The sequence below is a fragment of the Pseudomonas parakoreensis genome, assembly GCF_021602155.1.
Lineage (GTDB): Bacteria > Pseudomonadota > Gammaproteobacteria > Pseudomonadales > Pseudomonadaceae > Aquipseudomonas > Aquipseudomonas parakoreensis.
On the sequence record NZ_BQHY01000006.1, the window covers coordinates 287,012 to 342,717 of the forward strand.

At 60.8% G+C, this 55,706-nt stretch carries 58 protein-coding genes (2 of these 58 running past the window's edge); 24 read left to right on the top strand and 34 right to left on the bottom strand.

Annotated features, from left to right (window positions below; genetic code table 11):
- Positions 1–1,341 carry the 3' portion of a 1-deoxy-D-xylulose-5-phosphate synthase gene (gene dxs, locus L6D63_RS11690; RefSeq protein ID WP_131671528.1) on the top strand. 558 nt of this gene lie to the left of the window's left edge, so 1,341 of the gene's 1,899 nt are visible here — the last part of the coding sequence; the start codon falls outside the window, past its left edge; it ends in the stop codon at positions 1,339–1,341.
- Positions 1,342–1,495: 154 nt separating this feature from the next.
- Positions 1,496–3,382, top strand: a complete 1,887-nt coding sequence (locus L6D63_RS11695) for a TonB-dependent receptor domain-containing protein (protein ID WP_131671527.1) — start codon at positions 1,496–1,498, stop codon at positions 3,380–3,382.
- Positions 3,383–3,495: 113 nt separating this feature from the next.
- Here the strand turns inward: L6D63_RS11695 and L6D63_RS11700 are convergent, their stop codons facing one another.
- The 12 genes from L6D63_RS11700 to nrdR all read right to left on the bottom strand — a co-directional run bounded on the left by L6D63_RS11700 (position 3,496) and on the right by nrdR (position 12,443).
- Positions 3,496–4,296 (bottom strand): cobalamin-binding protein, encoded by an 801-nt coding sequence (locus tag L6D63_RS11700; protein WP_131671526.1) that lies wholly within the window; start codon positions 4,294–4,296, stop codon positions 3,496–3,498.
- Positions 4,296–4,715, bottom strand: a complete 420-nt coding sequence (locus tag L6D63_RS11705; protein WP_047296863.1) for a hypothetical protein — start codon at positions 4,713–4,715, stop codon at positions 4,296–4,298. The genes L6D63_RS11700 and L6D63_RS11705 overlap by 1 nt, the downstream gene beginning before the upstream one ends.
- A complete protein-coding gene (gene ribA, locus L6D63_RS11710) occupies positions 4,712–5,329 on the bottom strand; it encodes a GTP cyclohydrolase II (protein WP_027612931.1) in 618 nt (205 codons plus the stop codon). Before ribA ends, L6D63_RS11705 begins: the two co-directional genes overlap by 4 nt.
- Before the next feature lie 237 nt (positions 5,330–5,566).
- Positions 5,567–6,304, bottom strand: coding sequence for a substrate-binding periplasmic protein (locus L6D63_RS11715; RefSeq protein ID WP_131671525.1), 738 nt, complete (start codon positions 6,302–6,304; stop codon positions 5,567–5,569).
- A gap of 34 nt (positions 6,305–6,338) precedes the next feature.
- The gene (locus L6D63_RS11720) at positions 6,339–6,842 is read right to left on the bottom strand and encodes a phosphatidylglycerophosphatase A family protein (RefSeq protein ID WP_003228639.1); all 504 of its coding nucleotides are present in this window, start codon (positions 6,840–6,842) and stop codon (positions 6,339–6,341) included.
- On the bottom strand, positions 6,839–7,804 hold the full coding sequence (gene thiL / locus L6D63_RS11725) for a thiamine-phosphate kinase (protein ID WP_095668201.1): 966 nt from the start codon (positions 7,802–7,804) through the stop codon (positions 6,839–6,841). Before thiL ends, L6D63_RS11720 begins: the two co-directional genes overlap by 4 nt.
- Positions 7,805–7,821: 17 nt before the next feature.
- Positions 7,822–8,322: a transcription antitermination factor NusB gene (gene nusB, locus L6D63_RS11730; protein WP_047296866.1), complete on the bottom strand. Its 501-nt coding sequence runs from the start codon at positions 8,320–8,322 to the stop codon at positions 7,822–7,824.
- Positions 8,319–8,795: a 6,7-dimethyl-8-ribityllumazine synthase gene (ribH, locus tag L6D63_RS11735; protein WP_003228649.1), complete on the bottom strand. Its 477-nt coding sequence runs from the start codon at positions 8,793–8,795 to the stop codon at positions 8,319–8,321. The genes nusB and ribH overlap by 4 nt, the downstream gene beginning before the upstream one ends.
- A gap of 235 nt (positions 8,796–9,030) precedes the next feature.
- Positions 9,031–10,122 (bottom strand): bifunctional 3,4-dihydroxy-2-butanone-4-phosphate synthase/GTP cyclohydrolase II, encoded by a 1,092-nt coding sequence (gene ribBA / locus L6D63_RS11740; protein WP_007966103.1) that lies wholly within the window; start codon positions 10,120–10,122, stop codon positions 9,031–9,033.
- Positions 10,123–10,138: 16 nt separating this feature from the next.
- Complete coding sequence (locus L6D63_RS11745; RefSeq protein WP_007955571.1) at positions 10,139–10,801, bottom strand: riboflavin synthase; 663 nt, start codon at positions 10,799–10,801, stop codon at positions 10,139–10,141.
- Between the two features lie 47 nt (positions 10,802–10,848).
- On the bottom strand, positions 10,849–11,982 hold the full coding sequence (gene ribD / locus L6D63_RS11750) for a bifunctional diaminohydroxyphosphoribosylaminopyrimidine deaminase/5-amino-6-(5-phosphoribosylamino)uracil reductase RibD (RefSeq protein ID WP_131671524.1): 1,134 nt from the start codon (positions 11,980–11,982) through the stop codon (positions 10,849–10,851).
- Positions 11,979–12,443 (bottom strand): transcriptional regulator NrdR, encoded by a 465-nt coding sequence (gene nrdR, locus L6D63_RS11755; RefSeq protein ID WP_003228656.1) that lies wholly within the window; start codon positions 12,441–12,443, stop codon positions 11,979–11,981. The genes ribD and nrdR overlap by 4 nt, the downstream gene beginning before the upstream one ends.
- Positions 12,444–12,570: 127 nt before the next feature.
- Here nrdR and L6D63_RS11760 point away from each other — a divergent pair, with 127 nt between their 5' ends.
- The 3 genes from L6D63_RS11760 (at position 12,571) to trxA (ending at position 14,756) form a co-directional block, all read left to right on the top strand.
- Positions 12,571–13,035: a YbaY family lipoprotein gene (locus tag L6D63_RS11760; protein WP_108183938.1), complete on the top strand. Its 465-nt coding sequence runs from the start codon at positions 12,571–12,573 to the stop codon at positions 13,033–13,035.
- A complete protein-coding gene (locus tag L6D63_RS11765) occupies positions 13,032–13,685 on the top strand; it encodes a class I SAM-dependent methyltransferase (protein WP_047296870.1) in 654 nt (217 codons plus the stop codon). The genes L6D63_RS11760 and L6D63_RS11765 overlap by 4 nt, the downstream gene beginning before the upstream one ends.
- A gap of 198 nt (positions 13,686–13,883) precedes the next feature.
- Positions 13,884–14,756, top strand: a complete 873-nt coding sequence (trxA, locus tag L6D63_RS11770; RefSeq protein WP_041074494.1) for a thioredoxin — start codon at positions 13,884–13,886, stop codon at positions 14,754–14,756.
- A gap of 96 nt (positions 14,757–14,852) precedes the next feature.
- On the opposite strand, the gene L6D63_RS11775 is transcribed toward trxA, so the two are convergent.
- A complete protein-coding gene (locus L6D63_RS11775) occupies positions 14,853–15,212 on the bottom strand; it encodes a hypothetical protein (protein ID WP_131671523.1) in 360 nt (119 codons plus the stop codon).
- A 135-nt stretch (positions 15,213–15,347) separates the two neighbouring features.
- On the opposite strand from L6D63_RS11775, the gene L6D63_RS11780 reads away from it, so the two are divergent.
- From L6D63_RS11780 to L6D63_RS11800, 5 genes are all read left to right on the top strand, one after another.
- Positions 15,348–15,950: a DUF2796 domain-containing protein gene (locus tag L6D63_RS11780; RefSeq protein ID WP_131671522.1), complete on the top strand. Its 603-nt coding sequence runs from the start codon at positions 15,348–15,350 to the stop codon at positions 15,948–15,950.
- A 133-nt stretch (positions 15,951–16,083) separates the two neighbouring features.
- A complete protein-coding gene (locus L6D63_RS11785; protein ID WP_131671521.1) occupies positions 16,084–16,794 on the top strand; it encodes an ABC transporter ATP-binding protein in 711 nt (236 codons plus the stop codon).
- A 1-nt stretch (position 16,795) separates the two neighbouring features.
- Complete coding sequence (locus L6D63_RS11790; protein WP_108183943.1) at positions 16,796–18,061, top strand: ABC transporter permease; 1,266 nt, start codon at positions 16,796–16,798, stop codon at positions 18,059–18,061.
- An 11-nt stretch (positions 18,062–18,072) separates the two neighbouring features.
- Entirely contained in the window at positions 18,073–18,591 is a 519-nt protein-coding gene (locus L6D63_RS11795) for a DUF3299 domain-containing protein (RefSeq protein WP_047296927.1), read from the top strand.
- Positions 18,592–18,839: 248 nt separating this feature from the next.
- Complete coding sequence (locus L6D63_RS11800; RefSeq protein WP_041074487.1) at positions 18,840–19,538, top strand: OmpW/AlkL family protein; 699 nt, start codon at positions 18,840–18,842, stop codon at positions 19,536–19,538.
- A 183-nt stretch (positions 19,539–19,721) separates the two neighbouring features.
- Here L6D63_RS11800 and L6D63_RS11805 read toward each other — a convergent pair whose 3' ends face one another.
- On the bottom strand, positions 19,722–20,651 hold the full coding sequence (locus L6D63_RS11805; RefSeq protein WP_131671520.1) for an NAD-dependent epimerase/dehydratase family protein: 930 nt from the start codon (positions 20,649–20,651) through the stop codon (positions 19,722–19,724).
- On the bottom strand, positions 20,644–21,528 hold the full coding sequence (locus tag L6D63_RS11810) for a sugar nucleotide-binding protein (protein WP_041074483.1): 885 nt from the start codon (positions 21,526–21,528) through the stop codon (positions 20,644–20,646). The genes L6D63_RS11805 and L6D63_RS11810 overlap by 8 nt, the downstream gene beginning before the upstream one ends.
- Positions 21,529–21,852: 324 nt before the next feature.
- Here L6D63_RS11810 and L6D63_RS11815 point away from each other — a divergent pair, with 324 nt between their 5' ends.
- The gene (locus tag L6D63_RS11815) at positions 21,853–26,154 is read left to right on the top strand and encodes a DEAD/DEAH box helicase (RefSeq protein ID WP_131671519.1); all 4,302 of its coding nucleotides are present in this window, start codon (positions 21,853–21,855) and stop codon (positions 26,152–26,154) included.
- Positions 26,155–26,296: 142 nt separating this feature from the next.
- Here L6D63_RS11815 and L6D63_RS11820 read toward each other — a convergent pair whose 3' ends face one another.
- Positions 26,297–28,390, bottom strand: coding sequence for a mechanosensitive ion channel family protein (locus L6D63_RS11820; RefSeq protein WP_131671518.1), 2,094 nt, complete (start codon positions 28,388–28,390; stop codon positions 26,297–26,299).
- Positions 28,391–28,621: 231 nt separating this feature from the next.
- Between L6D63_RS11820 and L6D63_RS11825 the strand changes: the two genes are divergently transcribed.
- The 5 genes from L6D63_RS11825 to L6D63_RS11845 all read left to right on the top strand — a co-directional run bounded on the left by L6D63_RS11825 (position 28,622) and on the right by L6D63_RS11845 (position 33,987).
- Complete coding sequence (locus L6D63_RS11825; RefSeq protein WP_131671517.1) at positions 28,622–29,824, top strand: MFS transporter; 1,203 nt, start codon at positions 28,622–28,624, stop codon at positions 29,822–29,824.
- Positions 29,825–30,024: 200 nt separating this feature from the next.
- Positions 30,025–30,951: a DUF72 domain-containing protein gene (locus tag L6D63_RS11830; RefSeq protein ID WP_131671516.1), complete on the top strand. Its 927-nt coding sequence runs from the start codon at positions 30,025–30,027 to the stop codon at positions 30,949–30,951.
- Positions 30,948–31,745, top strand: coding sequence for an endonuclease/exonuclease/phosphatase family protein (locus L6D63_RS11835; RefSeq protein ID WP_131671515.1), 798 nt, complete (start codon positions 30,948–30,950; stop codon positions 31,743–31,745). Before L6D63_RS11830 ends, L6D63_RS11835 begins: the two co-directional genes overlap by 4 nt.
- On the top strand, positions 31,742–33,016 hold the full coding sequence (gene clsB / locus L6D63_RS11840; RefSeq protein ID WP_131671514.1) for a cardiolipin synthase ClsB: 1,275 nt from the start codon (positions 31,742–31,744) through the stop codon (positions 33,014–33,016). Before L6D63_RS11835 ends, clsB begins: the two co-directional genes overlap by 4 nt.
- Positions 33,013–33,987, top strand: coding sequence for a lysylphosphatidylglycerol synthase domain-containing protein (locus L6D63_RS11845; protein WP_131671513.1), 975 nt, complete (start codon positions 33,013–33,015; stop codon positions 33,985–33,987). Before clsB ends, L6D63_RS11845 begins: the two co-directional genes overlap by 4 nt.
- Positions 33,988–34,036: 49 nt before the next feature.
- On the opposite strand, the gene L6D63_RS11850 is transcribed toward L6D63_RS11845, so the two are convergent.
- The 3 genes from L6D63_RS11850 to L6D63_RS11860 all read right to left on the bottom strand — a co-directional run bounded on the left by L6D63_RS11850 (position 34,037) and on the right by L6D63_RS11860 (position 37,107).
- Positions 34,037–34,795, bottom strand: a complete 759-nt coding sequence (locus tag L6D63_RS11850; RefSeq protein WP_047296890.1) for an alpha/beta hydrolase family protein — start codon at positions 34,793–34,795, stop codon at positions 34,037–34,039.
- On the bottom strand, positions 34,785–35,894 hold the full coding sequence (locus L6D63_RS11855) for a DUF3182 family protein (protein WP_047296891.1): 1,110 nt from the start codon (positions 35,892–35,894) through the stop codon (positions 34,785–34,787). Before L6D63_RS11855 ends, L6D63_RS11850 begins: the two co-directional genes overlap by 11 nt.
- Before the next feature lie 232 nt (positions 35,895–36,126).
- The gene (locus tag L6D63_RS11860) at positions 36,127–37,107 is read right to left on the bottom strand and encodes a GlxA family transcriptional regulator (protein ID WP_047296929.1); all 981 of its coding nucleotides are present in this window, start codon (positions 37,105–37,107) and stop codon (positions 36,127–36,129) included.
- Positions 37,108–37,206: 99 nt separating this feature from the next.
- Here L6D63_RS11860 and L6D63_RS11865 point away from each other — a divergent pair, with 99 nt between their 5' ends.
- The 7 genes from L6D63_RS11865 (at position 37,207) to L6D63_RS11895 (ending at position 42,447) form a co-directional block, all read left to right on the top strand.
- A complete protein-coding gene (locus L6D63_RS11865; protein ID WP_047296893.1) occupies positions 37,207–37,755 on the top strand; it encodes a cysteine hydrolase family protein in 549 nt (182 codons plus the stop codon).
- 152 nt (positions 37,756–37,907) lie between these two features.
- Entirely contained in the window at positions 37,908–38,576 is a 669-nt protein-coding gene (locus L6D63_RS11870) for a YjfI family protein (RefSeq protein WP_047296896.1), read from the top strand.
- A gap of 17 nt (positions 38,577–38,593) precedes the next feature.
- Positions 38,594–39,292: a PspA/IM30 family protein gene (locus L6D63_RS11875; RefSeq protein WP_041074459.1), complete on the top strand. Its 699-nt coding sequence runs from the start codon at positions 38,594–38,596 to the stop codon at positions 39,290–39,292.
- Positions 39,293–39,495: 203 nt separating this feature from the next.
- Positions 39,496–40,143 (top strand): DUF2491 family protein, encoded by a 648-nt coding sequence (locus L6D63_RS11880; RefSeq protein ID WP_131671512.1) that lies wholly within the window; start codon positions 39,496–39,498, stop codon positions 40,141–40,143.
- Positions 40,144–40,157: 14 nt separating this feature from the next.
- A complete protein-coding gene (locus L6D63_RS11885) occupies positions 40,158–40,583 on the top strand; it encodes a DUF350 domain-containing protein (protein ID WP_131671511.1) in 426 nt (141 codons plus the stop codon).
- A gap of 17 nt (positions 40,584–40,600) precedes the next feature.
- Positions 40,601–41,287: a DUF1190 domain-containing protein gene (locus tag L6D63_RS11890; RefSeq protein WP_131671510.1), complete on the top strand. Its 687-nt coding sequence runs from the start codon at positions 40,601–40,603 to the stop codon at positions 41,285–41,287.
- A 2-nt stretch (positions 41,288–41,289) separates the two neighbouring features.
- Positions 41,290–42,447, top strand: coding sequence for a glutathionylspermidine synthase family protein (locus L6D63_RS11895; protein ID WP_131671509.1), 1,158 nt, complete (start codon positions 41,290–41,292; stop codon positions 42,445–42,447).
- A gap of 80 nt (positions 42,448–42,527) precedes the next feature.
- Here L6D63_RS11895 and L6D63_RS11900 read toward each other — a convergent pair whose 3' ends face one another.
- Positions 42,528–43,046: a single-stranded DNA-binding protein gene (locus L6D63_RS11900; RefSeq protein WP_007966163.1), complete on the bottom strand. Its 519-nt coding sequence runs from the start codon at positions 43,044–43,046 to the stop codon at positions 42,528–42,530.
- Positions 43,047–43,055: 9 nt separating this feature from the next.
- Positions 43,056–44,453 (bottom strand): MFS transporter, encoded by a 1,398-nt coding sequence (locus L6D63_RS11905; RefSeq protein ID WP_095668189.1) that lies wholly within the window; start codon positions 44,451–44,453, stop codon positions 43,056–43,058.
- 191 nt (positions 44,454–44,644) lie between these two features.
- On the opposite strand from L6D63_RS11905, the gene uvrA reads away from it, so the two are divergent.
- Positions 44,645–47,479 (top strand): excinuclease ABC subunit UvrA, encoded by a 2,835-nt coding sequence (gene uvrA, locus L6D63_RS11910; protein WP_047296905.1) that lies wholly within the window; start codon positions 44,645–44,647, stop codon positions 47,477–47,479.
- 63 nt (positions 47,480–47,542) lie between these two features.
- Here uvrA and bfr read toward each other — a convergent pair whose 3' ends face one another.
- The 13 genes from bfr to rplR form a co-directional block, all read right to left on the bottom strand.
- Complete coding sequence (gene bfr, locus L6D63_RS11915; RefSeq protein WP_003228714.1) at positions 47,543–48,007, bottom strand: bacterioferritin; 465 nt, start codon at positions 48,005–48,007, stop codon at positions 47,543–47,545.
- A gap of 150 nt (positions 48,008–48,157) precedes the next feature.
- The gene (locus L6D63_RS11920; protein ID WP_095668188.1) at positions 48,158–49,612 is read right to left on the bottom strand and encodes a catalase; all 1,455 of its coding nucleotides are present in this window, start codon (positions 49,610–49,612) and stop codon (positions 48,158–48,160) included.
- Between the two features lie 240 nt (positions 49,613–49,852).
- Positions 49,853–50,239: a 50S ribosomal protein L17 gene (rplQ, locus tag L6D63_RS11925; RefSeq protein WP_003176402.1), complete on the bottom strand. Its 387-nt coding sequence runs from the start codon at positions 50,237–50,239 to the stop codon at positions 49,853–49,855.
- Positions 50,240–50,281: 42 nt separating this feature from the next.
- Positions 50,282–51,283, bottom strand: coding sequence for a DNA-directed RNA polymerase subunit alpha (locus L6D63_RS11930; protein WP_003186012.1), 1,002 nt, complete (start codon positions 51,281–51,283; stop codon positions 50,282–50,284).
- A gap of 22 nt (positions 51,284–51,305) precedes the next feature.
- Positions 51,306–51,926, bottom strand: coding sequence for a 30S ribosomal protein S4 (rpsD, locus tag L6D63_RS11935; RefSeq protein ID WP_003176404.1), 621 nt, complete (start codon positions 51,924–51,926; stop codon positions 51,306–51,308).
- A gap of 18 nt (positions 51,927–51,944) precedes the next feature.
- Entirely contained in the window at positions 51,945–52,334 is a 390-nt protein-coding gene (gene rpsK / locus L6D63_RS11940) for a 30S ribosomal protein S11 (protein WP_002555466.1), read from the bottom strand.
- A 30-nt stretch (positions 52,335–52,364) separates the two neighbouring features.
- Positions 52,365–52,721, bottom strand: coding sequence for a 30S ribosomal protein S13 (gene rpsM / locus L6D63_RS11945; RefSeq protein WP_008374135.1), 357 nt, complete (start codon positions 52,719–52,721; stop codon positions 52,365–52,367).
- Between the two features lie 130 nt (positions 52,722–52,851).
- On the bottom strand, positions 52,852–52,968 hold the full coding sequence (rpmJ, locus tag L6D63_RS11950) for a 50S ribosomal protein L36 (RefSeq protein WP_002555468.1): 117 nt from the start codon (positions 52,966–52,968) through the stop codon (positions 52,852–52,854).
- 27 nt (positions 52,969–52,995) lie between these two features.
- On the bottom strand, positions 52,996–54,324 hold the full coding sequence (secY, locus tag L6D63_RS11955) for a preprotein translocase subunit SecY (protein ID WP_003228718.1): 1,329 nt from the start codon (positions 54,322–54,324) through the stop codon (positions 52,996–52,998).
- On the bottom strand, positions 54,325–54,762 hold the full coding sequence (gene rplO / locus L6D63_RS11960; RefSeq protein WP_003228720.1) for a 50S ribosomal protein L15: 438 nt from the start codon (positions 54,760–54,762) through the stop codon (positions 54,325–54,327).
- 3 nt (positions 54,763–54,765) lie between these two features.
- Positions 54,766–54,942 carry a 50S ribosomal protein L30 gene (gene rpmD / locus L6D63_RS11965; protein ID WP_003176408.1) on the bottom strand — a complete coding sequence of 59 codons (177 nt, stop codon included), beginning with the start codon at positions 54,940–54,942 and terminating at the stop codon, positions 54,766–54,768.
- 2 nt (positions 54,943–54,944) lie between these two features.
- The gene (gene rpsE / locus L6D63_RS11970; RefSeq protein ID WP_003176409.1) at positions 54,945–55,445 is read right to left on the bottom strand and encodes a 30S ribosomal protein S5; all 501 of its coding nucleotides are present in this window, start codon (positions 55,443–55,445) and stop codon (positions 54,945–54,947) included.
- Between the two features lie 3 nt (positions 55,446–55,448).
- On the bottom strand, positions 55,449–55,706 hold the 3' portion of the coding sequence (gene rplR, locus L6D63_RS11975; RefSeq protein ID WP_003186037.1) for a 50S ribosomal protein L18. Its footprint extends 93 nt past the window's final position; the window shows 258 of its 351 coding nt (coding positions 94–351); its start codon lies beyond the right edge, outside the window; it ends in the stop codon at positions 55,449–55,451.

A 55,706-nucleotide genomic window follows, 5' to 3' on the forward strand; every position in this document is an offset into this window, starting at 1 on the left:
GACAACGACATGTCGATCTCGCGCAACGTCGGTGGCCTGTCGAATTATCTGGCGAAGATCCTTTCGAGCCGCACCTACGCAAGCATGCGTGAGGGCAGCAAGAAAGTCCTGTCGCGCCTGCCCGGCGCCTGGGAAATCGCCCGTCGCACCGAAGAATACGCCAAAGGCATGCTGGTTCCCGGCACCCTGTTCGAAGAGCTGGGCTGGAACTACATCGGCCCGATCGACGGCCACGACCTGCCGACCCTGATCGCCACCCTGCGCAACATGCGCGATCTGAAAGGCCCGCAGTTCCTGCATATCGTCACCAAGAAAGGCAAAGGCTTCGCTCCGGCGGAAGTCGACCCGATCGGTTACCACGCGATCACCAAGCTCGAACCGGTCGACGCTCCGGCCGCCGCGCCGAAGAAGGCCAGCGGGCCGAAGTATTCGGCGGTGTTCGGCGAGTGGCTGTGCGACATGGCCGCGGCTGACCCGCGTCTGGTCGGGATCACCCCGGCGATGAAGGAAGGCTCGGACCTGGTGGCGTTCAGCGAACGTTTCCCGCTGCGCTATTTCGACGTGGCAATTGCCGAACAGCACGCCGTGACGTTCGCCGCCGGCATGGCCTGCGAAGGTGCCAAACCGGTGGTGGCGATCTACTCGACATTCCTGCAACGCGGCTACGACCAGTTGGTGCACGACGTCGCGGTGCAGAACCTCGACGTGCTGTTCGCCATCGACCGCGCCGGCCTGGTGGGCGAAGACGGCCCGACCCACGCCGGCAGCTTCGACCTGTCGTACCTGCGCTGCATCCCGGGCATGGTCATCATGACCCCGAGCGATGAAAACGAACTGCGCAAGATGCTCACCACCGGCCACCTGTACAACGGCCCGGCGGCGGTGCGTTACCCACGCGGCACCGGCCCGAATGCGACCATCGACAAAGACCTCGAGCCGATCGAGATCGGCAAGGGCATTGTTCGTCGTCAGGGCAGCAAAGTCGCTCTGCTGGTGTTCGGCGTGCAACTGACCGAAGCGCTGAAAGTCGCCGAGAAGCTGGATGCGACCGTGGTCGACATGCGCTTCGTCAAGCCGCTGGATGAAGCGTTGGTGCGCGAGATCGCCGGCAGCCACGAACTGCTGGTGACCATTGAAGAGAACGCGATCATGGGCGGCGCCGGTGGTGCGATCAGCGAATTCCTGGCGCGAGAGAACATCCTCAGGTCGATGCTGCACCTGGGCTTGCCGGACATTTACGTCGAGCACGCCAAACCGGCGCAAATGCTGGCCGAGTGCGGGCTGGATGAAGTGGGCATCGAAGCCTCGATTCGCGAGCGCCTGACTCTGCTCAACAAGTAATCACCATCCCTGTGGGAGCGGGCTTGCCCGCGATGAGGTCGGCACAGTCAACATTGATGTTGGATGTACCGACGCCATCGCGGGCAAGCCCGCTCCCACAGTGTTTTGTGTCGCTAGAAATTTTGTGCAAACCAGAAACACCAACGGAACACCGATGAAACTCGCGCGCCTCGCCCTGCCCCTTTTCCTGCTTCCCACCGCCAATACCCTCGCCGACACCTTCGAGCGCGATCAGGCCCTGAAACTGCCGGACACGCTGATCAGTGCCAACCGCCAGGTCGAAGCGCGCAACGACAGCAGCGCCGCCAACACGGTGTTCACCCGCGAAGACATCGACCGCCTGCAACCGGGCAGCGTCACCGACTTGCTGCAACGGGTGCCGGGCGTGCAAGTGGCGCAGGCAGGCGGGCGCGGCAGCCTGCCGGGGATCTACATTCGTGGCACCCAGTCGGCGCAGAGTCTGGTGCTGGTCGACGGTCAGCGCATCGGCAGTTCGACCTCCGGCGACAGCAACCTGCAGCACCTGAACATCGATCAGATCGAACGTGTGGAAGTGCTGCGCGGTTCGCGTTCGGTGATTTACGGCAGCGATGCGATTGGCGGGGTGATTCAGATCTTCACCCGGCGTGGCAACGAGCAAGGCCTGCAACCACGTCTGCACGTCGGCTTCGGCAGTAACCAGACTTGGGAACGCAGCCTCGGCCTGTCCGGTGGCGACGAGAAGACCCGCTTCAACCTTGGCGCCAGCCTCGATGACACCGCCGGTATAGACCGTACCCACGAGTCGTACCCAAGCGACAGCGATCATGATGCCTATCGCAATAAATCCGTCAGCCTGAGCCTCAGCCATGCGCTGGCCGATGACATTGAAGTCGGCGCCAACCTGCTGGATAACCGTGGCAAGAGCGAGTTTGACAACCCGTTCGGCCGCTTTGACACGAGCACCTTCGAGTCAGTGCAGCAACAGCCTTACAGCGACTTCAACGTCAGCAGTGTCAGCAGCTACGTCGATGCGCGGGTCAACGAAACCTGGAAAACCCGCGTCGAATTCGGTCACAGCGAGAACCGCGAGAAAACCTTCGACAAGCTCAGCGACGAGCGCACGGTGTTCAATACCTATCGCGACTCGGTGAACTGGCAGAACGACCTGACTCTGGATGCGCGCAACAGCCTGATCCTCGGCGGCGACTGGTACGAGGACCGGGTCAACAGCAGCACCGCATTCAACGAAGACAGCCGCTGGAATCGCGCCGCGTTCATTCAGCATCGCTATCAGGCCGACAGCTTCTCCACAGAACTGGGTCTGCGTCACGACGATAATCAGCAATTTGGCACCCAGAACACATGGAGCGGCACCTTTACCCTGCCGCTGAACCCGGACAACGACCTGCTGCTGAGCTACAGCGAAGGCTTCCGCGCGCCGACCTTCAACGACCTGTACTACCCGGACTTCAGCAACCCGGATCTGAAACCGGAAACCTCGAAAAGCTACGAACTGCAATGGCGCAGTCAGTTGGGCGATAGCAGTCGGCTGGAAGCGTCGATCTACCGCACGGATCTGCAAGACGCGATCATCTTCGGCAGCAACTCGCGCCCGGAGAACGTGGCCTCGGCGCGGATCAATGGTTTCGAAGCCGCGCTGAAACAGGAACTGTTCGGCTGGCAGAGCAATCTCGGTGTGGCGATTATCGACCCGCGCGATCGTGATACCGGGCACACTCTGGCGCGTCGTGCGCGGCGCACATTGAGCTGGGATTTGGATCGCCAGTTTGACCAGATCGGCGTCGGTGCGAGCTGGCAGGCTGTCAGCAACAGTTATGACGACCTGAAAAATGAAAACCCGCTGGGTGGCTACGCCTTGTTCGGCTTGCGCAGCAGTTGGGCGCTGAACCGCGAGATCACGCTGGATCTGAAGGTCGATAACGTTTTCGACAAAGGCTACAGCCGGGCGAATTACAGCTATGACGGCAGCCAGTATGGCTATCGCGAGGAGGGTCGAGTCTGGATGTTTGGGGTCACCTGGACTCCAGGACTTAACTGAACTCCCTGTAGGAGCTGCCGAAGGCTGCGATCTTTTGATCTTGATCCTCAGCGACTCCAAGTCAGCCACAAGCAAGATCAAAAGATCGCAGCCTTCGGCAGCTCCTACAGAGGTCAGCGGCGGGGCTGGATGAGTTGGCAGAGTCTGGCGGTCGCTTCGATCATCTGGCCGCTTGGGCGCTCCAGGCCTTTATCCGTGACCAATAGCAATTGTCCTCTCCTCACCGCCGCCACTTGCGGCCAGGCTTTCCACGCGTCCAGCTGCGCCTGATCACCGGCCAGAATCACCTGCGGATCGCGCTGTAACACTGCCTCGATACTCACCTGCGGCGCGGGCACACTCAGGTCGGCAAACACATTGCGTGCGCCACACACCTCAAGCGCATCGCTGATGATCTGCCCGCCACCGACGGTGTACAGCGGTTTGTCCCAGACTTGATAAAACACGTTCAGCGGCGTGTCGCGACGATAGCGCTGGCGCAGGTCATCGACTTTCTTGCGCAGGTCTGCCGCCAGTTTCGTCCCACGCTCAGGTCGCCCGAGTTGCGCGGCAATCGTCTCGATCTGCGCTGACAACTGTTGGAGATTGTGCGGTTCGGCGACGTAGGTCGGGATGTTCAGGCGTTTGAGCTGGTCGCGCTGCGCCGCGCCGACACTGCCGGGCCACAACAGCAGCACATCAGGCTTGAGGCTGAGCAGGCGCTCCATGTCGAGTTGCCCATAGCGCCCCACCGAGGGAACACCGGCAATGGCGGCAGGACGCTCGCCAGCATCGAGTACGCCCACCAGCAGATCAGCCGAATCCAGCTCAACGACGATTTCCGACAGCGAAGGCGCGAGGCTGACCACCCGCAGACTCGCCAGCACCGGGCCCGCGCAGGCCAGCAGCAGAACCGCCAGCCACAGACGGCGCATCAGCCGAGTTGACGCGGGATACGGTAGAGGTAGAACAGCACGGCCGTGGACAGCGCCAGCAACATCAGCGGTACGGCTTCAAGACCGACGAACACCGCCAGCGCACCGATCCATGCCGGCAACGATGCCGCGAGCAATGCAATACGGCGCTGGGTGGCCAAAGCAATCCAGGCCGCCGGTTCATCAGGGGTGTCGAGGGCTTTCTGCGTGGTGATCAGCGCGTGTTTGTAGCGCCCGAAGAACTTCAGGCTGACAAACATCGACGCAACGCCGGCGATGAACAATGGCATGGTCAGCACCGGCACAATGCCCTCGCCCTGACCGAACAGCAGGTTCAGGACAAACAGCGGCAGCAGCGCCAACGCCAGATACTTCCACCAGTCGACCGCCAGGCGGCGTCGCACTTGACCGCGGGTCACGCGCGGTCTACCTCGCCCTGATGCTCGTTGCCCATCATGTGGTCGAGCTTGCTGGCCTTGGTTGCCAGGTACAGTTTGTTGTGCGGGTTGTGCCCGGTGTGCAGCGGCACACGCTCGGCAACGACGATGCCCATGTCGGTCAGGGCTTTGACCTTGCGCGGGTTGTTGGTCATCAGACGCAGCGACTTCACGCCCAGATGCTCGAGCATCGGCAGGCACATGGCGTAGTCACGCTGATCGGCGGCAAACCCCAGACGCTCGTTGGCTTCAACGGTGTCGGCGCCGCCGTCTTGCAACTCGTAGGCGCGGATCTTGTTCAGCAGACCGATGCCGCGACCTTCCTGACGCAGGTACAGCAGCACGCCACGGCCTTCACGGGCGATGGCCTTGAGTGCCGCTTCGAGTTGCGAGCCGCAGTCGCAGCGCTGGCTGAACAGCGCGTCACCGGTCAGGCACTCGGAGTGCAACCGGCCGAGCACCGGGGCACCGTCGGCGAAATCACCCAGGCTCAGCACAACGTGCTCGCGGCCGGTGGCCTCATCGAGAAAACCGTGCATGGTGAATTGTGCAAAAGGCGTTGGCAGCTTGGAAGCGGCGACAAAAACGACAGGCACCGGTGTGCTCCTGATCTAAAAGTCTGAAGATTCGCAGGCCGGCATTGTAACAGCAGGTTCCTGCAGACGCTTAGGCTGAATTATCGGGCATAACGATCAAAATGTTTGATGACTCCTCGGACAACCGGGATCCCTGCAGGAGCTGTCGAGTGAAACGAGGCTGCGATCTTTTTGACGGGTTGTATTGGTTCAAGATCAAAAGATCGCAGCGTGCCGCAGCTCCTACAGGGGTTCGCATCAGGGCGTCTCAAACGGATACGGCTGCTTCCACTGCTCGAAAACCGGCTTCAGCTCCCCGCTCTTGACCAGTTGCTCCATGCGCCTGTCGAACAGCGCCAACAGTGTGCGCGCTTGCGGCGTGTCGGCGAAGCACAGGTAGAGCGGCAATTCGGCGATATGCGTCTTGCGAAACTGCGTCGGATCCTTGGCCCGGCCGATCACATAATCGATTTCGGTCAAGGCATCGATGTAATAGTCAGCGCGGTTGTGGGTGAGCATCGACAGGATCCCGGTACGCCGCACGACCTCATTGTAGTTGCGCACATTGGGCAAATAATCCTGATAGTCGTAACCACGTACCCACGCCAGGCGATAGTTGCCGAGGGTCTCCGGGGTCGGTGACGGATTGCTCGCCAGGCCCAGGGCGTAGATGTGATCGGTGTCGAAGTTCCAGCGCGGGTATAGCAGGTCGCTGGCCTCGTTTTTATACGAACCGACGCAGGCATCGACTTCACCGCGCTCGGCCAGACCTACGGAGCGCGTATAGGGTTCAGTGCGGATGTCGAGCTTCACCCCGGCCGGTTCGAACACCTTGCGCAGCACGTCCCAGCCCAGGCCGTGGCCGTCGGCGGCGGTGTAGTCTTCCCAGTCTTCGCTGGCCAGATGGATGACCGCGGGCGTCGGCGCAGCTTCCTGCGCACTGGCAACAGTGCCCAGCAAGGTCAAAAACACAAGCGCCAGCCAGCGTCGAGCCATCCCTCGTTTCCTCACTTAACCCTGACGATACGGATCAGGCGAAAATCCACACCAGTCCCTGCATCGCCAGCCAGGCGAACACGCCGGCCAGCACGTCGTCGAGCATGATGCCGACGCCGCCGTGGACATGCCGGTCGATCCAGCGGATCGGCCATGGCTTGAGAATGTCGAAGAAGCGGAACATCAGGAATCCCGCAAGCAACCAGTACCAGCCTTCCGGCACCAGCCACAGGGTGATCCACATCCCGACCATTTCATCCCAGACGATGCCTTCGTGGTCGTGCACCCGCAGATCGTCGGCCACCTTGCCGCACAGCCAGAAGCCGAACAGCATGGTGATCCCGAGCATCAGCCAGTAACCCCAGTCGGGCAGCATCTGCCACAACGGGATAAAGGGTAGCGCAACTAACGAACCCCACGTGCCCGGTGCTTTCGGCAAGGTGCCGGAGCCAAAGCCGAACGCGAGGAAATGCCAGGGATTGCGCCAGACCGACGGCGGAACGAATTCGGCCGGAACCTGTTTCGGGTGATCTGTCACGGTGTCTCCTGAAAATGTTGATAACCGCGGATTTGCGGGGTGATATCGTGGCCTTCGCGATCCAGCAGCACCACACCCTGGCCCTGCGCCACACGCCCGATCACATGGATCGGCCAACCATCGGCCAGCAGCGCCGGCAACTCGACGGACGGTAGCGTGAAGGCCAGCACATAGTCATCGCCGCCGCTCAACGCTGCCCGTTCGGCACCACGCTGACCGAGAAACGCCACTAAAGCATCGGACAACGGTACGCGCTCGCGTTCAACTTCGAGTCGAACCCCCGAAGCCAGAGCGATATGCCCGCAGTCGGCGAGCAGGCCGTCAGAGATATCGAGAGCCGATGTGGCCTTGCCACGCAAGGCCTGACCGAGCGCCAGTTGCGGTTGCGGCGACCAGTAATGATCGAGCAACGGCTGGGCGATATCTGCTTCGGCCTCGCGCTGGCCAAGCACCAGCGGCAACGCCCCGGCGGCATTGCCCAGCTCACCGCCAACACAGAGCAGATCGCCCGGTTGTGCGCCGCTGCGGGTCAAGGCCTGCCCGACCGGAACGCGACCGAATACGGTCACCGTCAGGCTCAACGGCCCGCGCGTGGTGTCACCGCCGACCAGCGCGATGCCGCAGCTCTGCGCCATGCGGTTCAAACCGCGGGCGTAGGCTTGCAGCCAATCGGCGGTCACCGTCGGCACAGTCAGGGCAAGGGTAAAGGCAACGGGCGTGGCGCCCATGGCGGCCAGGTCGCTGACCGCGACGGCCAGCGAGCGCTGACCGAGCAGAAACGGATCGCAGGGATCGGCGAAATGCACGCCGGCCACCAGCGTATCGGTGGAAATCGCCAGCTGTTCCCCGGGGGGAACGGCGAGCAAGGCGCAGTCATCGCCGATCCCCAGAGCAACGCCCTCGCCGCCCTGCGCACAAGGCGCGGCGGCGAAGAAATTGCGGATCAGCTCAAACTCGCCCATGAGGTCTCAAGCGCGTATCAGCGCTTGAATGCCTTCACTTCAGCTTCACGCAGGCGCGGAGCCAGCTTGTCGAGTACGCCGTTGACGAACTTGTGGCCGTCGGTCGAACCGAAGACTTTCGCCAACTCGATACCTTCGTTGATCACCACGCGGTACGGCACATCGACACGCTTGAGCAGTTCCCAAGTGGACAGGCGCAGAACCGCCAGCTCAACCGGGTCCAGCTCTTCGATTTCGATGTCCAGGCACGGCTTGAGGGCGGTGTCGATTTCAGTCTTGAACTGCGGAACCCCGTGCAGGATCTCGCGGAAGTAGGCGCCATCGACATCGGTGAAATCGTTATCAACGCGAAACTGCGCTTCGATCTCGTTCAGCGATTGCCGGGCCATGTGCCACTGATACAGGGCCTGAGTCGCGAGCTGACGGGCTTCGCGGCGCTTGGCGCTCTTCGATGGCTTGCCGGCATCCGCAGGTTTCGGATCGCGCGGGTTGAAACGATCGCTATCGTCGCTAATCACTTGGCCTCCAACTGCGCCAGCAGGCTGACCATTTCCAGAGCGGACAGGGCAGCTTCAGCACCTTTGTTGCCGGCCTTGGTACCGGAACGTTCGATGGCTTGCTCGATGGAATCAACGGTCAGGACGCCGAACGCGACCGGTACGCCGAATTCCATGGACACCTGGGCCAGACCCTTGGTGCACTCGCCTGCCACGTATTCGAAGTGCGGAGTGCCGCCACGAATGACCGCGCCGAGGGCGATGATGGCTGCGAACTCGCCTTTCTGGGCGACTTTCTGCGCAACCAGCGGGATTTCGAAGGCGCCAGGTGCGCGGATGATAGTGATGTCGCTTTCGCTCACGCCGTGGCGAACCAGGGCATCAACTGCACCGCTGACCAGGCTTTCAACCACGAAGCTGTTGAAACGGCCCACTACCAGAGCGTAGCGGCCTTTAGGGGCGATGAAGGTACCTTCGATGGTCTTCAGGGTCATTCGTCAGATCTCTTAAAGAGCCGGGACGCGTCTCGTACGCATCCCTCAGTGATATTAGCCACAAATTCATGACCGGAAACATCGCATTGCTGTTCGACTACACCCTGTGGCGAGGGGATTCATCCCCGATGGACTGCGCAGCAGTCCCAACCAAATAGGGCCGCTACGCAGCCCGTCGGGGATGAATCCCCTCACCACAAGGAACTACATCAACAATGCCGAATTCACCGGGTCATTATTCGGAGGGCACGTATTCTACAACTTCCAGATCGAAACCGGATATCGCATTAAATTTCATTGGCGCCGACATCAGGCGCATTTTGCGCACACCGAGGTCACGCAGGATCTGCGAACCGGCACCGACGATGCTGTAGGTGGTCGGTTTTTTCACCGCCGCCTGATCAGCAGTTTCGCGGATGTGCGCCAGCAACACGTCGCCATCAAGCGGGTGCCCGAGCAACAGCACCACACCGCTGCCGGCCTCGGCCACCGCAGCCATCGCGGCACGCAGGCTCCAGCGGCCAGGTTGCTTGACCATCAGCAGGTCGCGCAGCGGGTCCATGTTGTGCACGCGAACCAGGGTCGGTTCCTCGGCGCAAACGGTGCCCAGCGTGAGCGCCATGTGCACGTCGCCTTCCACCGAATCACGATAGGTCACCAGGTTGAATTGGCCCAGTTCGCTGTCCAGCGGCTGCTCGGCAATCCGCTGAACGGTACGTTCGTGGATCATCCGGTAATGAATCAGGTCGGCGATGGTGCCGATCTTGATGTTGTGTTCGGCGGCAAAAGCTTCCAGTTCGGCGCGACGGGACATGGTGCCGTCGTCGTTCATCACTTCGCAGATCACGCCGCTCGGCTCGAAACCGGCCATGCGCGCCAGGTCGCAGGCGGCTTCGGTGTGACCGGCACGGGCCAGCGTACCGCCAGCCTGGGCCATCAGCGGGAAGATGTGGCCCGGGCTGACGATGTCTTCAGCCTTGGCATCTTTGGCCGCCGCCGCTTGCACGGTGCGCGCACGGTCGGCGGCGGAGATACCGGTGGTGACGCCTTCGGCGGCTTCGATCGACACGGTGAACTTGGTGCCGAAACCGGAACCGTTGCGCGGTGCCATCAGCGGCAGCTTCAACAGCTCGCAGCGCTCGCGGCTCATCGGCATGCAGATCAGGCCACGGGCGTGCTTGGCCATGAAGTTGATGTGCTCGGCCTTGCAGCATTCGGCGGCCATGATCAGGTCGCCTTCGTTCTCGCGGTCTTCGTCATCCATGAGGATGACCATCTTGCCTTGGCGGATGTCTTCAACCAGTTCTTCGATGCTATTGAGCGCCACAAGGCACCCCCTTCAGTCAGGATTTGAGGTAGCCGTTGGCGGCCAGAAAGCTTTCAGTGATACCACCGGACGTCGGCTCTGCAGCCTTGTCGCCCAACAGCAAACGCTCCAGATAACGCGCCAGCAAATCGACTTCCAGGTTCACCCGGCGGCCTGGCTTGTAGGAGGCCATGATGGTTTCGCTCAGGGTGTGCGGAATGATCGTCAGCAGGAATTCGGCGCCATCCACCGCGTTCACGGTCAGGCTGGTGCCGTCGACGGTGATCGAGCCTTTATGGGCGATGTACTTGGCCAGCTCTTTCGGCGCGCGGATGCGAAATTCCACGGCGCGGGCATTGTCGCTGCGCGACACCACTTCGCCGACACCGTCGACGTGACCGCTGACCAGATGCCCGCCGAGACGGGTGGTCGGGGTCAGGGCTTTTTCCAGATTGACCGGGCTGCCGCTTTTCAGGTCATTCATCGCGGTGCAATCGAGGGTTTCGCGGCTGACGTCAGCAGCAAAACCGTTGCCCGGCAATTCAACCGCGGTCAGGCACACGCCGTTGACGGCGATGCTGTCGCCGAGTTTGACGTCGCTCAGGTCGAGCTTGCCGGTTTCGACATGCACCCGCACATCACCGCCCTTGGGGGTCAGTGCACGGATACTGCCGATGGATTCGATGATGCCGGTAAACATGGGGTTCTCCTTGAGAACGAAGCCAGCGCTAAGGCGATGGCCGGGAATTATACGCTCGCCGAAACGACTGGCGTCGCAGTGACTCGCCAGTCATCGCCAACCGCGCGGATTTCAGTGATTTTCAGCTCCGGAGCGTCCTTCATATAGGCCAGCGGCCAGTCCAGCAGCGGCCGCGCCGTGGAACCGAGAAACTTGCCGGCGATGAAGATCACGAACTCGTCGACCAGACCACGCTGCGCGAACGCGCCGGCCAGACGCGGGCCGGCCTCGACCAGCACTTCGTTGACGCCACGGTTGGCCAGTTCGATGAGCAGTTGATGCAGATCGACCTGACCGTCATCACCCGGCACAATCAGGCATTCCGGGCCATTGGCGTATTGCTCTTCGACCGCCATGCAGGTGGCGACCAGCGCCGGGCCGGCCTTGAAGAATGGCGCATCCAGCGGCACCCGCAGACGCCCATCGATCAGCACCCGCAGCGGCGGACGGCTCATGGCCTGTGCCGTTTGTTCCGCATCCAGACCCAGTTCGTCGGCGCGCACGGTCAGGCGCGCACCGTCGGCCAGCACGGTGTCGGCCCCGGTCAGCACCACAGCAGCCTGCGCGCGCAGACGCTGCACGGCGGAACGCGCAGCCGGGCCGGTGATCCATTGGCTTTCGCCACTGTCCATCGCCGTACGACCGTCGAGACTCATGGCCAGCTTGACCCGCACGAACGGCAAGCCGTGTTCCATGCGCTTCAGAAAACCTTGATTGAGTTGACGTGCTTCGGCTTCCAGCACGCCGCTTTCGGTGGCGATGCCGGCATCGGCCAGGCGCTGCAAGCCACGTCCGGCGACCTGCGGATTCGGATCGCGCATCGCGGCGACCACCCGGGCAACTCCGGCATTTACCAGCGCATCGGCGCACGGCGGCGTGCGGCCATGGTGGCTGCACGGTTCGAGGGTCACGTAAGCCGTGGCGCCCCGGGCCAGCTCACCGGCTGCGCGCAAGGCGTGGACTTCAGCGTGGGGTTCACCGGCACGCTCGTGAAAGCCTTCGCCGACAATCTGCCTGTCCTTGACGATCACGCAGCCAACCCGGGGATTGGGATGGGTGGTGTAGTGGCCCTTGCGCGCCAGTTCCAGCGCGCGGGCCATGAAACGGGCGTCAAGGATCGCCTGCTCGGCGGCGCTGGTCATTCTTTCACCGGTTCGCGGGCAAGGCGGTCGATCTCTTCGCGGAATTCGTTGAGGTCCTGAAAGCGTCGGTATACCGAAGCGAAACGGATATAGGCGACTTCATCAAGCTTTTGCAGCTCGGCCATCACCAGTTCGCCGACCACGAGGGATTTGACCTCGCGCTCGCCGGTGGCGCGCAGCTTGTGCTTGATGTGGACCAGGGAGGATTCGAGACGCTCGACGCTCACCGGACGTTTCTCCAGCGCGCGTTGCATGCCGGCGCGGAGTTTTTCTTCGTCGAACGGTTGGCGGCTGCCATCGGTTTTGATCAGGCGCGGCAACACCAGTTCGGCCGTCTCGAATGTCGTGAAACGTTCGCCGCAGGCCAGGCATTCACGCCGGCGGCGCACCTGTTCGCCCTCGGCGACCAGACGCGAGTCGATGACCTTGGTGTCGTTGGCACCGCAGAAGGGACAGTGCATGGTGGCTGGCAACAAAAAAAGGGAGGGCCATGGTAGCGCATCCCGGTGGCAAGACAAGCCATAGGGTTTGCGGTATACAGACTGCCATGATCGTTTGATCCACGGATTTCATTTTCTGGAGCTGCCAATGTCGCTACGACCGCTCGTTTTGCTCAGTCTTTTCGCCCTGCTGGTGGCCTGCGGTAGCGATAAACCCAAACCGCAACCGCCAACACCAGGCCCGGCGCCGCAACAGGCGCAGAAAAAAGCCAAAGAAGCCGCCGACCTGGGTCCGCTGCCTGCCTATCAACGGGAACTGAGCGGTACCCTGCAAGGCGTGCCGGCCGGAGCCGAAGTCGAACTGGCGCTGCTGGTGATCGATGAAAAATCGCGTCCGCAACAATTGCTCGCCAGTTCCAGCCTGATTGGCAACAACCAGATCCTGCCGTTCCGCCTGCGCTTCAATCCGGAGTCATTTCCGGCCGGCGCACGGGTTGAGCTGCGCGGTCGTGCCACGCAGTCCGGCCAGTTGATCCTGCACCTGCCGTCGCAAACCATCACCCAGCCGACCACTCAGGCGCTGGGCCAGCTGCAATTTGTCAAAGCACCATGATCGTACCGCTCGAGCTGCAACAGGCGCTGGGTGAATTGCTCGGTGATGCGCGGCTCAAGGCCTGCGGATTGCCGGGCACCGATTTGCAGTTGTGGCTGATCGACGGCGACAACATGGATCGTGAATTCAGCCCGGATGAAACCCGGCGCATCCTCCACGAACCGCCCTACTGGAGTTTCTGCTGGGCCAGCGGCCTGGCGGTGGCGCGTTATCTGGCGGAGTTTCCCGAGTGGGTGCGTGGCAAGCGGGTGCTGGATTTCGGCGCCGGCTCCGGGATCGCCGCGATTGCGGCGGTCAAGGCCGGGGCGTTGGAAGTGGTGGCCTGTGATCTGGATCCGCTGGCGATTGCTGCGTGTCGGGCCAACGCTGAACTCAATGATGTGCAGATGAGTTATTCGACGGACTTCTTTGCCGAGGCTGATCGCTTTGATCTGATTCTGGTGGCGGACGTGCTCTACGACCGCGAGAACCTGCCGCTACTCGATGCATTTCTCAGCCGTGGCCGTGAGGCGCTGGTGGCGGATTCGCGGGTTCGGGACTTTCGTCATCCGCTGTATGAGCGGATCGAAATGCTTGAGGCGATGACCTTGCCGGATCTGGCGGAGCCGGAAGAGTTCAGACATGTCAGTCTTTACCATGCGCGGCGCTAACCAAAAGCATCGCGGGCAAGCCCGCTCCCACAGTGACCGAGTCGAACCAACATTTCTTCTACGACACAGAATCCTGTGGGAGCTGGCTTGCCAGCGATGGCGTCCTGCCTAGCGGTACACCTCTCAAATCTGCCCCGCTTCCGGCCACACCCCGCCAAGCCGTATAGTTGCCCCATCCACGCTTTTACGAGATCCCCCATGAGTCAGCAAACGCCGTACATCTTCGACGCCACGACTGCCGATTTCGACCAGTCGGTGATCGAAGCTTCCTTCAACAAACCGGTGCTGGTGGATTTCTGGGCCGAATGGTGTGCGCCGTGCAAGGCGTTGATGCCGATGCTGCAAGGTATTGCCGAGAGCTATCAGGGCGAACTGCTGCTGGCCAAGGTCAACTGTGACATCGAACAGGACATCGTCGCCCGCTTCGGCATTCGCAGCCTGCCGACCGTGGTGCTGTTCAAGGACGGCCAACCGGTCGACGGTTTTGCCGGTGCGCAGCCGGAGTCGGCCGTGCGTGCCCTGCTCGAACCGCATGTGCAGATGCCGCCGCCGGCCGCCGCCGATCCGTTCGAACAGGCTCAGGCACTGTTCGATGAAGGTCGTTACGCGGAAGCAGAAGCCGCACTGGTGGTGATGCTCACCGAAGACAACAGCAACGCCAAAGCGCTGATCCTCTACGCCCGCTGCCTGACCGAACGCGGCGAACTGGGTGAGGCGCAAACCGTGCTCGACGCAGTCAAGAGCGATGAGCACAAGGCTGCACTGGCCGGCGCCAAAGCGCAGATCAAATTCCTTGGCCTGGCCCGCGACCTGCCGGATGCCGCCGACCTCAAGGCGCGCCTTGCACAGAACCCGCAGGACGACGAAGCGGTGTATCAACTGGCGATCCAGCAACTGGCGCGTCAGCAATACGAAGCGGCGCTGGAGGCCTTGCTCAAGCTGTTCATCCGTAACCGCAGCTACGGTGAGGGTCTGCCGCACAAGACCTTGCTGCAGGTGTTCGAACTGTTGGGCAATGATCATCCGCTGGTGACTGCATACCGCCGTAAGGTGTTTGCTGCGCTTTATTAACATCAAAAGATCGCAGCCTGCGGCAGCTCCTACAGGTTCATCCGCAAAACATGGATGAAACTGTAGGAGCTGCCGCAGGCTGCGATCTTTTTCGTTTCACTCGATCCAACTGTAAAGCGGTGTATCGCCGCCGCTCGCCACTTTCACCTGTGAACTGTGGCGCAAGCGCACCAGCAGGCGCTTGCCCGCCGAGGCGCTGCCGGTCAGCCCCTCAAGTTGCTCCAGCAGATCCGGCCCGCTGAGCTGCCCGGCCTTGCGCAACAGATCCTGCGCAACCTGCCACAACGCATCGTCCTGGTTGAGCGGTTTCGCTACCGGCGCGCTCAATGCCGCTTCAGGCTGATCACCCTGCGGCTGCGCGCCAAGGGCTGCGCCGAGCTTCGCCCAATCACTGTCATCCAGCTCCACCGTCAAATCCACCGGCGTCGCGCCAACGGTTCCGCGTATCCGCAACATCTGCTTCGCTCCTGCACATTTCTGACCTGCATGCTCCCACGGGACTTGTGCAACGCCAAGCGCACGGGCAAACTCTGCGCACTTTCGTTATAAGATTACATAACAAACTCTTCACTTTACTTCCCGGAGACCGCCATGCGTCGTCTGCTCCTCGCTTTGCCGTTTGCCCTGTTGCCGCTGGCCATCGCCCATGCCGCCGATGAGCACGATCACGACCACGAGCACGGCAGCCTCGGTGCCCACGAACATGGCGTCGGCCGCCTGAACGCCGCACTCGACGGCCAGACTCTGGAGCTGGAACTGGAAAGCCCGGCGATGAACCTGGTGGGTTTCGAACATGCCGCCACCAGCGACGCCGACAAGGCCAAGGTCGCCGCCGCCCGCGCCAAACTGGAAAACCCGCTGGCGCTGTTCAGCCTGCCGGCCGCCGCCGGTTGCAAAGTCACCAGCCAGGAACTGGAAAGTCCGCTGTTCGGCGACAAGCCGGCTGCCGACGAGCATGACGATGATGACCACGACGAAGATGCCAAGGGTGGTGAAGCGCATCACCACGATCACAGCGAAATCCACGCCCACTATCAATTCAGCTGCGCGGCCCCGGGTGCTCTGAAGACCCTGGATCTGGCGAACCTCTTCAATACCTTCCCGGCGACCCAGAAAATTCAGGTACAACTGATCGGCCCGAGCGGCCAGCAAGGCACCGAAGTGACCGCCAAGGCTGCCGCCCTGAAATTCTGATTGCCTGAAATATCCCCTGTAGGAGCTGCCGAAGGCTGCGATCTTTTGATCTTGCCTTTTAAAAACAGGATCAAAAGATCGCAGCCTTCGGCAGCTCCTACACGGGCCCGTGATCAAACATGAAACTGGTGCCATGACCCAAGCACTCATCGAACTGTCCGACCTGGGCTTCAACTGGCCCGGCCACCCGCCGCTGCTGGACATCCCGACGTTTCGCCTGGAGCCCGGCGAAACCCTGTTCCTCAAAGGCCCCAGCGGCAGTGGCAAGACCACCCTGCTCGGCCTGCTCGGTGGCGTGCAGAAGCCCGGGCGCGGCAGCATTCGCCTGCTCGGCCAGGAACTGACCGAACTCGGTGCCGGCGCCCGCGACCGCTTTCGTGTCGATCACACCGGCTACATCTTCCAGCAATTCAACCTGCTGCCGTTTCTTTCGGTGCGCGAGAACGTCGAGTTGCCCTGCCACTTCTCCAGGCTGCGTGCCGAGCGGGCGAAACAGCGTCACGGCAGCGTCGACCAGGCTGCCGCCACCCTGCTCGCCCACCTGGGTCTGAAGGATGAAAGCATCCTCGGCCGTCGCGCCGATTCGCTGTCGATCGGTCAGCAGCAACGGGTCGCCGCCGCTCGTGCGTTGATCGGCCAGCCGGAACTGGTGATCGCCGACGAACCGACCTCGGCGCTGGATTACGACGCCCGGGAAAACTTCATTCGTCTGTTGTTCGCCGAATGCCGCGAGGCCGGCTCCAGCCTGTTGTTCGTCAGCCACGACCAGAGCCTGGCGCCGCTGTTCGACCGTCACCTGTCCCTGGCCGAGCTCAATCGCGCCGCCACGTCTGCCGAGGTCTGAGATGTATCTGTTTCGTCTGGCCATGGCCAGCCTGGCCAACCGCCGCTTCACCGCCCTGCTCACCGCGTTCGCCATTGCCCTGTCAGTGTGCCTGTTGCTCGCGGTCGAGCGCGTGCGCACCGAGGCCAAAGCCAGTTTCGCCAGCACCATCAGCGGCACCGACCTGATCGTCGGCGCCCGCTCCGGTTCGGTGAACCTGCTGCTGTACTCGGTGTTCCGCATCGGCAACGCGACCAACAACATTCGCTGGGACAGCTTCGAACACTTCGCCAGCAACCCGAAAGTGAAGTGGGCGATCCCGATGTCCCTCGGCGACTCCCATCGCGGCTACCGGGTGATGGGCACCACCGAAGCCTATTTCGAGCATTACCAGTACGGTCGTCAGCAACATCTGGAACTGGCCGACGGCCGTGCCTTCGCCACCGACCCGTTCGAAGTGGTGCTCGGCGCCGAAGTCGCCGAAGCGCTGCATTACAAGCTCGGCGACCAACTGGTGCTGGCCCACGGCGTAGCGGCGATCAGTCTGGTCAAGCACGATGACAAACCGTTCACCGTGGTCGGCATTCTCAAGCGCACCGGCACGCCAGTAGATCGCACGCTGCACATCAGCCTCGGCGGTATGGAGGCGATTCACATCGACTGGCACAACGGCGTGCCGGCACGCGGCAACGGCCGAATCACGGCGGATCAGGCACGCAACATGGATCTGACGCCACAGGCGATCACCGCGTTCATGCTCGGCCTCAACAGCAAGATTTCCACCTTCGCCCTGCAACGCGAGATCAATGAATACCGGGGCGAGCCAATGCTGGCGATCCTCCCGGGCGTGGCTTTGCAGGAGCTGTGGAGCCTGATGAGCACCGCTGAAAAGGCCCTGTTTGTGGTCTCGCTGTTCGTGGTGCTGACCGGGTTGATCGGCATGCTCACGGCGATTCTCACCAGCCTTAACGAGCGCCGCCGGGAGATGGCGATTTTGCGTTCGGTCGGTGCGCGACCGTGGCACATCGCAAGTCTGCTGGTGCTGGAAGCTTTCGCGCTGGCACTGACCGGCGTAATCGCCGGACTGGCGTTGCTGTACCTCGGCATCGCCGCCGCGCAGGGTTACGTACAGGCCAATTACGGGCTGTATCTGCCGCTGGCGTGGCCGAGCGAGTATGAATGGACGCTGCTCGGTGGCATTCTGGCGGCCGCGCTGCTGATGGGCAGCGTGCCGGCCTGGCGCGCGTATCGCCAATCCCTGGCCGATGGCCTGTCGATCCGTTTATGAGGATGTTCACCATGCCCCGCGCTGTGCTTGCGCTGCTGTTGCTGGTCGCCCTGCCCGTGTGGGCAGCGGCACCGAAAGACCTGACCTGGTCGGAGATGATCCCGCCGGACGCCGCGCCGGAAGTGCCGAACATGACGCCGTTGCACGACCTGTCGAAGATGGGCGACGCGCTCTCCGCCGAGTCGGCGCCAGCGGCGAAACAGGACATGCCCAACGCGCCGGTAGTGCAAAGTCTCGATGGGCAGAACATCCGCCTGCCGGGCTACATCGTGCCGCTGGAAGTCAATGAAGAAGGACGCACCACCGACTTCCTGCTGGTGCCGTACTTCGGCGCCTGCATCCACGTGCCGCCACCGCCGTCAAACCAGATCGTGCATGTGAAAAGCGAGCTGGGCGTGAAGCTCGACGAGCTGTATCAGCCGTACTGGGTCGAGGGGCCATTGCAGGTCAAGGCATCCACCAGCGAACTGGCCGATGCCGGGTATCAGATGGCGGCGGACAAGATTTATGTGTATGAGCTGCCGGAGTAGTTCCGGCACTTCTGTGATGTTTTTAATGGCCCCTTCGCTGGCAAGCCAGCTCCCACAGTGATCGAGTCGTTCACCCATTTTTTGAACACCAACGAAACCTGTGGGAGCTGGCTTGCCAGCGAAGGGGCCGGCCAAGGTTCCACAAAAAACCGGGGCATCACTGTTTCATTGAGCTGAGTCAAAAGACCGTATCAGTTGGCTTCATACCATAGGACATCAGACATTTTTAACGTCCTTTTGGAGCTCCCATGAACAAGTCCTTGCTCAGCGCCTCGCTGTTTGCAGTCGCGCTCGCAGCCCCGCTCGCCCACGCCCACGAAGCCGGTGACATCATCGTTCGCGCCGGTGCGATTACCGTCAACCCGAAGGCCGACAGCTCCAGCGTCAAAGTCGATCAGGGTCCGTTGAGCGGCACCAACCTGGGCGGCAAGGCGACCATGAGCAGCGACACCCAACTGGGTCTGAACTTCGCCTACATGCTGACCAACAACATCGGGATCGAGTTGCTGGCGGCCTCGCCGTTCGAGCATGACGTGAAGATCAAAGGCACCGCGCTGCCAGCGGCCAACGGCAAACTCGGCACCCTGAAACACCTGCCGCCCACCCTCAGCGTCGTGTACTACCCGCTGGATGCGAAATCGCCGTTCCAGCCTTACATCGGTGGCGGCATCAACTACACCTGGATCTACGACGAGCACGTCGGCAGCGAAGCCCAGTCCAACGGCTTCAGCAACTTCAAAGCGAAAAACTCCTGGGGCCTGGCCTGGCAGGTCGGCGCCGACTACATGCTGACCGACAACATCATGCTCAACGCCCAGGTGCGCTACATCGACATCGATACTCGCGCCACCGTCGAGAACAACGCCGTGGCACCGGGTACCCGGGCCAAGGTGAATGTTGATGTCGATCCGTTTGTGTACATGGTGGGTCTGGGCTACAAGTTCTAAGGCAGATTCAACCAGGAACGTTCACGTGGTGGTGAATGAGGCTTTGGGTGAGCAGGCTTAGAACTGACGACGATCACTTCGTGATCGATCGGGGATAAATCCCCTCGCCACAGGATTAGCGACACATTCCGGCCGTGAAAAAGGCGCCTGTCAAAAGGCGCCTTTTTCATGTCTGCGATAAACCTATTTGCCCAGCAACCGCGCCAGCCCCACACGCATCGGCGTCGGCTCTGGCAGCTTGAAACGTTGCAGCAAACGCGCGTTGTTCGCCCGCGAATGACGGATGTCGCCGGCGCGCGCCGGGCCATAGCTGACCGGTGGCAGTTCGCCGACCACTTCCTGCAGCGTTTGCAACATCTGCTTGAGGTTCATCGCCTGATTCCAGCCGACGTTCATCGCGCCCACTTCCACTTCAGGCTTGTCGATTGCCTGCACCAGCACGTCGACCAGATCCTCGACATAGAGGAAATCGCGGGTCTGCTCGCCATCGCCGAACACGGTGATCGGCAGACCTTTCTGCGCCCGCTCGCTGAAGATGCTGATGACCCCGGAATACGGCGAGGACGGATCCTGGCGTGGGCCGAAGATGTTGAAGAAGCGGAAGATCACCGGCTCCAGACCATGCTGGCGACGATAGAAATCGAAGTAGTGTTCGCCGGCCAGTTTGTCCGAGGCATACGGAGTCAGCGGGGCCTTTGGCGTGTCTTCGTCAATCGACTCGCCTTCGCCATTGTTGCCGTATACCGCTGCGCTCGACGCGTAGAGCACACGCTTGACCCCGGCCTGGCGCATGGCTTCGCAGACATTCAGGGTGCCGATGAAATTGCTCTGGTGCGTCTTCACCGGATCGTCCACCGACGCCTGCACCGAAGCGACTGCCGCCAAATGCGCAACGGCGCTGCAGCCTTGCATGGCTTGCGCGACCAGCGCGGCATCGGCGACGTCACCGACGATCAGTTCGACCTTCGGGTTGTCCAGCGGCAGGTTGGCGCGTTTGCCGGTCGACAGATCATCGAGAATCCGCACCGAATGGCCGGTGGCGAGCAATGCATCCGTCAGGTGCGAGCCGATGAAACCGGCGCCGCCGGTGATTAAAACAGGGCCTTCAGCCATGACGATAAAACCTATCCAGTAAAGCCGGGAGTGCGGCGCGCCAGGCGCGAGGCTTGATCCCGAAAGTGTGCAGAATTTTCTTGCAGGCGAGGACCGCGTGCTGCGGTTCCTCGGCGGCATCCGGCCGCGCGGCATGGGCCTGAGCGGTCGGCGCTTCGATCGCCAGCGGATGCAGGCTGCGTGCTTCGGTCAGAATCGCCTGACCGAGCGCCAGCGGTGTGGTCGCCTCGTGGCCGGCGTAATGGTAAGTGCCCCACAGCGGCGCCGCGCAATCGAGTTGCTTGAGCACCGAAATGATCACTCGCGCCGCATCGTCCACCGGGGTCGGATTGCCCCGGCGATCATCGGCCATCAGCAATTCATCCGGCTGTTCGGCGCGGGCGAGGAAGCGTCCGAGGGTGCCTTCAGGGCTGTCGTCGAGCAGCCAGCCGAAGCGCAGCAACACATGTTGCGGGCAGGTCGCGCGGACACTTTGCTCGATGCGCCACAGCGCCTGGCCGCGCAGGCCCAGCGGCACCGGCTCGTCTTTTTCGCTGTAGGCAGTCGCCCGCGAACCGTCAAACACCCGGTAACTGGACGGTTGCACAAGAATGATGTTGTGGTGCTGGCACAGTTCGGCCAGCCGCTCGATGGCGCGTTCCTGGCCGGCAAGACGGCTTTCGCTGACCGTCTCGGCCTGGAACCAGTCGAAATAGTAGGCGAGGTTGATCAACGCATCCGGACGGGTATCGTCGAGCAGTTGCGTCAGGCTCGCGGCATCCCAGCCGTCTTCTGGCGGGCGGGGGGCGAGGAAACCGATGTCTTCTTCCGCACCGAGGCGAATCAGCGCCTGCCCAAGGGCATTTCCGCCGCCCAGTAACATAAGGCGCATTCGCATAGAGTCAGCAGGCCCAGTCTGATTGGAACGATGGCTTTAGCGACGGTGCGGGTGACACCGTCATCGATAATTGCCGGAATCGTTGCATTTTGCGGGTTTAGTGCGCAACCGTCACCCGTAAAGTGTAGATCGCCGGGAATTGTGCTGAATCAACTGGCTCCATCGCTGGCAATCCAGCGCCCACAGGGTTCAGTGTTGATTGCCGAACTTTTGAACAACAACAAACACTGTGGGAGCTGGCTGGCCAGCGATGAGGCCCTGATGAACAGCGCAGATCCCCCAGCGGTACTTGCATCTTGCCGCCCCCACCCGCATAACTTGAGCATGAATCTGCCCATCCCCAAGGACGCCGCCCTGGCTGGCTTTCACCCCGCCGTCAGCGCCTGGTTCAGCAGCACCTTCCCGTCGGTCACCGCCGCCCAGGCCCGCGCATGGCCATTGATCCGCCAGCGCCGCTCGACGCTGATCGCCGCGCCCACCGGCTCCGGTAAAACCCTCACCGCGTTTCTCGCGGTGCTCGACGACCTCGTCCACCGTGGCCTGGAAAACCCCGAGGGCCTGCCCGACGAAACCCTGGTGGTCTACGTTTCACCGCTCAAGGCGCTGTCCAACGACATCCGCATCAACCTGCAAAATCCGCTGGCCGGAATTACCGAGCAGTTGCGCCAGATGGGCCTGGCCGAATTGCACATCACCACGGCGGTGCGCACCGGCGACACGCCACAGAAAGACCGCGCCGCCATGCGCAAAAGTGCGCCGCACATTCTGGTAACCACGCCGGAATCGCTGTACGTGCTGCTCGGCTCCGAATCCGGACGCAAAATGCTCGGCAGCACACGCACGGTGATCATCGATGAGATCCACGCCATCGCGGCTGGCAAACGCGGCAGTCATCTGGCGCTGAGCCTCGAGCGCCTGCAGGCGCTGTGCGCCGAACCCTTGACCCGCATCGGTTTGTCCGCCACACAAAAGCCGATCGAGGCCGTGGCGCGGTTTCTGGTCGGGACTGATCGCCCCTGCGAGATCATCGACATCGGCCACGCTCGCCCCCGAGACCTCGGCATCGAAGTGCCGCCGGTGCCGTTGTCGGCAGTGATGGCCAACGATGTTTGGGAACTGGTTTATGACCGGCTCGCCGAACTGGCCCGCGAACATCGCACCACGCTGATTTTCGTCAATACCCGGCGCCTGGCCGAACGCCTGAGCCGACACCTCAGCGAACGCCTTGGCAAACACGCCGTCGCCGCGCACCACGGCAGCCTGGCCAAGGAATCCCGCCTCGACGCCGAACAGCGGCTCAAGCGCGGCGAGCTGCAAGTGCTGATCGCCACCGCTTCGCTGGAATTGGGCATCGATATCGGTGAAGTCGACCTGGTCTGCCAAATATCCTCGCCACGTTCGATTGCCGGGTTTCTGCAAAGAGTCGGGCGCTCCGGGCACCAGGTTGGCGGCACGCCCAAGGGCCGCTTGTTCGCCACCACCCGCGACGACCTGATCGAGTGCGCCGCGCTGCTCGACTGCGTGCGCCGTGGCGAACTCGACACCCTGCACATCCCCGAAGCGCCGCTGGATGTACTGGCGCAGCAGATCATCGCCGAAGTCAGTTGTCAGGAGTGGCCCGAAGACGCTTTGCTCGCGCTGTTCCGCCAAGCCTCGCCGTACCGCGATCTCGACGAGAAACACTATCAGGCGCTGCTGACCATGCTCGCCGAAGGCTACAACGGTCGTCAGGGCATCCGCAGCGCCTACTTGCACCGCGACGCCGTCAGCCGCACCCTGCGTGGCCGTCGCGGCGCGCAACTGACCGCCGTGACCAGTGGCGGCACCATCCCCGACAATGCCGACTACAGCGTGTTGCTCGAACCGCAGGGTCTGAACATCGGCAGCGTCAATGAAGACTTCGCCGTGGAAAGCATCGCCGGTGATGTGTTCCAGCTCGGCAACACCTCCTACCGCATCCTGCGGGTTGAAACCGGCAAGGTGCGGGTCGAGGATGCCCAGGGCCAGCCGCCGACCATTCCGTTCTGGCTCGGCGAAGCCCCGGGGCGCAGCGATGAATTGTCGGCGGCGGTGGCGCGCCTGCAAGCGACTCTCGACCTGTTGCTGGGCGCCAGCCCCGGCGATCTGCAACCGGCGCTCGACTGGCTGACCGCAACCCTCGGCCTGAACCGTGCCAGCGCCGAACAACTGGTGGAGTATCTCGCCCGCGCTCGCCTGACCCTCGGCGCCCTGCCCTCGCAGGACACACTGCTGATGGAGCGTTTTTTCGATGAGTCCGGCGGTACTCAGTTGATCATCCATTCACCGTTCGGCAGCCGCATCAACCGCGCCTGGGGCCTGGCCTTGCGCAAGCGTTTCTGCCGCACGTTCAACTTCGAGTTGCAGGCAGCCGCCAGCGAAGACGCGATTGTCCTGTCGCTGTCCACCAGCCACAGTTTCGAACTGGATGATGTCTGGCGGTACCTGCACAGCAACAGCGCCGAGCACATCCTGATTCAGGCGATTCTCGACGCGCCGCTGTTCGGCGTGCGCTGGCGCTGGAATGCCGGCGTGGCCCTGGCGTTGCCGCGTTTTACCGGCGGGCGCAAAGTCGCGCCGCAGTTGCAGCGGATGAAAAGCGAAGACCTGATCGCCAGCGTGTTCCCCGATCAGATCGCCTGCCTGGAAAACCTAGCCGGCGAGCGGGAGGTTCCCGAGCATCCGCTGGTGGAACAGACCCTCGACGATTGCCTGCACGAGGCCATGGACAGCGACGGCTGGCTCACGCTGCTGCGGCGCATGGAGCGTGGCGAGGTGCGGTTGATCAGCCGCGATCTGCCGGCACCCTCGCCGCTCGCGGCGGAAATTCTCAGTGCGCGACCGTACAGCTTTCTCGACGATGCACCGCTGGAAGAACGCCGCACCCAAGCGGTGATCAACCGACGCTGGAGCGATCCGCAATCCACCGATGATCTCGGGGCACTGGACGCCGACGCCATCAACGCGGTGCGCGAGGAAGCATGGCCGACGCCGGCCAACGTCGATGAAATGCACGAGGCGCTGATGAGCCTGTCCTGCGCCAGCGAGGCGGAGGCGCAGGTCAACGCCTCCTGGCGCGAATGGCTGGATACATTGACTGACAGTGGTCGAGCCTGTCGCCTGAAGCTCAACCCTCAACATTCGTTGTGGCTGGCACGCGAACGCCTGACCTGCCTGCAGGCGCTTTATCCACACGCCACGCTACACCCGCCGCAGGAGGCTCTGCCCGGCTTCAACGAGCCGTGGACCTTCGAGGACGCGCTGGTCGAAGTGGTCCGCGCACGCCTCGGTGCGTTCGGCCCGCTGCCGCTCCCGGCAATTGCCGAGCCGCTGGCGCTGCCCACTGCACAAGTAGCACAAGCGCTCGCCCGGCTGGAGCGCGAAGGCTATGTGCTGCGTGGTCATTTCACTCCGGGCGAAGCAGTTGAAGAATGGTGCGAACGGCATCTGCTGGCGCGCATTCATCGCTACACGGTCAAGCGTCTGCGCCGGGAAATCGAGCCGGTGGCGTTGCAGGATTTCATGCGCTTTCTGTTCGACTGGCAGCACCTGTCCGCTGCTACGCGCGGTCAGGGGCACGCGGTGCTGCCGGCGATTGTCGGCCAGTTCGAAGGTTACCCGGCAGCGGCTTCGGCGTGGGACAGCGACCTTCTCCCGGCGCGCCTGAAAGATTATTCGCCGAGCTGGCTTGATGAGCTGTGTCGCAACGGCAAACTGGTGTGGACGCGCCTCAGCGCCCGACAGAAAGTCAGCGGCACGGCGTTGCGCAGTACGCCGATTGTGCTGCTGCCGCGCAGTCAGGTCGGCTTGTGGGGTGCGCTGGCCGAGCAGACGCCGGTCAGTGAACTGTCGCCGAAAACGCAAAAGGTTTATGAGGCGCTGAGTCAGCACGGCGCGCTGTTTTTCGATGAGCTGATTCACGAGGCGCATCTGCTGCGCACCGAGCTGGAAATCGCCTTGCAGGAACTGGTCGGCGCCGGCCTGGTAAACGCCGACAGCTTCGCCGGCTTGCGCGCCTTGATCACCCCGGCGAGCAAGCGCCAGCAACGCAGCAGTCGTCGTGGGCGCGGTGCGTTTGTCGGTGGCATGGACGATGCCGGGCGCTGGGCATTGTTGCGCCGCGGGCCACGGCAGGAAAGCGCTGAGATAGCGTCACCGGAAACCCTCGAACATGTCGCCATGACGTTGCTGCGCCGCTATGGCGTGGTGTTCTGGCGCCTGCTGGAGCGCGAAGCGGATTGGCTGCCGAGCTGGCGCGAATTGCTGCGCACGTTTCATCGGCTGGAAGCCCGTGGCGAGATACGCGGCGGGCGCTTTGTCAGTGGTCTGGCGGGGGAGCAGTTTGCCTTGCCGGAGGCGATTCCATTGCTGCGCGAGGTTCGGCGCCGGGCGCATGACGGCAGTCTGGTTGCGGTGTGCGGGGTTGATCCGCTGAACCTGGCAGGGACGTTGTTGCCAGGGGCGAAAGTGCCGGCACTGGTGAGTAATCGGCTGGTGTATCAAGATGGTTTGCCGGTTGCTGCCGAGATTGCCGGCAAGCAGGTGTTCTGGACTGAGCTGGATCAGGTAATCATGGAGCAGGTGCGCAGCAAGCTGATCCGGCATTGATGTCGACAGTTCCGGCCCTTTCGCGAGCAAGCTCGCTCCCACAATGATTTTTGGTGTGCCTACTATTTCAACATCACCCAGAACCCTGTGGGAGCGGGCTTGCCCGCGAAGAGGCCGGAACCCCCACTACACAATCCGCCCATCAAGTACTCGACTTTTGTGGCACCTCGCTCGCTACCCATTCCCCCTCACCCTGCCGCCTTGGCAACAAAACCTGCTGTGGATAAGTTTGCGCGAAATGCACCTCGGCGCTGTTATCCACAAGCTTTTTCAAACGCTGATTGAACGCCCGGCTCACCGCATACTGCCCGCCCGACACGGTACGGAATTGCGCGGTCAGCACTACGCCGTTCAAGTCCATCCTGTCCACGCCAAATACATCCAGCGGCCCCTGCAGGTTGTACTTGAGGAACGGGTCTTCACGGATCGAATCGCCGGTCTGGCGGATCAGTTCGATGGCCTTGTCGACATCGGTGTCGTAGGTGAACTGCACCGAGAAAAACGCGAAGGCAAACTGGCGTGACTGGTTGGTGACTGCCTTGATCTGACCGAACGGCACCGAGTGCACAAACCCCTTGCCGTCACGCAGGCGCAGGGTGCGAATGGTCAGGCCTTCGACGGTGCCGGCATGCCCGGAATCGAGCACCACCCAGTCGCCGATCGACAGCGTGTCTTCAATGATGATGAACAGCCCGGTGATCACATCCTGCACCAGTTGTTGCGAGCCAAAACCGATGGCCAGACCGACCACCCCGGCACCGGCCAACAGTGGCGCAACGTTGATCCCGAGGTTAGCCATGGTGGTGATCGCGCAGATCACCACCAGGATGATTTTGATTGCGTTGCGCAGCAGCGGCAGGATGGTTTTCACCCGGGTGCTGGGCTGGCGCGACGAGCGTTTGCTGACCGGTGGTTTCAGCGCTTCCTGAATCGCCGTGTCGAGCACCACCCACAACAGCCAGGTGACGAGGAAGATCAGGCCGATGCTGCTCAACGCATTGCTGATCGCCCGGCCGACGGTGCTGCTCTGGGCAAAGTCGAGCAGCGAAACACCCCAGATCCGCCCGAGAATATCGATGAAAGCAATCGCAATGACGATCCGCAGCAAGGCGTGCAACAGGCTGAGAAAGCGTTCCTTGTAAGCGCTGCTGCGCTGGATCGCTTCGGCTTTGCGCGACTTGAACAGGTGCTGGAGGATGGTGCTGAGGAACACCGTGCCGATCAGCAGCACGGTGGTGAACAACGCGCAGCGCAGAGCCTTTTGATTGTCCTCGCCGATGCCGATCAGATTGACCACCGAAACGAGCACCATCAACACGATAGGCCAGTACCAGAGCCCGGAAAAAATCCGCAGTGACTCCTGCAACGACGGCTGCTTCAGGCGCTGTTCCAGTGGCCGGTTGCGAATCAGATGTGCCACCGGCCGGCGCAGGCGAATCACCAGCAGACCGAAGATGATCGAGGCGATCAGCCCGGTGAACACCGCGACGCTGCTGGTGATGTTGCCGCCCAGCTGACGGGCGATCTGCGGGCTGGTCAACGCGTCACTGAGGGCCGCGAGGAAACCGATCAGGAACAGCGGTTTCGGGCAGTAGTGGCGGATGATCCGCGCGGCAGGCCGTTTGTGCCCGACGTTGAACATCACCACCACGCACAACAACATTGAAGTGGAGAAAATACCGCTGCTGGTGGCGTACGCCAGACACAGCGCCAGCGCCCGTCCCACCGAGGCTTGCAGAAAGTGGCTGACGTACAGCGTCAGCGGCAGACAGATCAGCGCCGGCAGCGTGTACGGCAGCAGGTAGCCGACCAGGTCCTGACTGCGCTGCCGGGTCCGCAGCCAACGGCCCTGACTCAGCCGCTTGGCCAGCAGGCTGCCGAGCACGGTCAGCAGCGCAAACGCGCCGAGCCAGACGCCGGACAACATCAGGAAATCACCGGCGACGCTCCAGCCGGACCGGTTCGACGGCTGGTTGACCAGTTTGTCGACCTCGTCCGCCGCGCGGTCGGCACGCAGGCGCCAGGCATCGACCAGATGTTCATTGAGGTCGAGTTTGTCCTGCACGTCGTCGATGCTCGAACTGATCGCGCCGAGCAGACCGCCCTGCACAATCGGCTCGGGTTTGGCCGGCTCTTCAGCGGCAGCCGGAACCCCCGGCAGCGCGGCGGCTTCGAGTTCGCTGGCGCCGAGAAACAGTAGCGCTCCCAGCAGAATGGCGATCCTGAACTTGATCAAAACTGCGATCCCTCTTGGCTGAACCTTTAAGGAACTGATCGGTGAATGGCGGACAAGTTCGGTTTTTGCCTGAATAACCCCAGTGCCCACTGCATTCCCCTCACCACAGGGTTCACAGCAGACTGTGGATATTTGCGTCAGCGGCAAATATCAAATACCTGGCCCCGTATTTTTCCGCAGGAGCCAAACCCCGACACTGCGCTCCATTCAAACCTCTACCGGAGTGCTGTCATGCCCATTGCCTTGCTCGCGCTGACCCTCAGCGCCTTCGCCATCGGGACGACCGAGTTCGTCATCGTTGGCCTGTTACCCACCATCGGCGCCGACCTCGGCGTCAGTCTGCCGTCCGCCGGCCTGCTGGTCAGCCTGTATGCGCTGGGCGTTGCCATTGGCGCGCCGGTGCTGACCGCCCTGACCGGCAAAGTCCCGCGCAAACTGTTGCTGTTGTCGCTGATGGTGCTGTTCACCCTCGGCAACCTGCTGGCCTGGCTGGCGCCCAGTTATGAATCGCTGGTGCTGGCGCGGATCGTCACGGGCCTGGCGCACGGGGTGTTCTTTTCCATCGGCTCGACCATCGCCACCAGCCTGGTGCCCAAGGAAAAAGCCGCCAGCGCGATTGCGATCATGTTCACCGGCCTCACCGTGGCGCTGGTCACCGGCGTACCACTGGGCACGTTCATCGGTCAGCATTTCGGCTGGCGTGAAACCTTCCTCGCGGTCTCGGCGCTGGGTGTGATCGCCTTCATCGGCAGCCTGCTGTATGTGCCGAACAACATCGCCCACAGCAAACCGGCGTCGCTGTTGCAACAACTGCAAGTGCTGAAACAACCGCGCCTGTTGCTGGTGTACGCCATGACCGCGATCGGTTACGGCGGCTCGTTCATCGCCTTCACCTTCCTGGCGCCGATCCTGCAGGACATCTCCGGTTTCAGCGCCAGTACCGTCAGCCTGGTGCTGCTGGTGTACGGCGTCTCGGTGGCGGCCGGCAATATCTGGGGCGGCAAAATGGCGGACAAGCGTGGGCCGATCAGCGCCCTGAAAATCATCTTCGCCCTGCTCGCCGCGGTGCTGTTCGTACTGACCTTCACCGCCGGCAACCCATGGCTGGCGCTGGCCACGGTGCTGGTGTGGGGCGCGGTGGCGTTCGGCAATGTGCCGGGGCTGCAGGTGTACGTGGTGCGTCAGGCTGAACATCACACGCCGCAGGCGGTGGACGTGGCATCGGGGCTGAACATCGCGGCGTTCAACCTGGGGATTGCCGGTGGCGCATGGGGCGGCGGGCTGATCGTCGAACACCTTGGCCTGATTCACACAGCATGGATCGGCGGGCTGGTGGTGTTGGTGGCGCTCGCGCTGACGGCGTGGAGCGGGCGACTGGATCGGCTCGGCCCGACCTATGCCGAAAGCACTACGCGAGTCGTCACCGGCCACTGATCAAATAGCTGTCTCAATGATATCCCCCTGTAGGAGCTGCCGAAGGCTGCGATCTTTTGATCTTGAAAAGCAACATCAAAAGATCGCAGCCTTCGGCGGCTCTTACAGACTACCGTCCGTAACGCCGTCGAAACTTTCCCGAACCGCCCACAGTCATCAACAGACACAGGCTGTATGAGGACTGACGACGGGAGGGCGGCATGGCAACGATTCACATCGGTATTTCCGGCTGGGGCTACGCTCCGTGGCGCGGGGATTTCTACCCGAAGGGACTGACCCAGAAGCGCGAACTGCAATTCGCATCACGGGCGGTCAACAGCATCGAAATCAATGGATCGTTCTACGCCCTGCAACGGCCCGAACGTTATGCGCAGTGGTACAGCGAAACGCCGGACGACTTCGTGTTCAGCGTCAAGGCGCCGCGCTTCATCACTCACGTGCGCCGCTTGCGCGAGATCGAGAAACCACTGGCGAATTTCTTCGCCTCCGGGGTGCTGGAGCTCAAGGAAAAGCTCGGGCCGATCCTCTGGCAGTTTCCGCCGAACTTCAAATTCGACCCCGAGCGCTTCGAACACTTCCTCTCATTGTTGCCCCACGATACCGAGGCGGCCGCCGCCCTCGCCCGCCAGCACGACGCGCACCTGCATGGCCACGCCAGCCTGAAAGCCTGGCGCAAAAAACCGCTGCGCCATGCCGTCGAAATTCGCAACGACAGCTTCATTGATCCCGACTTCGTGCGCTTGTTGAAACGCTACAACACCGCCCTGGTGATCGCCGACACCGCCGGCAAATGGCCGTATCGCGAAGACCTTACCAGCGACTTCGTCTACCTGCGCCTGCATGGCGCCGAAGAGCTGTACGCCAGCGGCTACAGCGAATCGGCGCTGCAGAACTGGGCCAAACGCATCGACGCCTGGCACCACGGTCAGCAGCCTGGCGATGCGCATCTGATCGCGCCGCGCCTCAAGCCTCGGGCGCGCAAGTCCCGCGAAGTATTCTGCTATTTCGACAACGACATCAAAGTCCGCGCGCCCTACGACGCGCGCCGTTTGCTCCACTGTTTTGAACTGGATAAAACACTCGCCACCGCCCCCGGCGAACCCGCTGCCGAAGGGGTGCTGACATGAGTACTCCAGAACCGGTCGGGTTCACCGACGAGCAGACCCGTGTCGAAGCCTCGGTGCGCCGTTTCACCGTGCTGACGGTCAACACCCACAAGGGTTTCACCGCACTCAATAGACGTTTCATCCTCCCGGAGTTGCGCGAAGCCGTACGCAGCGTGGCCGCCGACGTGGTGTTTCTGCAAGAAGTCCACGGCACCCATGAACATCATCCCAAGCGCTACAGCAACTGGCCGACGATGCCGCAGTACGAGTTCCTCGCCGACAGCCTGTGGCCGCAATTCGCCTATGGACGCAACGCGGTGTACCCGGAGGGCGATCACGGCAATGCGCTGCTGTCGAAATTCCAGATCATCCGCCACGACAACCTCGATGTTTCGATCAGCGGCCATGAGAACCGTGGCGTGTTGCATTGCGTGCTGCGCCTGCCGGGCGATGGCGTCGAGGTGCATGCGATCTGCGTGCATCTGGGCCTGCGCGAAAGCCATCGCAATGCGCAACTGAAGCTGCTGGGCGAGCGCATCGCGCAACTGCCGGCTGATGCCCCCGTGATCGTCGCCGGTGACTTCAATGACTGGCGCCAGCGCGCCGATGCGCTGCTCGAGCCCTGCGGCCTGCGCGAAGTGTTCGCCGAACATCACGGCAAACCGGCGCGCAGTTTTCCGGCACGTCTGCCGATCCTGCGCCTGGACCGCATCTACGTACGTAACCTCAAGGCCAGCCAGCCAAACGTGTTGACAACACGGCCTTGGTCACACCTTTCCGACCACGCCCCGTTATCGGTGGAGATCGAACTATGAGCAGCGCACCGCTGGAGAAATCCGCCGTGGAACCGATCAGCATCAACCCGCCGGTACGCGAGCCCGGACCTGTCGATGTCGAGTACAACTGGCAGGGCAACAACCGTGTCGAGTTGCTGGAAAACGGCGAGGAATATTTCCCTCGGGTGTTCGACGCCATGCGTGCGGCGAAGAGTGAAATCCTGCTGGAGACCTTCATCGTTTTCGAAGACAAGGTCGGCGCAGAGTTACAGCAGATCCTGATCGACGCCGCCCGGCGCGGCGTGCGCACCACCGTCAGCCTCGACGGTTTCGGCTGTGGTGAGTTGACCACCGGTTATCTCGCGGCATTGAGCGACGCCGGCGTGCACCTGCAGATGTTTGATCCGGCGCCCAAACACCTGGGTTTTCGCACCAACTGGTTCCGCCGTCTGCACCGCAAAATTGTAGTAGTCGACGGACTGATCGCGTTCATTGGCGGGATCAACTTTTCCGGCGATCACCTGGCCGACTTCGGCCCCGAAGCGAAACAGGATTACGCGGTGCAGGTTCAAGGGCCGGCGGTCGCTGACATCCATCATTTCGCCCTACTGCAAAGCGGTCGGCCGGGCCGCGCACGCTTCTGGTGGCAACGTCGGCGCCAGCGTCGGGCAGACATGGCTTTCAACGATCACGACGGTCAGGTGCGCCTGGTGTTTCGTGACAACGATCAGCACCACACCGACATCGAAGACGTGTACTTGCACGCATTGCGCCGGGCCAAACGCCGGGTGGTGATCGCCAACGCCTACTTCTTCCCCGGCTACCGCCTGCTGCGCGAGCTCCGCAACGCGGCGCGCCGTGGCGTCGAGGTGCGCCTGATCCTGCAAGGTCAACCGGACATGCTGGTGGCCAAACTGGCGGCGCGCATGACCTACGACTACCTGCTCAAGGCCGGGGTGCAGATCCACGAATATTGCCAGCGCCCGCTGCACGGCAAAGTCGCCTTGGTGGATGAGGAATGGAGCACGGTCGGTTCGAGCAATCTCGACCCGCTGAGCCTGTCACTGAACCTGGAAGCCAACGTGCTGATCCGCGATCGCACGTTCAATCAGCACTTGTTCCAGCGTCTCGAAGACCTGAGCCACAACCACTGCAAGGCGATGGACCCGAGCAAGGTGCCACGCGGACGGATCTGGCACATGACCGTGGGGTTTCTGGTGTTCCACTTCCTGCGGCATTTCCCGGCGATGGCCGGTTGGCTGCCGGCGCACAAACCACGGCTCAAGCCGTTTCGGGGGCACATGTCATGAGCCATTCCCCAGCGCAAGCAGCGCCCGCCGTGCATTCTCGATGGAGTCGCTGGAAACGCCCACTGACGCTGCTGTTCTTCCTCGCGTTGATCGTGTTGCTGACGATGTTTGCCACCCGCATCGAATGGGCGGAAGTGCTGCAGACCCTGGCCGACTTCAAGGTGCGCACACTGCTCATCGCCGCCGGCGTGACCCTGTTGAGTTTTCTCACCTACGCCAGCTTCGACCTGATCGGGCGCACCTACATCCGCCAGGACCTGACCTGGAAACAGATCCTCCCGGTGGGGATCATCAGCTATGCGTTCAACCTCAACCTCAGCGCCTGGGTCGGCGGGATCGCCATGCGCTATCGGCTGTATTCGCGCCTGGGGGTGAGCAAAAGCAACATCGCCAAGATTCTCGGTTTGAGCCTGGCCACCAACTGGTTCGGCTACATGACGATTGCCGGCGTGGTGTTCAGCAGCGGCCTGGTGAGCATGCCGCCGGGCTGGAAAATCAGCAGCGATGCGTTGCAGGGTATTGGCGTGCTGTTGCTGCTGCTGAGTGCCGGTTACCTCGCCGCGTGCCAGTTCTCCAAGCGCCGCGAGTGGTCGATTCGCGGGGTGGAAATCAACCTGCCGTCCCTGCGCATGGCCGTTCTGCAACTGCTGCTGGGGGCGCTGAACTGGTCGCTGATGGCGGCGGTGATTTTCACCTTGCTACCGGGCAAGCTGGATTATCCATTGGTGCTTGGCGTGCTGTTGATCAGTGCGATTGCCGGGGTCATCACCCACATTCCGGCGGGGCTTGGAGTGTTGGAAGCGGTGTTCGTCGCGCTGCTGCAGCACGAAGTTTCGCGGGGCAGTCTGGTGGCGGGATTGCTGGCGTATCGGGCGATTTATTTTCTTTTGCCGTTGTTGATCACCGTGGTGATGTACCTGCTGGTCGAGGCCAAGGCGAAGGCGTTGCGGATCGAGAAGACGCCCTCCTGAGTTTTTGGTAATGGCTTGCTCGCGAAGGTATCCGAAAAGACAAAACACACTATGTGGACTGAATAATGCTCAACCGCTCACCCACCACCATCTCGGTAATCCAGTCCACCAGAATCGAGGTGTAGGCCTGCTGCGAAACCGGGTCGCTCAGCGCATGGTCAGCACCGTCGATGATCCGGTGCGTCAGCGAATGCGTCTGCTGACACGCGGCGCGGTAACTCATGATCGTGGCGTGGGGCACGTAGTCGTCGGTTTCCGATTCCACCAACAACACATCCCCGGTGAACTGCGAACAGGCGTGCAAGGCGCGGTTACTGTCGGCACGCACCAGCGTCGCCCGATAGTCACGCAGATCAGCCTTGTCCAGATCCCGCTTGGGTGTATGCCATTGCTCGTCGCGATACAGCGCCGGCACTCGCAGCGCCAGCCAGCGCACCGGGCGCAGCGAGGTGAGAATCGACGCGAGATAGCCGCCATAACTGGTGCCGACTACCGCAATCGCCGAAGTGTCGAGCGCCGGATGCGCCAACAGGCGATCGTAGGCCGCGAGCAAGTCACGCAGGTTATCTTCGCGCGTCACCCGGGTCAGCGGAATGCCGGTGCCACCGGTGTGTCCGCGCAGGTCGAAGGTCAGGCACACACAACCCAGCCCGGCGATGCCCTTGGCGCGCTCCAGATCACGCTCCTGGCTGCCACCCCAGCCGTGCACAAACAACACGCCGGGGACTTTCGATTTGGGACTGAGAAACGTCCCGCTCATCTGTTCGTCATCAATGTCGATCTGAATGCTTTCGCTTCTAGCCGTCATAGGATTTGACCGTTACGTATTTGAGGAGAAAGTCGCTGTTCTCGGCCGGGCCGCGATAGATTTCGATGGCGTCCGCCGGCAGGCTTTGATCACCGTAGGTTTCTACGGTCGACACACGGATCGCCCGCATCTGCGGAGCGTTGACAAAGCTCTGCAGCGCGGCCAGTTCAGCGCTGCTGGCACCGCCCATGCGCCAGGATTGTTCGAGCACACCGCTGCGCGGTTTGCCATTGCTGTCCAGGCCTTGAGCGATGTCGTAGTTGCGCCGCGAGGCGTAGAAATCTGGATAAGCCTCATCCGCCGCCCGGTCGAAAATCTGGGCCTGCTTGATGGCCAGTCGCACGTCATCCGGCAAGTCCAACGCCAGCAGATCTTCGTAGCCGCCCTGCACTACCAACAGATTCGAACCACCATATACGTCTTCGCCATGGGCATCCTTGGTCAAGTATTGATCACCGCAGTAGCTCAGCACCTTGCCGCCGATGAATGACTGACCGACGCTGTGGGTGACGACCTTGCTCAAGTCCTGCTCCAGCACCACGCCATCGCGGAACAACGCTGCTGCATCCACTCGAGCGAGGACCTCGTCGAACGCGTCGAGGCTGTTGATAACTTCCTGACCGCGACCGGCACAGGCGTGAATCGGCTTGAGGCGAATGGGGCCGCTGTACAGCAGGTGTTCGGCGGCGGGCCGCGCGTCCTCCAGGGCAAACACGGTCAAGCCATCGAGCACCACGTCGCGCACACGCTCGCAGAACTGCGGCGCCCAGCCTTGCGGCGCGTAGGCCAGATGGCTGCGCAGGCCGTGACTGATGGCTTTGGTGCAGATGAAATCGTGTTCGACGAATCCGCCCCATAAATCATCCGCGCTTTTGATGCCCAAGGCCTGTGCCTGTCCGGCGCCGACAATGGTTTGCGTCGGCACCCAGTACAGATCACGACCGCGGTGTTTTTCCGGGTCGTAGCTGCCAGCAAATCTGAGCCCGAGAATCTGCGCCAGCCAACGGGCCAGCGCCTTGTTGGTCTGCACTTCATGGTGTGGCGCGCCAGCGCGCACCGAGTGCGCGACGACGATTTTTCTGCCTGGCGTCGGGGTCATGCGTCCCCCTTGCAGCGATGGGTGAATGGAGTGATGAACGGTGCAGAGATCAGGCCAATCGGGGGGCTGTGGAAAACTTCGGCAGATCAAATGCTTGCCGAAAACGTGATGGCATCACGCCCGTTTCAATCTGCACGACCGGGCGTCAGGATCCGGTAATTTGCACGATTTCAGCAGCCCCAGATTTCAATGCGGGTGGGGGCTTGCTTCCACAGGTCATGGCGTGTCTGGACTATCCCGAGACACCAAACCGCGCCCGATAATCACTTGGCGTCAGTCCGGTGATTTTCTTGAAGATCGCGCGAAACGCGCCGGGGTCCTGATAGCCCACAGTCCATGCAATGTGATCGATAGTGCCGTTGCTGTATTCCAGCAACTCTCGTGCCTTGCCGACCCGCAGATGCTGGCAATACTCGGTCGGTTTCAACCCGGTCGCCGCACGGAAGCGCCGCAAAAATGTGCGCTCCTCCAGGCCTGCCCGCTCTGCCATCGAGGTCAGCGAAACATCAGTGGCGCCGGTGCTCTGCAGCCAATGCTGAACCTTGAGAATCGCCGCGTCGCCATGACTGAGGATCGGTGCAAAATTGCTCCCGCAGGCACTGGCGCTGTCGCTGTGCTCCATCACCAGAAAGCGCGCGGTGCCGCTGGCGATGCTCGGCCCGAGCAGCCGGTCGACCAGGCGCAAGCCCAGTTCCGACCAGGCCATCAGCCCGGCGGTGGTGATCAAGTCGCCGTCATCGACAATCGGCGTATCCGCCTTGAGCCGGATGTTCGGATAACGCTCGGCAAACGCCTTGGCCGAGGTCCAGTGCGTGGTGGCGCTACGCCCGTCGAGCAGACCGCTTTCGGCCAGCAGCATCGACCCCACACAGACACCGCCGAGGGTTGCACCACGGGCATGCTGATCACGTAGCCATTGCAACCATTGCGCTGAAACGCTGGCCGCAGAAAAGCTGCCGAGGGACGGTGGAATCAGCACTGCCAGCAAATGACTGTCAGCGCCGGGATGACTGTCGTACACCCGCTGCGGCGTCTGCTCGGCGTCGGCTTTCCAGTGACTGACGCGCAGCACCGGTAACTGCGCCGCCTGACGCTCGGCAGCGATCCGGTTGGCGACCGCAAACAGATCGTTCAGCCCATGCACCGCCGCCAGTTGCACGCCCGGGTACATCAGTACGCCCAGTTCCACCGTGGCGGCCCTTTCTGCGCCCATGTCAGTTTTCCCCTGCTTATTGTCGGTCCGGCCAATCCTCGAAACGTCGGCCAGCGCCAATACTGAATCCACTTCCAGCCCATGCATCGAGGACACACCATGACCAGACAAGCGCTCATCGTAGTCGATATCCAGAACGACTACTTCCCCCAAGGCAAGTGGCCGCTGGTGGGGGCTGAAGCCGCCGCCGACAACGCCGCACGGCTGCTCGCCGCGTTCCGCGAAGCGGGCGATCCGGTGGTGCACATTCGCCACGAATTCACTTCGGCCGACGCGCCGTTTTTTACCCCGGGCTCGGACGGCGCAAAACTGCATCCCAAAGTACTCAATCGTCCGGACGAACCGGTGGTCCTCAAGCACTTCGTCAATTCGTTCCGGGAGACCGAGTTGCAATCGATTCTCGATGAACAAGGCATCAGGGATCTGGTGATTGTCGGCAGCATGAGCCACATGTGCATCGACGGCATCGCCCGTGCGGCAGCGGACCTGGGCTACGGCGTCACGGTAATCCACGACGCCTGCGCCTGCCGTGACCTGGAATTCAACGGGGTCACGGTGCCTGCCGCTCAGGTCCACGCGGCATTCATGTCGGCACTGGGTTTCGCTTACGCCAGCGTGGTCTCGGCGGAGGAGTTTCTGGGGCGCTGATCCATCACGACACACCCGGTAAAAACTTGCGCCCGCCACGTTGCGGGCGTTTTTTCGTCTGTCATGAAAATCTCACGCGTGAGCCATTGATGGCACTCTGAATTGGTTGTAGTGTGGCTCACGCGTGAGATGTTCATAACGGAGTCATTGCCATGAAAAGCCGCTCCCCCACTGTTGCGTCAGAGAGCCCAAAGGGAGAGCGCTCGAAATCGTCCGCGAAAAAACCGTCGAGCTTCTACATGAAGCAGATGCGCGCGGGCCTGGCTGCCGCCGGTTATGTGAAACACGAAACTTGGGTGCTTCCGGAAAACCGAAGCTTGCTCAAGCAGATGGAGCAACAGCTACGCCAACCGATTCTGGCTGGCTCATTCATGTCGGAGAATTACATGAGCGCAGGCAACAACTGGAACATCGATAGCCTCTTCAACGCCCTCAAGGCACTGGACGAGGTGGCTTCGCACGAGATCACGCTGTCTCTGATCCAGAGCTCCGAACCCAGCATCAAGCTGGAAATGAACGAATTCGGCGGTCTGCCGATTCACATCGCCGTGGCCGGTCAGCAGATCATCGTCGACACCGTGCTGGTGGACATCGATTCGATCACTGACGTGCGCGCCTTCAACGACGCCGTGCTGCGCAGCCGGGAAATGTTCCCGCTGTCATCGATCGGCATCGAGTCGATGCCCAATGGTCAGACCGTTTACAACATGTTTGGCGCTCTCAGCGCCGACTCGAGCCTGACCAACGTCGTCACCGAGGTGAAAACCCTGGTCGACAACGTGCAGCGCGCGAGCGAAGCCTTCGAACACTTCTTCAAGTAATCAACAGGGAATATCCAATGACTCAGTCCATCTGGAGCAAGTTGTTCACCGCTCTGCGCGGCGGCGCCAATGAAGTCGGCGAAGCGATCGTCGACCAGCAGGCCCTGCGCATCCTCGATCAGGAGATCCGCGACGCTGACACCGCGCTGTCGAACGCGCGCCGCGAGCTGGTCACCATCATGGCCAAGCACAAGCTGGCCGCCGACCGCGTGAGCGAGTACGACGCCAAGATCAAGGACCTGGAAGCCAAGGCGGTTGCCGCGCTGAACGCCGGCCGCGAAGACCTGGCCATGGAAGTGGCCGAAGCGATTTCGACCCTGACCAACGATCTGACCGCCGAGAAAGCCCAGAGCGACGAGTTCGGCACCTACGCCGAAAACATGCGCAAGGACATTACCAAGGCCGAGTCGCGGATCAAGAGCCTGCGCCAGCAAGTGGACATGGCCAAGGCCCGTGAAAGCGTGCAGAAGGCGCAGGTCAGCGCGTCCATCGCCAGCGGCGGCGCCAACGGCAAACTGGAAACCGCCGTCGGCACGCTGAACCGTCTGCAGGCCAAGCAGCAGCAACGCGCTGCCGAGCTGAGCGCCGCCGACGAACTGGCCGACGCTTCGACCGGCAACGACCTGGAGCGCAAACTGCGCGACGCCGGCATCACGCCGAACGAAGGCAGCGCCAATGCGATTCTTGAGCGGCTGAAACAGAAGTCCGCGCAGTAAAATCGCTCTCCTGTAGGAGCTGCCGCAGGCTGCGATCTTTTGATCTTCAATCCAGATCAAAAGATCGCAGCCTGCGGCAGCTCCTACAGGTTTTTTGCACCCGGAATATTTGCATTGTGCCTGCTCGTTCGTCGCCCGGCCCGGTACACTAGCGACGTTTTTTTTACCGACGAATACCTCCACCCGCCTCAAGGAATGTACCCATGGGATGGTTAAAAGATTTGCTGGGCACCAGCAACTGGCAGCCGGCTGCGCCCGCTCCGGTAGCCGGCGGCCCACTCGGAATGGCACAGGGCAAAGGCGTGCGATTCGATTCGACCCTGGCCTTGCTGCTTGATGGCAGCACCTCAGTGCAGGTTCCGGCGGCAGAGGCAATCTGGAGCGCTGGCTGGATCGACCTTGGCCAATCCAACAAACTGCATCGCTACTACCTCAACAACGAGGATTTCTGGCTGCAGATCCACGTCACCGGTGACGACCAGATCGAGTCGGTCACCCTGTTCAACTACCTCAACTACGTGACCGTCAACAGTGACGCCGAGCTCCAGCGCCTGGCCGGTCCTGCAAGCCCGATTGGCCTGCCGGCCTACACCCACGACGGCGTCCAGTACAGCCGCGAATGGGGCACCGAACTGGGCCAGACCGAACTGGTCCCGCTGACCGAACACGTGGTCAATCCGGACGAGAGTTACACCATCGAACACCACTCCATGCTTTATGCGCGCGAGACCGGCCTGACCGATCGCCGCGAATTGCTGCTGTTCTCCGTCGAACAGGACGAAGAAGGCACCGTCAGCCTGAGCACCTCGCTGGGCATTTCGCTGTACACGACTGATCTGAGCACCATTTAAAAAGGAAGTTTTCCATGCTGGAAGTGCTGGCCGTTTCCCTGAACAAGACCGCGCTGGTCGGTTTCGTCGTCTACCTGATCGGCGCTGTGCTGCTGTTCATGCTGTTTCAGTTCGTCTACACGCGCATCACGCCCCACAAAGAATTCGAGCTGATCCGCTCCGGCAACATCGCTGCCGCGATCGCCCTGTCCGGCGCGATCATCGGTTTTGCGATTCCGGCCAGCAATGTCATCGCGTTTTCGGTCAACGTCCTCGATTTCGTGCTGTGGGCAGTGATTGCGGCGGGGGTGCAATTGCTCGCATTCCTCGCCACCGGCCTGGTTCTCAAAGGCACCTCCAGGCGAATCGCCAACGGTGAAATCGCTTCGGGTATCTACGTGGCCGCAGTGGCCATCAGTGTCGGCATGCTCAATGCCGCGTGCATGACCCCGTCCAACTGATCGGCAGGAAGCCTTCGATGAAACGCAGCAAGTACGTTCAACTGTCCCTCGCCGCTTCGGTGGCGCTGGCGATTTCCGGCGAGGTTGCCGCGCAGGATCAGCAACGCTTTCAATCGGTCGAGGAGTGCGTCGGCGCCGAAGTGGCGGCCGATGTCTGCTCCAACGCCTACGTCGCAGCATTGACCGAGCACCGACGCATTGCCCCGGCCTATGCCGACAAGGACAAGTGCGACGCTGACTTCGCTGCCGACTGGTGCCAGAAAAACTCTGACGGCCGGTTCGTGCCCAAACTCGGCGGTTTCAAGGTACCGCAGAACGGCGAGCCCCCGCAGGACCTGAATGCGCTTGCCAATGCGCAGATGCCTGCCGGTGAAGCAGCGGCTGCGCAGAACGCGCAAAGCACTTCCCACGCCTCTGGTGGCGGCGGCAACGGCTGGCTCACGGGCTGGCTGATCGGCAATGCGATGAGCAACAACGCCAACCGCACCGTTTACCGCGATCGCGACACGCGTCAGACCTACAACACCTCGACGCAGTACCGCAAAATCGAATCGGCGCCGCGCAGTCAACCGGACTACGAGAGCAGCAAAAGCAAACCGGTGAACGTCGCCTCGTCGACCTCCCGTGGCGGCTTCGGCAGCCAGTCTTCCGCTCGCAGCGGTTGGGGTGGCTGGGGCAGCAGTTCCGGACGCTCGAGCAGCTGACCATGAAGAAGATCCACTGCGCCGAGCGCCCCGACTGGAAACAGACAGCCGAAAGCCTCGGCTTTCTGTTCCACACCATCGACGACGAGCCGTACTGGGACGAAAGCGCCTACTACCAGTTCACGCTCGCGCAGATCGAAAACGATCTGGAGGACCCGACCACCGAACTGCATGAGATGTGCATGGATCTGGTCGACCGCGTGGTGCACAGCGAAGAGCTGCTGGATCGCCTGAGCATCCCGGCGTCGTACTACGACATGATTCGTACTTCCTGGCTGGAAGGTCATCCGCATCTGTACGGACGCATGGACTTTTCCTACAGCGGCAATGGCCCTGCCAAACTGCTGGAGCTCAACTACGACACGCCGACCAGCCTCTATGAGGCGGCGGCGTTTCAGTGGGGTTGGCTGGAGCAATGCATCGAGCGCGGAATGTTGCCGCGCCACGCCGACCAGTTCAACAGCATCGATACCAGGCTGCATCAGGCGTTTGCCGAGTTGCAGCTCAAGCGTCCGTTCTACTTCGCCTCGATGAAAGACTCGGTCGAGGACAAAGGCACGACCGACTACCTGCGCCTGATCGCGGAAAAGGTCGGCATCGAATCCCGGCACATCGACATCGAAGACATCGGCCTGACCGCCGAGGGTCGCTTCGTTGACCTTGAGGATCGCTGGATCCCGCACCTGTTCAAACTGCACGCCTGGGAGTTCATCTTCCACGAGCCGTTCGGCGCGGCGATTGCCGAGTGCGATACACAGTTTTTCGAACCGGCGTGGAAGTCGATCCTGTCGAACAAAGGCGCGCTGCCGCTGCTGTGGGAACTCCACCAGGGCCACCCGAACCTGCTGGCGGCGCACCTTGATCCGAATCCGGCCAGTGCGGTGCCCAAGGGTTGGGTGCGCAAACCGTACTTCTCCCGCGAAGGCGCCAATATCGAACTGCACACGGCAGAAGGTCTGATCGTCAAAGAAGACGGGCCCTACACCGATGCGCCATTCATCCTGCAGGAATTTGCGCCATTGCCGAAGTTCGACGACAGCTACACGCTGGTCGGCTCCTGGGTGATTGGTGATCAGGCGGCGGGGATCGGCGTGCGGGAGGACAATAGTCTGATTACCAAGGATTCGAGCCGGTTTCTGCCGCACCTGATCCTCGACTGAGGCATGCATCCGCGCCCACAAAAAAGGCCCGTCGTTTTGAACGACGGGCCTTTTTTATCCAGCGTGGATGCAACATCCAATCAGAACGGAATATCGTCATCGAAGCTGTCGAAATCCGGAGCCGGTTGCGGTGCAGCCTGCTGTGGAGCCGGGGCTGGACGCTGTTGCGGAGCCGATTGCTGCGGACGCGGAGCCTGCTGACGTGGCGCCTGCTGCTGATAGTTGTTGCCACCGCCTTGCTGGTCGCCCTGTTGTGGACGGCCGCCGAGCAGTTGCATGGTGCCTTGCATGTCGACCACGATTTCAGTGGTGTAGCGCTTGATACCGTCTTTTTCCCATTCGCGGGTCTGCAGCTTGCCTTCGATGTACACCTGCGAACCTTTACGCAGGTATTCGCCGGCGATTTCCGCAACCTTGCCGAACATCGAAACACGGTGCCACTCGGTCTTCTCGACCTTCTGACCGGTTTGCTTGTCGGTCCACTGTTCGCTGGTTGCCAGACTCAGGTTGGTCACGGCGTTACCGTTAGGCAGGTAGCGAACTTCGGGATCCTGGCCGCAAGTGCCGACCAATATGACTTTGTTAACCCCACGGGCCATAACGTTCTCCTAGGCTTCGCAAGCAGCCCCGGCCGGGTTGTTCACCAGGCGTTCGAGGGTGTCGCGATCCACTAATTCTTTGTCCAGTTTGATGTAAACAGCTGCTTCATCAGCAACTATCACTGCATCTGTTACCCCTACGAGGGCCTTGAGGCGCTCGACCAGACCCGCTTCACGGATCGCCTCGGGCGACAACGGCAAGCGCAGGCTCGTCACATAGGGTGGTTCGCGCATGGTAACAGCAAAGGCCAGCCAGATGGCAGCCAGACCGGCACATCCAAGGAACACAACCGACAGACCGCCATGCTGAAACAGCCAGCCGCCGAGTATCCCGCCGAGTGCCGAACCGAGGAATTGGCTGGTGGAATACACGCCCATCGCCGTGCCCTTCCCGCCTGCCGGTGAAACCTTGCTGATCAGCGACGGCAGCGAAGCCTCCAGCAGGTTGAACGCGGTGAAGAATACCACCGTGCCGATCACCAGCGCCCGCAAGCTGTCACCGAACTGCCAGAAGAATAGCTCAGTGAGCATCAGCGTCAGGACGGCGCCGAGCAAGATTCGTTTCATTTTGCGTTTCTTCTCGCCGTAGATGATGAACGGAATCATGGCGAAGAAAGAGATCAGCAGCGCGGTGAGATAGACCCACCAGTGCTGCTCCTTGGGCAACCCGGCTTTTTCCACCAGTGCCAGCGGCAAGGCAACGAAGCTGGACATCAACATGGCATGTAACACAAAGATGCCGAGGTCCAGGCGCAACAGATCCGGATGCTTGAGTGTCGGCATCAAGGCCTGACGCGCCACGCCGGATTCACGATGGCTCAGCGGCCCGGTGGATTTCGGCACCATGAACATAATGATCAGGATGCCCACCAGCGCCATGCCGCCGGTGGCGAGAAACAGTCCGGACAGGCCAAAGGCCCGGGTCAACAACGGCCCGACCACCATCGCCACGGCGAACGACAGACCGATGGTCATGCCAATCATGGCCATGGCTTTGGTGCGGTGTTGTTCACGGGTCAGGTCGGAAAGCAACGCCATCACCGCCGCAGAAATCGCCCCGGCCCCCTGCAGGATACGTCCGGCGATCACGCCCCAGATCGAATCGGCCTGAGCCGCCAGCACACTGCCGAGGGCGAAAACGATCAGCCCGAGGAAAATCACCGGACGCCGGCCGATGCGGTCGGAAATGATCCCGAACGGAATCTGGAAAATCGCCTGGGTCAGGCCGTAAGCGCCAATCGCCAGCCCGATCAGGGCCGGGGTCGCTCCCGCCAGGTCCATGCCGTAGGTCGCCAGGACCGGCAACACCATGAACATGCCAAGCATACGGAAGGCGAACACCAGGGCCAGGCCGCTCGCTGCGCGGGTCTCGCTGCCACTCATGCGTTCGCTGTGGGGATCGTGCATGGAAAAACCTCGTGTGAACCGGCGGCGATTCTACCAGTCCCATCGAAAGACGGGGTATATCGCGACGCTATGACGCGTATAGATGAAACTCTCTTCATGCAAGGCAAAAAACCCTTCATTTGATAGTGTGCATCCATCCAGTATTTGCCCGTATACTCCTACGTTTTCGACGCCCGCCGAGCGAGGCCACTTTGGACAAGATCCTGATACGTGGGGCCCGTACCCACAACCTGAAGAACATCGACCTGACCCTGCCACGGGACAAACTGATCGTCATCACCGGCCTGTCCGGATCCGGCAAGTCGTCCCTGGCCTTCGACACGCTGTACGCCGAAGGTCAGCGCCGCTATGTCGAATCCCTGTCGGCCTACGCCCGACAGTTCCTGTCGATGATGGAAAAACCCGACGTCGACACCATTGAAGGTTTGTCGCCAGCCATCTCCATCGAGCAGAAGTCGACCTCGCACAACCCGCGCTCCACGGTCGGCACCATCACCGAAATCTACGATTACCTGCGTTTGCTGTATGCACGCGTCGGTACGCCACGCTGCCCGGATCACGACATTCCGCTGGAAGCACAGACCGTCAGCCAGATGGTTGACCTGGTGCTGGCGCAGCCGGAAGGCAGCAAGCTGATGTTGCTGGCGCCGGTTGTTCGCGAACGCAAAGGTGAACACCTGTCGGTGTTCGAAGAGCTGCGCGCCCAAGGCTTCGTCCGGGCGCGGGTCAATGGCCGCATCTGCGAGCTCGACGAGCTGCCGAAACTGGACAAACAGAAGAAGCACTCGATCGATGTCATCGTCGACCGTTTCAAGGTCCGTGCCGACCTGCAGCAGCGTCTGGCCGAATCGTTCGAAACCGCTCTCAAGCTGGCGGACGGCATTGCCCTGGTGGCGCCGATGGACGATGAGCCGGGCGAAGAGATGATCTTCTCTGCGCGTTTTGCCTGCCCGATCTGCGGCCACGCGATCAGCGAGCTCGAGCCGAAGCTGTTCTCTTTCAACAACCCGGCTGGCGCCTGCCCGACCTGTGATGGTCTGGGTGTGAAACAGTTCTTCGACATCAAGCGCCTGGTCAACGGTGAACTGACCCTGGCCGAGGGCGCGATTCGCGGCTGGGACCGGCGCAACGTCTATTACTTCCAGATGCTCGGCTCACTGGCCTCGCACTACAAGTTCAGTCTTGAGAAGCCATTCAACGAGCTGACCGCCGAACAGCAGAAGCACATCCTGCACGGCAGCGGCTCACAGAATGTCGACTTCAAGTACCTCAACGACCGCGGCGACATCGTCAAACGTTCGCATCCGTTCGAAGGCATCGTGCCGAACCTTGAGCGCCGCTACCGCGAAACCGAATCGGCCAGCGTCCGCGAAGAGTTGGCCAAGTTCCTCAGCACCCAGGCCTGCCCGGATTGCCGTGGCACCCGTCTGCGTCGTGAAGCGCGACACGTTTGGGTCGGCGAGAAAACCCTGCCGGCGGTGACCAACCTGCCGATCGGCGATGCCTGCGAGTACTTCGGCGAGCTGAAGATGACCGGCCGGCGTGGCGAGATCGCCGACAAGATCCTCAAGGAAATCCGCGAGCGCCTGCAGTTTCTGGTCAACGTCGGCCTCGACTATCTGTCCCTCGACCGCAGCGCTGACACATTGTCCGGCGGCGAGGCACAGCGGATTCGTCTGGCCAGCCAGATCGGCGCCGGTCTGGTCGGAGTGCTGTACATCCTCGACGAACCCTCCATCGGCTTGCACCAGCGCGATAACGACCGCTTGCTCGGCACCCTCAAGCACCTGCGCGATATCGGCAACACGGTGATTGTGGTCGAACACGATGAAGACGCGATTCGCCTGGCCGACTATGTAGTGGATATCGGCCCGGGTGCCGGCGTGCATGGCGGGCAGATCGTGGCGGAAGGAACGCCCGCCGAAGTCATGGCGCACCCGGACTCGTTGACCGGTAAATACCTGTCGGGCCGGGTGAAGATCGAAGTACCGGCCAAACGCACGCCGCGCAACAAGAAGCTGACGCTGTCGCTCAAAGGCGCGCGCGGCAACAACCTGCGCAATGTCGATCTGGAAATTCCGATCGGCCTGCTGACCTGCGTGACCGGCGTTTCCGGCTCCGGCAAATCCACGCTGATCAACAACACGCTGTTCCCGTTGAGCGCTACTGCACTCAACGGTGCCACCACGCTGGAAGCGGCCGCGCACGACAGCATCAAGGGCCTGGAGCATCTCGACAAGGTCGTCGATATCGACCAGAGCCCGATCGGCCGCACGCCGCGCTCCAACCCGGCGACCTACACCGGGCTGTTCACCCCCATCCGCGAACTGTTTGCCGGTGTGCCCGAATCGCGCTCCCGTGGTTACGGCCCTGGGCGTTTCTCGTTCAACGTCAAGGGCGGGCGCTGCGAGGCCTGTCAGGGCGATGGTCTGATCAAGGTCGAAATGCACTTTCTGCCGGATATCTACGTGCCGTGCGATGTGTGCAAGAGCAAGCGCTACAACCGCGAAACCCTTGAGATCAAATACAAGGGCAAGAGCATCCACGAAACCCTCGAGATGACTATCGAGGAGGCACGGGAGTTCTTCGACGCGGTGCCTGCGCTGGCGCGCAAGCTGCAGACGTTGATGGATGTGGGCCTGTCGTACATCAAGCTCGGGCAGTCTGCGACCACGCTGTCCGGTGGTGAAGCACAACGGGTCAAGCTGTCACGCGAGCTGTCCAAGCGCGACACCGGCAAAACTCTGTATATCCTCGATGAGCCGACCACCGGCCTGCACTTCGCGGATATCCAGCAATTGCTCGACGTGCTGCATCGCTTGCGCGACCACGGCAATACCGTAGTGGTGATCGAGCACAACCTGGACGTGATCAAGACCGCCGACTGGCTGGTGGATCTGGGGCCGGAGGGCGGCTCCAAGGGTGGTCAGATCATCGCCACCGGTACGCCGGAGGAAGTGGCCGAGATGAAGCAATCTCACACCGGTCATTACCTCAAGCCATTGCTGATTCGCGATCGGGCCTGATCTCCGGGCATGAAAAAGCCCCTGTCACTTCAACCGTGACAGGGGCTTTTTTGTATCTGGCAATCAGGTGTGGGATTGCAGGTAATTCTCGAGACCGATGAGTTTGATCAGTCCCAACTGCTTTTCCAGCCAGTAGGTGTGATCTTCTTCAGTGTCGTTGAGCTGAACACGCAGGATCTCGCGACTGACGTAATCCTTGTGCTGCTCGCACAACTCAATGCCTTTGCACAGAGCGGCGCGAACTTTGTACTCGAGACGCAGATCGGCTTCGAGCATCTCCGGAACGGTAGTACCGACGTCGAGATCGTCCGGGCGCATGCGCGGCGTGCCTTCGAGCATCAGGATCCGGCGCATCAGTGCGTCGGCGTGACCGGCTTCTTCTTCCATCTCATGGTTGATTCGTTCGTAGAGCTTGGTGAAACCCCAGTCCTCATACATCCGCGAGTGAACAAAATATTGGTCACGCGCGGCCAATTCGCCGGTCAGCAACGTGTTGAGGTAATCGATAACATCTGGGTGGCCTTGCATCGCCCTACATCTCCCTGCTTGAAAGTCGGTAGTTTGAACCAAGCCGACCGGAAGGTCACCCGTTTTGCGCAATAAAAGCGAAGATGTTCTGAGAAAAGCTGGCGAAATAACGCAAAAACCGCCCTCAATGAGGGCGGTTCTGCTTCTCGTTTAGACTTCGTTAAGCTGTACGTCGAGCAGCTTTGCGATTGCTTCTCCATACGCCGGATCGGCTTTGAAGAAATGCTGCAACTGACGGTCAACCACGTCGGGTGAAACACCGCTCATGGCGCCGGCGATGTTGCTGACCAGAAGCGCTTTCTGTTCGTCATTCATCAATCGGAACAACGCACCCGCATGGCTGTAGTAATCGCTGTCCTCGCGATGATCGTAACGATCTGCCGGACCGCTCAAGGCCAACGAAGGCTCAGCGTAACGCGGCGCCTGCTTCGGTGATTCCACGTAGCTGTTGGGCTCGTAGTTAGGCGCTGCACCACCGTTGCTGCCGAACGCCATCGAGCCGTCGCGCTGGTAGGTATTGACCGGGCTGCGCGGCGCATTCACCGGCAATTGCTGGTGGTTGGTGCCGACGCGATAGCGGTGTGCATCGGCGTAAGCGAATACGCGACCTTGCAGCATGCGATCCGGCGACAGACCAACACCTGGCACCATATTGCTTGGACCGAATGCGGCTTGCTCGACTTCTGCGAAGTAGTTCAGCGGGTTGCGGTTCAGTTCCAGTTCGCCGACTTCTATCAGCGGGAACTCCTTCTGCGACCACGTCTTGGTCACGTCGAACGGGTTCTCGTAATGCGCTGCAGCTTGAGCCTCAGTCATGATCTGAATGCACACGCGCCATTTCGGGAAGTCACCACGCTCGATGGCCTCGAACAGGTCACGCTGAGCGTAATCCGGGTCGGTACCCGCGAGACGCGCGGCCTCGGCCGGCGCGAGGTTTTTGATCCCTTGCCGGGTCTTGTAGTGCCATTTCACCCAGTGACGCTCGCCTCGAGCGTTGATCAGGCTGTAGGTGTGGCTGCCAAAGCCATGCATATGACGATAGCCGTCGGGAATCCCACGATCCGAAAACAGAATGGTCACTTGGTGCAGCGCTTCAGGCGAATGCGACCAGAAGTCCCACATCATTTGCGCGCTTTTCAGGTTGCTCTGCGGCAGACGCTTCTGGGTGTGGATAAAGTCAGGAAACTTCAGCGGGTCACGAATGAAGAACACCGGAGTGTTGTTGCCAACGATGTCCCAGTTGCCTTCTTCGGTGTAGAACTTCAGGGCGAAACCACGTGGATCACGCTCGGTGTCAGCCGAGCCGCGTTCACCGCCTACAGTGGAGAAGCGCAGGAATGTTGGGGTTTGCTTGCCCACGGACTCAAACAGTTTGGCACTGGTGTATTCAGTGATATCGCGAGTGACGGTGAACGTACCGTAAGCACCTGAGCCCTTGGCGTGCACACGACGCTCAGGAATGTTTTCACGGTTGAAGTGGGCAAGTTTCTCGATCAGGTGAAAATCGTCGAGCAGCAGCGGGCCACGAGGGCCGGCGGAGCGAGAATTCTGGTTATCAGCGACAGGTGCGCCACTGGCGGTCGTAAGCGTTTTGAACTGGCTCATACGGTGTTCTTCCTCTGTCAGTCTTGAAACTGCCGGCTAATCGGCTTGCTGGGAAGTATTGATCATCGATGTAACACCTACAAATTCATTAATCTGTAGTCATCGATAGATAATTACTAATTATGTTTCCCAACACATAGTGACAACAGAACAATGTCAGAAGCTTGTACGAACAGCGCATTTTCTTGCGGGCACAAAAAACCGGGCACTAGGCCCGGTTTTTCGTTTCAGACTGACGTCTTACTCGGCGGATACAGCTTCGCCAGCAGTAGCACGATCAACCAACTCGACGTACGCCATAGGCGCGTTGTCGCCAGCGCGGAAACCGCACTTGAGGATGCGCAGGTAGCCACCCTCACGGGTAGCGTAACGCTTGCCCAGGTCGTTGAAGAGCTTACCAACGATAGCTTTCGAACGAGTACGGTCGAAAGCCAGACGGCGGTTAGCCAGGCTGTCTGTCTTGGCCAGAGTGATCAGCGGCTCGGCAACGCGGCGCAGTTCTTTGGCTTTTGGCAGAGTAGTCTTGATCAGCTCGTGCTCGAACAACGACACCGCCATGTTCTGGAACATGGCCTTGCGGTGCGAGCTGGTGCGGCTCAGGTGACGCCCACTTTTACGATGACGCATGGTTCATTCCTTACCAAACACTACGTTCGGTGATTACGACGATCAGGCAGTCGCCTTGTCGTCCTTCTTAAGACTTGCAGGCGGCCAGTTGTCGAGGCGCATGCCGAGGGACAGACCGCGGGAGGCCAGAACGTCCTTGATTTCAGTCAAGGATTTCTTGCCCAGGTTCGGAGTCTTCAACAGCTCTACTTCGGTACGCTGAATCAGGTCGCCGATGTAGTAGATGTTTTCCGCCTTAAGGCAGTTAGCCGAACGTACAGTCAGTTCCAGATCGTCAACCGGGCGAAGCAGGATCGGATCGATCTCGTCTTCCTGCTCGACAACCACTGGCTCACTGTCACCTTTGAGGTCGACGAACGCAGCCAACTGCTGTTGCAGGATGGTTGCAGCGCGGCGGATAGCCTCTTCAGGATCCAGAGTACCGTTGGTTTCCAGATCAATAACCAGCTTGTCCAGGTTGGTACGCTGCTCGACACGGGCGTTTTCCACCACGTATGCGATACGGCGAACCGGGCTGAACGAAGAGTCGAGCTGCAAGCGACCAATGCTGCGGCTTTCGTCTTCATCGCTCTGACGCGAGTCGGCTGGTTCATAACCACGACCACGAGCTACGGTGAGCTTCATGTTCAGGGCGCCGTTAGACGCCAGGTTAGCGATTACGTGATCGGGGTTAACGATCTCGACATCATGATCCAGCTGAATATCGGCAGCGGTAACCACCCCCGAACCCTTCTTCGACAAGGTCAGCGTAACTTCGTCACGACCGTGCAGCTTGATGGCCAGACCTTTAAGGTTCAACAGGATTTCAATTACGTCTTCCTGTACACCTTCGATGGCGCTGTACTCGTGGAGCACACCGTCAATCTCGGCCTCGACTACTGCGCAGCCGGGCATTGAGGACAACAGGATGCGGCGCAGCGCGTTGCCCAGGGTGTGGCCAAAACCACGCTCGAGAGGCTCGAGAGTGATCTTGGCGCGGGTTGGACTGACAACCTGCACATCAATGTGGCGGGGTGTCAGGAACTCATTTACCGAAATCTGCATGGATGCACCTATTTTCTAGCCCTTACTTGGAGTAGAGCTCGACAATCAGGCTTTCGTTGATGTCGGCGGACAGATCACTGCGAGCAGGAACGTTCTTGAAAACGCCCGACTTCTTCTCAGTGTCTACTTCTACCCATTCTACGCGGCCACGTTGGGCACACAGATCGAGAGCTTGGACAATGCGAAGTTGGTTTTTTGCTTTCTCGCGAACTGCGACCACGTCACCAGCACGAACCTGATACGACGGAACGTTTACGGTCTGACCGTTAACGCTGATCGACTTGTGCGATACCAGCTGACGGGATTCGGCACGAGTCGAACCAAAGCCCATACGGTATACAACGTTGTCCAGACGGCATTCGAGCAGTTGCAGCAGGTTTTCACCGGTTGCACCTTTCTTGCCAGCCGCTTCTTTGTAGTAGCCGCTGAACTGACGCTCGAGAACGCCGTAGATACGACGGACCTTCTGCTTTTCACGCAGTTGGGTGCCGTAGTCGGACTGGCGACCGCGGCGTTGGCCGTGGATACCAGGTGCTGCTTCAATGTTGCACTTCGATTCGATCGCGCGCACGCCGCTCTTCAGGAAGAGATCGGTGCCTTCGCGACGAGCGAGTTTGCATTTTGGACCAATGTAACGAGCCATTCTTTACAATCTCCTGGATTACACGCGGCGCTTCTTCGGCGGACGGCACCCGTTGTGCGGGATTGGCGTCACGTCGGTGATGCTGGCGATCTTGTAGCCACAGCCGTTCAAAGCGCGGACTGCGGATTCACGACCTGGACCTGGACCCTTGACGTTAACGTCGAGGTTTTTCAGGCCGTATTCCAGCGCAGCTTGACCAGCACGCTCAGCAGCTACTTGAGCAGCGAACGGGGTGGACTTGCGGGAACCGCGGAAACCCGAACCACCGGAGGTAGCCCAGGAAAGAGCGTTACCTTGACGGTCGGTAATGGTCACGATGGTGTTGTTAAAAGAAGCATGGATGTGGGCGATGCCATCAACCACTGTCTTTTTAACTTTTTTACGAGGACGAGCAGCAGGTTTTGCCATGATTAAATTCCTGTCGATTCGCTGGGGCGATTACTTGCGGATCGGCTTACGCGGACCTTTACGGGTACGCGCGTTGGTCTTGGTACGCTGACCGCGTACTGGAAGACCGCGACGATGACGCAGACCGCGATAGCAACCGAGGTCCATCAAGCGCTTGATTTTCATGTTGATTTCGCGACGCAGGTCACCTTCAGTGGTGAACTTCGCCACTTCGCCACGCAGCTGTTCAATTTGCTCGTCGCTCAGATCTTTGATCTTTGCTGCTGGGTTTACCCCAGTGTCTGCACAGATTTTCTGCGCAGTAGTGCGACCGACACCATAGATGTAGGTCAGCGAGATAACAGTATGCTTGTTATCTGGAATGTTAACGCCTGCAATACGGGCCATTCAGTGGGACTCCAATTGACAGCTACCTACGCCCCGGAAGCCAAGAAATAGGGCGCGAGATAATATCGCTGTAATAACAAATAATCAACCCGGCAGCGCACTAGCTGCCGGGCTTGAAGCACAATCACACTCAGCCTTGGCGCTGTTTGTGACGCGGTTCCGCGCTGCAAATTACTCGAACAACACCTTCGCGGCGAATAATCTTGCAGTTACGGCACAGCTTTTTCACCGATGCACGAACTTTCATCACCAACTCCTCGAACCTTATGGGTACTCAGCGCAACATGCCGCTGCCGTAACCCTTCAGGTTGGCTTTCTTCATCAGGGATTCGTACTGGTGCGAAACGAGGTGCGATTGTACTTGGGACATGAAGTCCATCACAACCACGACCACGATCAGCAACGAGGTCCCGCCAAGGTAGAACGGAACGTTTGCTGCAACCACCAGGAACTGGGGCAACAGGCACACGGCCGTCATGTAAAGAGCACCGAACATGGTCAAGCGAGTCAGAACGCCATCAATATAGCGCGCAGACTGCTCACCTGGACGGATGCCCGGAATAAAGGCACCGGACTTCTTCAGGTTTTCCGCTACGTCTTTCGGATTGAACATCAACGCCGTATAGAAGAAGCAGAAGAAAATAATCCCTGCACTAAACAGCAGAATATTCAACGGCTGACCAGGAGCGATCGACTGCGAGATGTCCTGCAACCAGCCCATACCTTCAGACTGACCAAACCAGGCACCCAACGAAGCCGGGAACAGCAGAATGCTGCTCGCGAAAATAGCCGGAATAACACCGGCCATGTTCACCTTCAACGGCAAGTGGCTTGTCTGCGCAGCAAAAACCTTGCGGCCCTGCTGACGCTTGGCGTAGTGAACAGCGATACGACGCTGACCACGCTCAATGAACACCACGAAACCGATAATCGCTACTGCCAGCAAACCGATGGCAACCAGGGCGAAGATATTGATATCACCCTGACGCGCAGACTCGAAAGACTGCCCGATTGCTCTCGGAAGACCGGCGACGATACCCGAAAAAATCAACATCGAGATACCGTTGCCTACACCACGCTCAGTAATCTGCTCACCCAGCCACATCATGAACATCGCACCAGCCACAAAAGTGGATACCGCGACGAAATGGAAGCCAAAGTCACCAGTGAACGCAACGCCCTGCCCCGCCAGGCCAATGGACATGCCAATAGCCTGAACGAGAGCGAGGACGACGGTGCCGTAGCGGGTGTACTGGCTGATCTTGCGACGGCCAGCTTCACCTTCCTTCTTCAACTGCTCCAGCTGCGGGCTGACGGCGGTCATCAGTTGCATGATGATCGATGCCGAAATGTACGGCATGATCCCCAGTGCAAAGATGCTCATCCGTTCCAGCGCGCCGCCGGAGAACATGTTGAACAAGCTAAGAATGGTCCCCTCATTCTGTCGAAACAGGTCTGCGAGTCGGTCCGGGTTGATACCTGGAACCGGGATGTGTGCGCCTATTCGGTAGACGATAATCGCCAGGAACAGAAAACGCAGACGAGCCCAGAGTTCAGACATACCGCCTTTGCCGAGCGCAGAGAGAGCACCTTGCTTAGCCATTTATTCCTCGAACTTGCCGCCAGCTGCTTCGATAGCCGCACGCGCACCTTTGGTGGCGCCGATTCCCTTGCCGATAGTGACAGCGCGAGTCACTTCACCGGACAGCATGATTTTCACACGCTGTACGTTGACGTTGATCACGTTGGCATCTTTCAGGGACTGCACGGTGACGATGTCGCCTTCCACTTTGGCCAGCTCGGACAGACGCACTTCTGCGCGGTCCATGGCTTTCAGGGAAACGAAACCGAACTTCGGCAGGCGACGATGCAGCGGCTGTTGACCGCCTTCAAAGCCTGGAGCAATGGTGCCACCGGAGCGGGAGGTTTGACCTTTGTGACCACGGCCACCAGTCTTACCCAAACCACTACCGATACCACGGCCCGGACGATGCTTTTCGCGACGGGAACCCGGCGCTGGACTCAGATCATTGAGTTTCATCGATTAACCCTCGACACGCAGCATGTAGTAAGCCTTGTTGATCATCCCGCGATTCTCGGGAGTATCCTGGACTTCTACAGTGTGACCGATGCGACGCAGACCCAGACCCTTAACGCACAGTTTGTGGTTAGGGATGCGGCCGGTCATGCTTTTGATCAGCGTAACTTTAACGGTAGCCATGATCAGAAGATCTCCTTGACAGTCAGGCCACGCTTGGCAGCAATGGACTCAGGAGATTGCATAGCCTTCAGACCCTTGAAAGTGGCGTGAACCACGTTTACCGGGTTAGTCGAGCCGTAGCACTTGGCCAGAACGTTCTGAACGCCAGCAACTTCGAGGACAGCACGCATAGCGCCGCCAGCGATGATACCGGTACCTTCAGAAGCAGGCTGCATGTACACCTTCGAAGCGCCGTGAGCGGACTTCATTGCGTACTGCAGGGTGGTGCCGTTCAGGTCAACTTGAATCATGTTGCGGCGAGCAGCTTCCATTGCCTTCTGGATCGCAGCAGGCACTTCACGCGACTTGCCACGGCCGAAGCCAACACGCCCTTTACCATCACCAACCACGGTCAACGCGGTGAAAGTGAAGATACGGCCGCCTTTAACGGTTTTGGCTACGCGGTTAACTTGAACCAGCTTCTCGATGTAGCCTTCGTCGCGCTTTTGGTCGTTATTTGACATAACTTAGAACTCCAGCCCAGCTTCACGAGCAGCATCAGCCAGCGCTTTAACGCGGCCATGGTACTTGAAGCCAGAGCGGTCGAAAGCCACTTGCGAGACGCCAGCGGCCTTAGCACGCGTAGCGACCAGCTGGCCAACCTTTGTGGCCGCGTCGATGTTGCCAGTGGCACCATCACGCAGTTCTTTATCCAAAGTCGAGGCACTTGCCAGGACTTTGTTGCCGTCGGCCGAGATGACCTGGGCGTAGATGTGCTGCGACGA

What these genes read in the sequence shown, in the direction of transcription:
- L6D63_RS11815 (WP_131671519.1), top strand. Translation starts at nt 21,853, where the DNA reads ATGAATCTGCCCATCCCCAAGGACGCCGCCCTGGCTGGCTTTCACCCC.
- nrdR (WP_003228656.1), bottom strand. Translation starts at nt 12,443, where the DNA reads ATGCACTGTCCCTTCTGCGGTGCCAACGACACCAAGGTCATCGACTCG.
- L6D63_RS11880 (WP_131671512.1), top strand. Translation starts at nt 39,496, where the DNA reads ATGGGATGGTTAAAAGATTTGCTGGGCACCAGCAACTGGCAGCCGGCT.
- L6D63_RS11895 (WP_131671509.1), top strand. Translation starts at nt 41,290, where the DNA reads ATGAAGAAGATCCACTGCGCCGAGCGCCCCGACTGGAAACAGACAGCC.
- L6D63_RS11795 (WP_047296927.1), top strand. Translation starts at nt 18,073, where the DNA reads ATGCCCCGCGCTGTGCTTGCGCTGCTGTTGCTGGTCGCCCTGCCCGTG.
- L6D63_RS11760 (WP_108183938.1), top strand. Translation starts at nt 12,571, where the DNA reads ATGTCGCTACGACCGCTCGTTTTGCTCAGTCTTTTCGCCCTGCTGGTG.
- L6D63_RS11930 (WP_003186012.1), bottom strand. Translation starts at nt 51,283, where the DNA reads ATGCAGATTTCGGTAAATGAGTTCCTGACACCCCGCCACATTGATGTG.
- rpmJ (WP_002555468.1), bottom strand. Translation starts at nt 52,968, where the DNA reads ATGAAAGTTCGTGCATCGGTGAAAAAGCTGTGCCGTAACTGCAAGATT.
- L6D63_RS11775 (WP_131671523.1), bottom strand. Translation starts at nt 15,212, where the DNA reads ATGTTGCGGATACGCGGAACCGTTGGCGCGACGCCGGTGGATTTGACG.
- rplQ (WP_003176402.1), bottom strand. Translation starts at nt 50,239, where the DNA reads ATGCGTCATCGTAAAAGTGGGCGTCACCTGAGCCGCACCAGCTCGCAC.
- L6D63_RS11825 (WP_131671517.1), top strand. Translation starts at nt 28,622, where the DNA reads ATGCCCATTGCCTTGCTCGCGCTGACCCTCAGCGCCTTCGCCATCGGG.
- L6D63_RS11745 (WP_007955571.1), bottom strand. Translation starts at nt 10,801, where the DNA reads ATGTTTACCGGCATCATCGAATCCATCGGCAGTATCCGTGCACTGACC.
- L6D63_RS11905 (WP_095668189.1), bottom strand. Translation starts at nt 44,453, where the DNA reads ATGCACGATCCCCACAGCGAACGCATGAGTGGCAGCGAGACCCGCGCA.
- rpsE (WP_003176409.1), bottom strand. Translation starts at nt 55,445, where the DNA reads ATGTCAAATAACGACCAAAAGCGCGACGAAGGCTACATCGAGAAGCTG.
- L6D63_RS11695 (WP_131671527.1), top strand. Translation starts at nt 1,496, where the DNA reads ATGAAACTCGCGCGCCTCGCCCTGCCCCTTTTCCTGCTTCCCACCGCC.
- L6D63_RS11920 (WP_095668188.1), bottom strand. Translation starts at nt 49,612, where the DNA reads ATGAGCCAGTTCAAAACGCTTACGACCGCCAGTGGCGCACCTGTCGCT.
- rpsD (WP_003176404.1), bottom strand. Translation starts at nt 51,926, where the DNA reads ATGGCTCGTTACATTGGTCCAAAATGCAAACTCGCTCGTCGCGAAGGC.
- L6D63_RS11865 (WP_047296893.1), top strand. Translation starts at nt 37,207, where the DNA reads ATGACCAGACAAGCGCTCATCGTAGTCGATATCCAGAACGACTACTTC.
- secY (WP_003228718.1), bottom strand. Translation starts at nt 54,324, where the DNA reads ATGGCTAAGCAAGGTGCTCTCTCTGCGCTCGGCAAAGGCGGTATGTCT.
- L6D63_RS11765 (WP_047296870.1), top strand. Translation starts at nt 13,032, where the DNA reads ATGATCGTACCGCTCGAGCTGCAACAGGCGCTGGGTGAATTGCTCGGT.
- rpsM (WP_008374135.1), bottom strand. Translation starts at nt 52,721, where the DNA reads ATGGCCCGTATTGCAGGCGTTAACATTCCAGATAACAAGCATACTGTT.
- ribD (WP_131671524.1), bottom strand. Translation starts at nt 11,982, where the DNA reads ATGACCAGCGCCGCCGAGCAGGCGATCCTTGACGCCCGTTTCATGGCC.
- L6D63_RS11790 (WP_108183943.1), top strand. Translation starts at nt 16,796, where the DNA reads ATGTATCTGTTTCGTCTGGCCATGGCCAGCCTGGCCAACCGCCGCTTC.
- rpsK (WP_002555466.1), bottom strand. Translation starts at nt 52,334, where the DNA reads ATGGCAAAACCTGCTGCTCGTCCTCGTAAAAAAGTTAAAAAGACAGTG.
- L6D63_RS11885 (WP_131671511.1), top strand. Translation starts at nt 40,158, where the DNA reads ATGCTGGAAGTGCTGGCCGTTTCCCTGAACAAGACCGCGCTGGTCGGT.
- L6D63_RS11810 (WP_041074483.1), bottom strand. Translation starts at nt 21,528, where the DNA reads ATGCGAATGCGCCTTATGTTACTGGGCGGCGGAAATGCCCTTGGGCAG.
- bfr (WP_003228714.1), bottom strand. Translation starts at nt 48,007, where the DNA reads ATGCAAGGCCACCCAGATGTTATCGATTACCTCAACACGTTGCTGACC.
- L6D63_RS11890 (WP_131671510.1), top strand. Translation starts at nt 40,601, where the DNA reads ATGAAACGCAGCAAGTACGTTCAACTGTCCCTCGCCGCTTCGGTGGCG.
- rpmD (WP_003176408.1), bottom strand. Translation starts at nt 54,942, where the DNA reads ATGGCTACCGTTAAAGTTACGCTGATCAAAAGCATGACCGGCCGCATC.
- rplO (WP_003228720.1), bottom strand. Translation starts at nt 54,762, where the DNA reads ATGAAACTCAATGATCTGAGTCCAGCGCCGGGTTCCCGTCGCGAAAAG.
- thiL (WP_095668201.1), bottom strand. Translation starts at nt 7,804, where the DNA reads ATGGGCGAGTTTGAGCTGATCCGCAATTTCTTCGCCGCCGCGCCTTGT.
- L6D63_RS11860 (WP_047296929.1), bottom strand. Translation starts at nt 37,107, where the DNA reads ATGGGCGCAGAAAGGGCCGCCACGGTGGAACTGGGCGTACTGATGTAC.
- L6D63_RS11870 (WP_047296896.1), top strand. Translation starts at nt 37,908, where the DNA reads ATGAAAAGCCGCTCCCCCACTGTTGCGTCAGAGAGCCCAAAGGGAGAG.
- ribH (WP_003228649.1), bottom strand. Translation starts at nt 8,795, where the DNA reads ATGACCCTGAAGACCATCGAAGGTACCTTCATCGCCCCTAAAGGCCGC.
- L6D63_RS11785 (WP_131671521.1), top strand. Translation starts at nt 16,084, where the DNA reads ATGACCCAAGCACTCATCGAACTGTCCGACCTGGGCTTCAACTGGCCC.
- trxA (WP_041074494.1), top strand. Translation starts at nt 13,884, where the DNA reads ATGAGTCAGCAAACGCCGTACATCTTCGACGCCACGACTGCCGATTTC.
- L6D63_RS11805 (WP_131671520.1), bottom strand. Translation starts at nt 20,651, where the DNA reads ATGGCTGAAGGCCCTGTTTTAATCACCGGCGGCGCCGGTTTCATCGGC.
- clsB (WP_131671514.1), top strand. Translation starts at nt 31,742, where the DNA reads ATGAGCAGCGCACCGCTGGAGAAATCCGCCGTGGAACCGATCAGCATC.
- L6D63_RS11800 (WP_041074487.1), top strand. Translation starts at nt 18,840, where the DNA reads ATGAACAAGTCCTTGCTCAGCGCCTCGCTGTTTGCAGTCGCGCTCGCA.
- L6D63_RS11845 (WP_131671513.1), top strand. Translation starts at nt 33,013, where the DNA reads ATGAGCCATTCCCCAGCGCAAGCAGCGCCCGCCGTGCATTCTCGATGG.
- L6D63_RS11700 (WP_131671526.1), bottom strand. Translation starts at nt 4,296, where the DNA reads ATGCGCCGTCTGTGGCTGGCGGTTCTGCTGCTGGCCTGCGCGGGCCCG.
- L6D63_RS11855 (WP_047296891.1), bottom strand. Translation starts at nt 35,894, where the DNA reads ATGACCCCGACGCCAGGCAGAAAAATCGTCGTCGCGCACTCGGTGCGC.
- L6D63_RS11835 (WP_131671515.1), top strand. Translation starts at nt 30,948, where the DNA reads ATGAGTACTCCAGAACCGGTCGGGTTCACCGACGAGCAGACCCGTGTC.
- L6D63_RS11780 (WP_131671522.1), top strand. Translation starts at nt 15,348, where the DNA reads ATGCGTCGTCTGCTCCTCGCTTTGCCGTTTGCCCTGTTGCCGCTGGCC.
- L6D63_RS11875 (WP_041074459.1), top strand. Translation starts at nt 38,594, where the DNA reads ATGACTCAGTCCATCTGGAGCAAGTTGTTCACCGCTCTGCGCGGCGGC.
- L6D63_RS11715 (WP_131671525.1), bottom strand. Translation starts at nt 6,304, where the DNA reads ATGGCTCGACGCTGGCTGGCGCTTGTGTTTTTGACCTTGCTGGGCACT.
- L6D63_RS11830 (WP_131671516.1), top strand. Translation starts at nt 30,025, where the DNA reads ATGGCAACGATTCACATCGGTATTTCCGGCTGGGGCTACGCTCCGTGG.
- L6D63_RS11850 (WP_047296890.1), bottom strand. Translation starts at nt 34,795, where the DNA reads ATGACGGCTAGAAGCGAAAGCATTCAGATCGACATTGATGACGAACAG.
- L6D63_RS11900 (WP_007966163.1), bottom strand. Translation starts at nt 43,046, where the DNA reads ATGGCCCGTGGGGTTAACAAAGTCATATTGGTCGGCACTTGCGGCCAG.